Below are 56968 nucleotides of genomic sequence, written 5' to 3'. Positions count from 1 at the left end.
CAGCCGCCGTCCCCCGGCGTGCAGCTCCTCGGCGGAGAGCTCGGCCGCGGTCGCCGAGGCGCGCTCCACGACGTTCGTCAGCCCCAGTCCCAGGGCGAGCAGCTCCTCCTGCTCGGCGGGCGCGAGCTGCCGCGGGGTGAAGCCCGAGCGGTGCAGCGCCGGCCAGAACCGGTTCCCCGGCCGGGCGAAGTGGTGGCCGGTCCAGGCCGAGTACAGCCCCGGGTTGATCCCGCAGAACAGCACGCGCAGCCCTGGGGCGAGGAGCGTCGGCAGGGTGCGGTCCGCCGCGGCGGCGAGCTCATCGCGGGTGGGGCGACCGTGGGCGGGCACGGGACGACCCTATGTGACGTCCACCGGTGAAGATCGTCGATGGTCACGCGGAAATGTGACGTGTTCCATTGGTGTAGATTTCTTGCGATTCCTGTGGGATGATGGTAAATGCTGGCTCGCGGAGGTCGGGCGCGTTCACCGGATGTGGACTGCGAATTCCTCCGGGTCCTCGGCCCCGTTCGAGAATGGTCCGCAAGGTCCGGAATCGTGCGGAGCGGATGAATCGAGGCAGGCGTCGGCCCCCGCCGACGACGAGCGTGGTGTTACTTTCTTCGAAGGGTACGCATTGAATTTCTCCGCCGGTCAGGTCGTCGTTCATCCGCATCACGGTCCCGCCACGGTCAAGAAGATTTTCACTCGTTCCATCAGAGGTGAGCTCAGGAGCTATATCCGGCTCGCCGTCCCGCAGGCCGACCTCGAGGTCTCGATCCCCGTCGACCAGGCGGAGGAGATCGGTGTCCGCTCCGTCGTCGACGCGGCCGGCGTCCGGGAGGTCGTCTCGGTCCTGCTCGACGAGAGCGAGGACTACGAGAAGGTCTGGGCACGCCGGATCAAGGCCAACGCCGAGCGGCTGCGCACGGGCAACCTGCGCACGGTCGCCGGTCTCATCCGCGACCTCACCCGGCAGAACGAGGAGAAGCGCCTCGCCTTCGGTGAGACCAAGCTCCTGCGTGACGCGATGGCTCCGTTCGTCGCCGAGCTGTCCATCGTCCTGGACATGCCGGCCAAGGACGTCGAGGCCATCGTCGTGGCCGCCGTCGTCGAGGGCGTGCGCCCCGAGCTGCCGGAGCTTGAGCTCGCCACCGCGAGCTGAACGTCCGCCACGAGGCCGACGACGCACCCGTGCGTCGTCGGCCTCGTGCGTGCCCGCCCCAGCGCGACCTAGGCTTGGTGCCCATGAGACTCGGTGACCTCGCTTCCGCGCTGGACCTCGCTGCCCCTGCCGGGGCCGAGGAGATCGAGGTGCGCGGCGCCACGCACCAGGCCGACTGGGCGCGCCCCGGGGACGTGTTCGTCGCGGTCCGCGGCGCGCGCGCCGACGGGCACCGGTTCATCGCCGACGCCGTCGCGCGCGGCGCCGTCGCCGTCCTCGGCGAGGGCCTGCCCGACGACGTCACCTGCCCCGTCCCGTACCTGCGCGTCCCCTCCGCCCGGGCGGCCCTCGCCGACGCCGCGGCGACGCTCGCGGGGCACCCGAGCCGCGGGCTCACGGTGCTCGGCGTCACCGGCACCGACGGCAAGACGACGACGTCGTCTCTCGCGCGGCACCTCCTGCGCAGCGCCGGCCGCCCCACCGGCCTGCTGTCGACCGTCGGCTACGAGCTGCCCGACGGCGTGCTGCGCCAGCCGCCCGCCCACTTCACCACCCCCGAGGCGCCGCAGGTGCAGCAGATCCTGCGCGACATGGTCGACGCCGGTGCGACGCACGCCGTCGTCGAGGCCTCGAGCCACGCGCTGGCCCTGGACCGGGTGCGGGGCGTCGACTTCGACGTCGCCATCTGGACCAACCTCACCGGGGAGCACCTCGACTTCCACGGGACGATGGAGCAGTACTTCGCCGACAAGGCGCTGCTCGTGCAGCGCGCCCGCCACGCCGTCCTCAACGCCGACGACGCGTGGACCGAGCAGCTCATCCCGATGGCGGCGAGCCACGTCACCTACAGCGCCGAGGGCCGCCCGGCGGACTGGTGGGCCTCCGACGTCGTCGAGGGCGCGGACGACCTGCGCTTCACCGTGCACGGCCCGGACGGCACCGTCCAGGCCACGCTGCCGATGATCGGTCGCTTCAACGTCGCCAACGCGCTCGCCGCGATGGCGGGCGTCCACGCCACCGGGGTCGGGCTCGCGGAGCTGGTCGCCGGCCTCGCGACGTTCCCGGGCGTCGCCGGCCGGATGGAGATGGCCGACCGCGGCGCGGACGACCCGCGCGTCATCATCGACTTCGCGCACACGCCGCCGAGCCTGGAGAAGGCCCTGGAGACGGTGCGGGTGACCACCGACGGACGGCTGTGGGTGGTGCTCGGCTCCGCCGGCGGGCCGCGCGACCCCTCCAAGCGGGCACCCCTCGGTGAGGTCGCGACCCGCCTGGCCGACGTCGCCGTCTTCACCGAGGAGGACCACCGCGACACGCCGCTGGTGGAGATCCTGGACGAGATGGAGCGCGGCGCGCGGGAGGCCGGACGGAGCAACTTCCGCAGCATCGGCGACCGGCGCGAGGCGATCCGCCACGCCGTCACCGAGGCGGGTCCGCAGGACACCGTCGTGCTCGCGGGGAAGGGTCCGGAGGAGACGCTCGAGCGGGACACCGAGACCATCGCCTGGGACGAGATGGCCGAGGCCCACGCCGCCCTGGCCCTGCGCCACCGCGCGGACTGAGGACGCCCGGACAGAACTCCGCTCTCACGCGGAACCCCGCTCACGCCCGGACAGAACTCCGCTCTCGCGCGCAAGTCCGCTCTCGCGCGCAACTCCGCTCTCGCGCGCAAGTCCGCTCTCGCGCGGAAGTCGGCTCTCGCGCGGAAGTCGGCTCTCGCGCGGAAGTCGGCTGTCGCGCGGAAGTCGGCTGTCGGCGGGGAGGAGGGGAGGCCACCCCCTCCCCGCCGACAGCGGGATCCTGCGCGTCAGTCCAGGCGGCGGGTCCTGCCGAGGTCGGCGAACCACAGGGCGCTGTCCTTGGGGATCCGCTCGAGCGTCTCGTAGTCCACCCGGACGATCCCGAACCGCTTGGAGTACCCGTAGCCCCACTCGAAGTTGTCGAGCAGGGACCACACGAAGTACCCGCGCACGTCCGCGCCCGCGTCGACGGCGTCGAGCACCGCCCCGACGTGGTCGCGGACGTAGGCCACCCGCTTCTCGTCGTGCACCGCCAGCCCGCCCGGCTGCGAGGCGTCGGGCACCACCTCGTCGGCGAACGCCGCACCGTTCTCGGTGATCATGAGCGGCAGGTCCGGGTACCTCCGGTGCAGGTCCAGGAGCAGCTCGGTGAGGCCGGCAGGCTCGATGTTCCAGCCCATCTCCGTGTAGGGGCCGGGCTGCGGCGGGAACTCCACCCGTTCGGCGCCCGGCCACGGGGAGGCAGCCGCCCCCTTGTGCCCGTCGGCCGTGAGGCGCTCGGAGCGACCGTCCCACAGCCGCACGGCGGTGGTGGAGTAGTAGTTGACGCCGAGCACGTCGATCGGCTGGTGGATCGCCTCGGCGTCCCCGTCGCGCACGAAGGCCCAGTCGGTCACCGAGGCGGTGTCCTCGATGACGTCGGTCGGGTACCCGCCCTCGAGCATCGGCTGGAGGAACACCCGGTTGGCGAGGCCGTCGATCTGGCGCACGGCGTCGTCCTCGCCCCGCAGGACGTGGAAGTTCAGCGTCACCGAGTAGTCCGGGTCCCCGGACACCTCGCTGCGCAGCGCCTGCAGTGCCAGGCCGTGGCCGAGGTTGAGGTGGTGGACGGCGGCCAGGGCAGCCGCGTGCTCGGTGCGGCCGGGCGCGTGCGCCCCGGAGGCGTAGCCCAGGTAGGCGCTGCACCACGGCTCGTTGAGGGTGGTCCAGGTGGACACCCGGTCCCCGAGCCGCTTGCCCATGATCGCGGCGTAGTCCGCGAACGCGGAGGCGGTGTCGCGCGCCGGCCAGCCGCCGTTGTCCTCCAGGGCCTGCGGCAGGTCCCAGTGGTAGAGCGTGGCCACCGGGCGGATGCCGCGCTCGAGCAGGCCGTCGACCAGCCGGTCGTAGAAGTCGAGCCCGGCGGTGTTGGCCTCACCGCGCCCGGTCGGCTGGATCCGTGGCCACGCCACGGAGAACCGGTAGGCCTGCAGCCCGAGCTCGGCCATGAGGTCGAGGTCCTGGTCGAAGCGGTGGTAGTGGTCGCAGGCGACGTCCCCGGTGTCCCCGTTCCACACCCGGCCGGGGGTGTGGCTGAAGGTGTCCCAGATGCTCGGGCCGCGCCCGTCCTCCCGGGCCGCGCCCTCCACCTGGTAGGACGCCGTGGCCGAGCCGAGGACGAACCCCTCGGGCAGCGCGCGGGTCATCGGGCCACCTCCAGTCGGACGGTGCCGTCGGTGGCGGGCACGGCCTCGCCGCCGGCGAGCCGGGCCCGGAAGGCCGTGGCCGGGGTGGCGGTCACGCTCACGCCGTCCTCACCGTGCACGACGGCGAAGCGCACCTCGGTCCCGTCCAGCGGGTTGGTCACGCGCACCTCGCGGTCCTCCTCACCGGGGTAGACGGTGACGAGCGCGTCGGCGGTGTAGTTCCGCTCGGTGTCGGTCGCGCCCGGCGTGGTGACGAGCACGGCCCCCTCGCGCACCCACAGGGGCACGGAGGAGAAGTCGTGGACCTCGCGCCGCCAGGTGGCGCCGTCGGCCACCTCGCCGGTGAGGAGGTTGGTCCACCGGCCCGCGGGCAGGTAGTACTCGACGTCGCCCTCGGCGGAGAAGACCGGCGCGACGAGCAGGTCCGGGCCGAGGAGGTACTGCCGGTCGAGGTGGTCGCACGCAGGGTCGCCGGGGAAGGCGAGCTGCATCGGGCGCATGACCGGCAGACCGCGCTCGTGAGCCGCGCGGCCCGCCTCGTAGAGGTAGGGCATGAGCTCGGCCTTGAGCCGGGCGAAGCGACGGGTGACCTCGACGGCGCTCTGGCCCGGCTCCTCCTCACCGGTGTCGAAAAGCCACGGCACCCGGTAGCTCTGGGAACCGTGCAGCCGCGAGTGGGAGGAGAGCAGGCCGAAGGCCACCCACCGCTTGAACACGGCCGGGTCGGGGCTGCCCTCGAAGCCGCCGATGTCGTGGCTCCAGAACCCGAAGCCGGACATCGACATCGACAGCCCGCCGCGCAGCGACTCGGCCATCGACGGGAAGGAGGAGGAGTTGTCCCCGCCCCAGTGCACCGGCATCCGCTGCCCGCCGGTGGTGGCGGATCGGGCGAAGAGCACGGCCTGGCCGTGTCCGCGCTCCTCCTCGATGACGGAGAAGACGGCCTCGTTGTACAGCTGGGTGTACCAGTTGTGCATGAGGTAGGGGTCCGAGCCGTCGTGCCACACGACGTCCACGGGGATGCGCTCGCCGAAGTCGGTCTTGATCGCGTCGATGCCCTGGCGCAGGAGGGTGCGGATCTTCTCCTGGAACCAGGCGGTGGCCGCCGGGTTGGTGAAGTCGACCAGGCCCATGCCGGCCTGCCACATGTCCCACTGCCAGATGCTGCCGTCGGGCCGCTTGACGAGGTAGCCGGCCGCGGCCGCCTCGTCGAAGGTGCGGGTCCGCTGGGCGATGTAGGGGTTGACCCAGGCGCTGGTGCGCAGCCCGCGCTCGTGGAGGCGGGCGAGCATGCCCTCGGGGTCGGGGAAGGTGCGCGCGTCCCACTCGAAGCTCGTCCAGTCGAACTCGCGCATCCAGAAGCAGTCGAAGTGGAAGACGCTGAGCGGGATCTCGCGCTGCGCCATCCCGTCGATGAAGTGGTTGACGGTGGCCTCGTCGTAGTCGGTGGTGAACGACGTCGAGAGCCACAGCCCGTAGGACCACGCCGGCACCTGGGCCGGGCGCCCGGTGAGCCGGGTGTAGCGCTCGAGCACCTCAGCGGGCGTGGGCCCGTAGATGACGAGGTACTCCAGGTGCTCACCGGGCACGGAGAACTGGACCTGCTCGACGGCCTCGCTGCCCACCTCGAAGGACACGTGCTCGGGGTGGTTGACGAGCACGCCGTAGCCGCGGTTGGTGAGGTAGAACGGCACGTTCTTGTAGGCGAGCTCGGAGGACGTGCCGCCGTCGGCGTTCCACACGTCCACCGTCTGCCCGTTCTTGACGAACGGCCCGAACCGCTCGCCGAGCCCGTAGACGAGCTCGCCGACGTCGAGGGAGAGCTGGGTGTGCACGTACGTCGACGCCGGGGCCAGGCCGGTCGTCGTCACGCCGGCGACGCCGGTCGGCTCGGCGGGCACCGGCGCGCCCTCGGCGAGCCGGACGTACCCCACGGACTTGTGGCCGGAGCGGGTGAGCACCCGCTCCGCGTCCGCGAAGCTGAGGTCCCACGGCGCACCGCGGCGGATGCGCGCCTGGAGCGGGCCGGCGTCGAGCACGCCGCCGTCGTCGTCAACCTCCGCCCGGCCGTGGCCGGTCTGCGCCCCGACGAGGTCGAAGCCGTGCCGGTCGAGCGCTCCCTTGTGGTGCTCGACCCGGACGCGCACCACGCCCTCGAGGGGGCTGGAGAGCGTCACGGTGAGCAGCGCCCGGTTGAGCGTGTCGCCGCGGCCGGTGATGACCTTGGTGGGGGCGTGGACGACGAGCTCGTCGCCGTCGGGGGAGTGGTGGGCGGTGACGTCGTAGGCCTCGGCAGCGTACTGCGCATCGACGCCTGGCCGGTTGTGCCAGAACCCGTCGGTGAACTTCATTACTTGACTGCTCCTGCGGTGATGCCCCGGGTGAGGGTGCGTTGGAAGATGAGGAAGAAGATGAGGGTGGGGATGAGGCCGAGCAGCGCCGAGGCACTCGTCGTCGTCACGTCCATGAGCCGGTCACCCTGGAGCGCGGTGATCGCCACCGGGACCGTCTGGTTGGCGTTGGAGACGAGGAACGTCAGCGGGATGAGGAACTCGTTCCACGTCCAGATGAAGAAGAAGATGAGCAGGACCGAGAGCGTGGGCCGGGAGATCGGGTAGACCACCCGCCACAGGACCCGCCACCGGCCGGCGCCGTCGAGCGAGGCGGCCTCGAGCAGCTCCTTGGGGAAGGTGCTGTAGACGGAGGCGAGCAGGTAGGTGCCGAAGGCGCTCTGGATGACGGTGAAGATGATGATGACGGCCCACACGTTGTCGTAGAGGCCGGCCTCCCGGAACATGAAGTACAGCGGGTAGAGCAGCACCTCCTGCGGCAGCATGTTCGCGAGCAGGATGAGGATGACGATCCACATCCGCCCCTTGATCCGCCCGATGCCCAGGGCGAAGGCGTTGAACATCGACAGCAGCACCGCGAGCACGGCGACGGTGCCGGAGATGAAGAAGCTGTTCCACACCTTCTGCGGGAAGTTCACCCGCTCCCAGAACGCGGAGATCCCGTCGGTGTAGATCTCGGCGGGCAGGGCCAGCGGTCCGCTCGTCGCGTAGTCCGTCGGCGACTTGAAGGAGTTGATGACGATGAGGATGAACGGGAAGGCGATGAACAGGCCGATGAGGACGGCGACGGCGAGCACCGCCCAGTCCCCGGCCGTGCGCGTGGTACCCGGTCCGCGTCCGGCCGGCGTGCGGCGGCGGCGCTCGGGCTTCGTGGGAGCGTGGACGTCGGCGGCGGCCATCAGCGTCCCTCCTCTCGGCGCTCGAGGCGCGACTGCACGGTGACGAAGACGACGGACACGACGGCGACGACGGCGGTGAGCGCCGTGGCGATGGTCGCGCCGTAGCCCACCTGCTGCGCCTGGAAGAACTGGCTGTAGGCGTAGTACGACGGGACGATGGTCGAGGTGCCGGGGCCGCCGCCGGTGAGGGCGTAGACCGGGCCGAACACCTTGAGCGCGGCGATGGTGCAGGTGAGGACGACGACGAAGATCTCGGGGCGGATCATGCCGACGGTGATGGCGCGGAAACGCTGGAACCAGCCCGCGCCGTCGAGCTCGGCGGCCTCGTAGAGCTCGGGGTCCACCCGCTGGAGCGCCGCCATGAAGATGACGATGGGGTAGCCGATCTGCACCCACACGAGGACGACCATGAGACTCGGCATCGCGGTGTCCGGGCTGCCCAGCCAGTTGTGCGCGAGGGAGCCCAGCCCGATGCTCTCGAGGATGGTGTTGAGCGCGCCGTCCTGTGGGCGCAGGATCCAGCCGATGACGATGGCGGCGATGACCGTGGGCAGGATCTGGGGCAGGTAGTAGGTGGCGCGCAGGAAGCTCGCGATCCGGCCGCCGAACTTCTTGCCGATGAGGTCGAAGAGCATGGCGGCGAGCACGAGGCCGAGCAGCGTCGGCACGATGACCATCGCCGCGATCATCGCCAGGGAGTTCTGGAAGGAGGTCCAGAAGGTCGCGTCGGCGAACAGCCGCTCCCAGTTCTCCAGCCCGATCCACTCCGGGGGCCGGATGCCCCGGTAGGACGTGAAGGTGAGGTAGATGTTCCAGACCAGCGGGACGATGATGACGATCGTCAGCAGCGTGAGGCCCGGCACGAGGTAGAGCCAGTACGTACGCCTGTTGGTCTTGGGGATGAGCGGGCCGCCGGGACGCGCCTTGCGCGCGACGGGCGGGACTGCACTCGCCATGAGGGGCTCCTTTCCTGGACGACGAGGTCGGTGGCCGGGTGCCGCCGGAGGGCGGCACCCGGCCGCTCGGTCAGCCGACGATGTCCGCGATGCCGGCCTGGTACTGCTGGCCGAGCTGCTCCTGGACCTCGGCCGGCGACTTCGTGCCGTTGAGGAGCTCCTGGAGGCCCGCGTTGAGCTCGTCGTAGAAGGTGGGCGTCGGCCAGTCGGGGTAGAAGGCGATGCCGTCACGCTCGTTGAGCGTGTTGAAGTTGGCGATGAGCTCGGCGCTGCCCTCGTCCTCGATGTCGGCCGGGTCGGCCGCGACGGGCACGCCGCCGCTGTTGCCCATGAGCGCCTGGATCTCCGGGCGCATGGTGATGTCGATGAACTGCTCGGCGAGCTCGGCGTTCTGCGCGCGCTCGGGGATCACCCACATGTTGCCGGCGGAGCCGGGGGACATGCCCTCACCGGGGAAGAGGAAGCTGCCCCACTCGAAGTCGATCTCGGTGTTGAAGCGTCCGTGCCACCAGCTGCCGGAGAAGAAGATCGGGTTGGTGCCGTTGATGAAGGCGACGCCGGCGTCCTCGGCCGCGAGGCCGGTCGCGTCGGTGGAGATGTAGCCCTTGTCGGTCCAGTCGGCGATCGTCTCGGTGGCGAAGGTGACCTCCGGGCCCTGCCAGTCGACGTCGCTCGTGTAGAGCTGGTAGGAGTCGACCCACTCGCGGTCGGCCCCGGTGAGGGCGAGCTGGTACCAGAGCTGGCCGAGCGGGTACTCGGCGGCGGCCTCGGCCAGCGGCGTCACGCCCTGGTCGGCGAACGTCTGGAGGACCTGCTCGAACTCCTCCAGCGTGGTGGGCACCTCGACGCCGGCCTCGGCGAACATGTCCTTGTTGTAGTAGACCTGGACGAACTCGCCGTAGGTGGGCACGCCGTACCAGCTGCCCGAGCCCATGATGCCGCGCTCGTCGTAGCGGGCGGTGGTCTGCAGGGCCGGGGCGAGCATGTCGTCCCACCCGTACTCGGCGACGGCGTCGTCCAGCGGCCGCAGGAGGCCCTGGCTGGAGAGCAGGCCGGCCGTGGCGTTGCCCTTGTTGTACTCCAGGACGTCGGGCGCCTGGTCGGAGTTGAGCACCTGGCTGGCGGTCTGGCGGATCTGCTCGAAGCTGCGCTCCTCGAACTCCACGGTCGCGCCGGTCTCCTCCTCGAAGACGCGCATCGCCTCCTCCCAGGCGACGCCCATGGCGCTGTCCGGGTTCTCGAAGTGCCAGACGCGCAGGACATCGTCGCTGCCACCGTCCCCGGCGGCGCCGTCCTCGCCGTCGGAGCCGCCGCACGCGCTGAGGAGCAGTGCGGCCGACAGGGCTGTGGCGGCTGTGACTGTGAGCTTCTTGGACTTCATCGTTCCTGCCTCTCTCCTGGCCGCGGGGCGCGGCCGTCCGGTGCCGTCGAGAGCCTGGCGAAGCGCTTCGACGACGGGTGGGTGGTGCTATGGTTGCGGATTCGGTTGTGTACTAGCGCCGGGGCGCGGTGGACCCGCGCTCGACGTAGGTCGGGGGGATGAGCTCCACGCGCGGCCCGGCGTCGCCGGTGATCTGGGCGATGGTGAGCTCGACGGCGCGGGAGCAGCTCTGCTCGGCGATGAGGGGGACGGTGTCGAGCGGAGGGGTGAACGTCGAGGTGTCGAAGGTCGCGGCCGCCGAGATCACCGAGACGTCGCCGGGGACGGAGAGGCCCTGCTCGCGCAGGACGTCCAGGGCCCGCATCTGCACGGTGTCCTCGCCGTGCATGACGAGACCGGTGAGGTCGCGGTCGGGACCGAGGAGCCGGTCCATCGCGGAGCGGACGCTGGCGATGGTGCGCTCGGGCATGGCGAACCGTGCCTGCAGGCCGCGGCGGGCGGCGTGCGCGAGGAAGGCGTCGCGGAAGCGCAGGGTGAAGTTCGAGCCGCGCTCGTAGACCGACTCCGGGTGGCCGAGCAGGCCGACGACCTCGTGGCCGGCGTCGGCGAGTCGGTCGACGGCGAGCTCTGCGGCGGCGCCGAAGTCGAGGTCGACGCAGGCCAGGCCGTCGGTGTCGTCCGGGATCCCGACGAGCGCCGCGGGCACGCCCATCGACCGCACGAGCTCGGCGCGCTCGTCCTGCGCGAGGACGTCCAGGACGATGATCCCGTCGACGATCCGGCTCGTCGTCACCCGCTGGAGGCCGCCGAGCGACTCGTCCTGGGTGAGCAGGAGGACGTCGTAGTCGTAGGCGCGGGCGGCGGTCGCCGTCGCGAGCACGAACGCCATGTGGGCGGGGGTGTAGGTGTCCGGGCGGACCGGTTCGGTGACGGCCAGGATGTAGGTGCGCCGGCCGGCCAGGGCGCGGGCGCCGGCGTTGGGGGTGTAGCCGAGCTCGGCGATCGCGGCCTCGACCCGCTGGCGGGTCTTCTCGCCGATCGGTCGCTTGCCGCTGAGCGCGTAGGAGACGGTGCTGATCGACACCCCGGCGACGCGTGCGACGTCGTTGATGGTGGCAGCCATTGACACTCTCCGGTCTGTGTAGAAGCGCTTCGATGAGATGGCGAGACCATACGCCCGCGCTCGACCAGGCCGCAAGCCCCGTTCGCCGTGTTTCGGCCGGTTCCTTGACCCGGAGGTGACCTGGTTCATAGTCTGGAAGCGTTTCGACGAGCGAAACGCTTCGACGGTGTCGTCGAGCCCGGGCGCAGTGGCCCGGCGGGGGCGCCGCGGAAGGACACGACACACAGGGGGAACGTGCCATGACGTTGTCGGACCAGATGCCCGGGCGCCGCCGGAGACGGCTCGCCGCAGGAGTCGCGGGCTCGCTCGGCGCGCTGCTGCTCGCCGCGGCGGTGCCGCCGGCCGGCGCGGCGGTCGAGGACCCGCCCTTCCGCGACCCGGCCCTGCCGCTGGAGGAGCGGGTCGAGGACCTCGTCTCCCGTCTCACGCTGGAGGAGAAGGTCTCCCTCATGCACCAGTGGCAGCCGGAGATCGAGCGGCTCGGGCTGCCCGCCTTCCGCACCGGCACCGAGGCGCTCCACGGCGTCGCCTGGCTCGGGGAGGCCACGGTGTTCCCGCAGGCGATCGGCCTGGGCAGCACGTGGGACACCGAGCTGCTCGGCCGCGTCGGTGAGGTCGTCGGCACCGAGGCGCGCGGCTTCCACCACCTCGACCCGGACTACCACGGCCTCAACCTGTGGGCGCCCGTCGTCGACCTCCTCCGTGACCCGCGCGCCGGGCGCAACGAGGAGGGCTACTCCGAGGACGCGCTCCACACCGGGCGGATGTCCACCGCGTACGCCTCCGGCATCCAGGGCGACGACGTCACCTACCTGCGGGCGGCGCCGATGCTCAAGCACTTCATCGGCTACAACAACGAGGCCGAGCGCGACCGGACGAACTCCAGCCTCCCGCCGCGCACGCTCCACGAGTACTGGCTCCCGGCGTTCGAGGAGGCGCTGTCCGCCGGTGCCGCGAACGGGATGATGGCGTCCTACAACCTCGTCAACGGGCGGCCGGCGCACCTGTCCCCGCTCATCGAGCACGCCCGCACGTGGAGCGAGGAGGAGCTCCTCGTCGTGTCCGACGCCTACGCGCCGGGCAACGTCGTCGACGCCCAGGGCTACTACGACACGCACCCCGAGAGCCACGCCGCACTCGTCCGCGCCGGCGTCGACAGCTTCACCGACCGCGGGGAGGACCCCTCCTTCACCGTCGGCCACCTCACCGACGCGCTCGCCCAGGGGCTGCTCACCGAGGAGGACCTCGACGACGCGCTGCGGCACATGCTCCCGGTGCGCTTCCGGCTCGGTGACTTCGACCCGCCGGGCCTCAACCCCTACGAGGACATCACCGACGACGTCATCAACGCCCCGGAGCACCAGGAGCTCGCCCACGAGGCGGCGCTCGCCCAGATGGTGCTGCTCGAGAACGACGCCGACCTGCTCCCGCTCGACGACGCCGGGAGCGTCGCCGTCGTCGGCCCGCTGAGCGACACGCTCTACGAGGACTGGTACTCCGGGACCATGCCCTACCGGGTGACGGCACTCGACGGCCTCACCGAGCGCCTCGGCGCGGACAGCGTGACGACGAGCGAGGGCGTGGACTCCGTCGCGCTGCGGGTCGCCGCGACCGGTGCCTACCTCACCGCGCCCAGCGACGCCGACGGCGGGCAGCTCACCGCCGGGCCGGACACGGCCGGGCCGGCCGAGACGATGGCGCTGTTCGACTGGGGGCAGGGCGTGTACGCGCTGCGGACCGAGGCGAACGGCAAGTACCTCTCGCGCGGCTGGGACGACGTCGTGCGCAACGACCAGCACCAGCCCAACGGCTGGGAGGTGCGCGAGACGTTCAACCTCGAGGAGGCGGAGGACGGCAGCGTCATCGTCCGCAACGTGCAGAACCGGCGCTACCTCTCGGTGGGTGCGGACGGCGGCGTCACGGCCGCGGCCGACGCGGCCGGCGCCACGCGCTTCGTCCTCGAGACGCTCACGGAGGGCACCGAGGAGGCCGTCGCCGCCGCGGCGGCGGCCGACACCGCCGTCGTCGTCGTGGGGAACAACCCCTACATCAACGGGCGCGAGACGCAGGACAGGGCCGACCTCGCGCTCTCCCCGGCGCAGCAGGAGCTCGTCGCGGCGGTGACGGAGGCGAACGAGGACGTCGTCGTCGTGCTCATGACGAGCTACCCGGTGACCCTGCCGCAGGACCTGACGACGGTGCTGTGGACCTCGCACGCCGGGCAGGAGACGGGGACCGCGCTGGCCGACGTGCTGCTCGGGGACGTCTCACCCGCGGGACGCCTCACCCAGACGTGGTACCGGACGGTGGACGACCTGCCCGAGAGCATCCTCGAGTACGACATCAGCCAGGCGGGCACCACCTACCAGCACTTCACGGGCGAACCGCTCTACCCGTTCGGGCACGGCCTGACGTACACGCAGTTCGAGTACTCCGACGTGCGAATCCCCGCGCAGGCGGCGGCCGAGGTGGCGCCGGACGGGACGGTCGAGGTGTCCGTGGACGTGACGAACACCGGGGAGCGGGACAGCGACGAGGTGGTCCAGCTGTACACGCGCACGCTCGACGCGCCGGTGGACCAGCCGCTGCAGACGCTGCGGGACTTCGCGCGGGTGCACGTGCCGGCGGGGGAGACCCGCACCGTGACGTTCTCGCTGCCGGTCGCGGATCTCGCGTACTGGGACGTGGAGACGGACGCGGAGGTGGTCGCGCCCGGACGGTACGACGTGCTCGTCGGTCCGTCCTCGCAGGACGTGCGCTCCTCCACCCAGGTGGTCGTGGGCGGTGAGGCCGTGCCGCGGGAGCGTGACCTCACCGACGGGGAGGACGCCGTGGACTTCGACTCCTACGAGGGCGTCGAGGTCGTCGACCGGTCGAGGACCGCAGGGGACAGCGCCGGCGTGGGCGCCGGGGACTGGCTGGCGTTCCATGACGTGCGGTTCTCCCCGGCGCAGGAGCGCTCCTTCGAGGCGTCGGTCGCGCGCGAGGCCGCAGGACCGGGGGCCGTCGAGGTCCGGCTCGGTGCGCCGGACGGGGAGCTGCTGGCCACGCTCGACGTGCCGAGCACGGGCGACCGGTATGCCTACGAGACCGTCTCCGCGCCGCTCGCCGACCTCGAGGCGGGGGTCCACGACCTCTACCTCGTCGCCGCGGACGATGCGCGGCTGGCGACGGTCCGGCTCGTCGAGACGCCGCTCGCGGCCCCCGCGCCCGGTCCGACGACCCCCGGTGAGCCGGGCGACCCGACCGCCGGGCCCACTGACGACCCGACCGCTGCGCCGGCGCCCACCGGCCCGGCCGCCGACCGGCTCCCGACGACCGGCGTCGACGGCGGCCCGCTCCTGGCTGCCCTCGGCCTCCTGGTTGCCGGCGGGCTGACCCTGGCGCTGCGCCGCCGCCTGGGCGGCGGGGCTGCTTGACCGTGTGGGCGGGGGCTCCTGCCATCGCAGGGGCCCCCGCTCGCACCGGGGCCGGGGCGGCCCGCCGCTCTCACCCCGGAGCGGACTGCGCACGCCGTCTGCCGGCCACCTGAACCGGCCCGCGGGCGGACGCACCGCCCCTAGCCTGTGGGCCATGTACGAGGGGACGACGACGTCGGCGGGCGCCACGCCGCTCACGGACGTGCGACAGTCCGGCGTCGTCGGTCTCGTGGTGCGGGTGGCCGTGGGGATCGGCCTGGTGCTGGGCTGGGTGCAGCTGGCGAGCATGCCGGTGTTCGCCTCCGTCGAGGACCTCGTGGCAGACCTCGAACGCGGCGCCGTCACCCGCGTCACGCTGGAGAGACCCACGGTCGACGCCGACGCGAGCGGTCTGTTCGAGGTCGTGTGGGACAGGAGTGGTCGGCCGGGCCGGGCGAGCTACCTGTACGAGTCCACGTCGGTAGGGTCGGGTCCCGTCATCGTCGTCGACGAGGCGGACCGGATCAGGGCGGCGGCGGAGCTCTCGCCGTCGTCCGTCGAGATCGTCGAGGTCGATGCCCTGCGGTCGGAGTCGGGGACGACCTGGCGGCTCCACGGGATCGCGTGGCTCGGGGCGCTCCTCGTCCTCGTCGTCGGGCCGCGGCCTCGGCTGGCCACGACGTGGGCCTGGTTCTGGTTCATGTACCTCCTACCGCCCGCGGCAGTGGCGTTCCTCGTTCTCGAGCCGGTCCCGCTGTGGCGCCGGGACGCCGCCGCACGTACGCCGCTGCTCACCGGAGGATGGGCGCTGCTCCTCGCGCTGGCGTGCGCCGAGGGCTTCGCGGCGACGCCGTTCGGGAAGCTGTTCGCCTAGGGACGCCGGTGGCGCGGTCTGCTGTGGCGCGGAAGTCTGCTGTCGTGCGGAAGTCTGCTGTCGGCACGAAGTCCGCTGTCGCGCGGAAGTCGGCTGTCGCGCGGAAGTCGGCTGTCGCGGGGGGGGGGGGGGGGGGGGGGGGGGGGGAGGAGGAGGAGGAGGAGCTCGGGGAGGGGCGGGTCAGGTGGGGAGGAGCTCGGTGAGGAGGTGCTCGATGCGGCGGCGGATGTCGTCGCGGACCTCGCGGACCTTCTCGATCGGCTGCCCGGCCGGGTCGTCGAGCTCCCAGTCCTCGTAGCGCACGCCGGGGACGAACGGGCAGGCGTCCCCGCAGCCCATGGTGACGACGACGTCGGACGCCTCGACGGCGTCGGCGGTGAGGACCTTCGGCCGCTGTGCGGTGATGTCGATGCCCACCTCCGCCATGGCCTCGACCGCCACCGGGTTGAGCGTCTCGGCAGGTGCAGACCCCGCCGAGCGGACCTCGACTCTGCCGCCGGACAGGGCGGAGAGGAAGCCCGCGGCCATCTGCGAGCGTCCGGCGTTGTGGACGCAGACGAACATGACGCTGGGGCGGGTGGGCACGTGGCCTCCGGGCGCAGGCGCGGGGATCTCGTCCGACGGTCTCACGAGGCCGTCCGTCCGTGGCGCAGCCCGGTGGGGAAGCCGATGAGCTCGGGCTCGGGCGACGACCCGCAGCAACCGTCGGACGGGTCCGCGACCGCGCGCCCGTCGTCGTCGAGCAGGGGCGGAAGGCTGGAGCAGACGCCCGTCTCGGGGAGGTCGAGCAGGACGGCACGCGCCGCGTCGTCGTCTCCGGCGAGGTGCGCCGCGACGGAGCGGACCTGCTCGTAGCCGGTCGCGAGGAGGAAGGTGGGCGCCCGGCCGTAGGACTTCGCCCCGACGACGAAGAAGCCCGGTTCGGCGGGATGGGCGAGGACGTCGGCGCCGTGGGCCGGCACGGTGCCGCACGAGTGGTGCTCGGGGTCGATGAGCGGGGCGAGCCGGGCGGGCGCCTCGACGGCGGGGTCGAGGTCCAGGCGCAGCTCGCGCAGCGGCTCGAGGTGCGGCCGGAAGCCGGTCGCCCCGGCGACGGCGTCGACGACGAGGTCGCGCGGACCGCCCGGGCCGTCGAGCGTGACCGTGAGGGCGCCGTCGCCGGTGGGGGCGAGGCACGTGACCGAGGTCGAGGTGAGGAGGTCGACGTCGCCGGCCGAGACCGCCTGCCGGAGCCGGGTGCCGAGCACGCCGCGCTCAGGGAGCTCGTCAGCCTTCCCGCCGCCGTACGCCCGGGCGGGGGAGGCGCCTCGCACGACCCAGGTGATCCGGGTGCCCGGCGCGGTCCGCGCGAGGTCGACGAGGCTGAGGAGGGTGTTGGCGGCCGAGTGCCCAGCACCCACGACGAGTACCCGGCGGCCCGCCACGCGCTCACGGTCCGCGCCCAGGACGTCGGGCAGCGGGCCGAGCAGGAAGGGGCCGGCCTGGTCCTCGCCCGGGGCGGGCAGCCCGGCGGAGCCGAGCGGGTTGGCGTGGCCCCACGTCCCGGAGGCGTCGAGGACGGCGCGGGCCAGGTGGTCCACCAGTGCGTCGCCGACGACGGTCCGCACGAGGAAGGGCCGGTCCGCGCGCCCGGCGCCGTGCGTCTTGTCCGCGCCGACGCGGCTCACGCCGACCACGCGCGCGCCGGTGACGATCCGGTGGCGCAGTGCGGGCGTTGCCGCCAGCGGCGCGAGGTAGTCCTCGACGAGCTCGGCCCCGGTCGGCAGGCGCGTCGGGCGCGGGGCCTGCCAACCGGTGGGCTCGAGCAGGCGCGCGGCGGCCGCGTCGACGTCGTACTGCCAGGGGGAGAACAGCCGGATGTGGGACCAGTCGCGGACCGAGGCGCCCACCGCGTCCCCTGCCTCGAGCACCAGCGGCTCCAGGCCCTGTTCGAGGAGGTGGGCCGCAGCCGCGAGGCCGACGGGCCCGGCGCCGATGACGACGACGGGCAGGTCGGGGGTGTGCAGGGGGTGTGACACGGGAGCTCCAGGCCTCGGGATCTGTTCCATCGAGCGACGTCGATGCACTACGAGGATGGCGCGATGTATCGATAACTGTCAATACGTGTGCGACGATGGTGGCATGGACGCCCTGCCCCTCGTCGACGTCACCGCGAACGCCGCGTGCTGCAGCCCGCTGGCCCGCACCCCGCTGGCCGCGGAGGACGCCGAGCGGCTCGCCGGCATGTTCAAGGCGGTGGCCGACCCGGCGCGCCTGCGCCTCCTGTCGCTCATCGCGAGTCACGACGGCGGGGAGGCGTGCGTCTGCGACCTCACCGAGCCGCTCGCCCTCTCCCAACCCACGGTCTCGCACCATCTCAAGACCCTCACCGGGGCCGGGCTGATCACTCGCGAGCAGCGCGGCCGGTGGGCGTACTACGCGGTCGTCCCCGCGGCGCTCGACGCGCTCGGCGGCGTCCTCACCACGCGGCACCGGGCGGCGGACGCCAGCTGCTGCTGACCGTCAGCGGACCGGCGCGCGGACCGCGCCGCCGGCGGCGCGGATCGCGTTGTGCAGACCGTCGGGCGGGGCGAGGTCGGTGACGAGCCCGTTGACGTCGTACCAGTCACCGATCGCGTAGCGGCCGACGACCCCGTGCTTGGAGGAGTCGGCGAGAATGTAGGAACGCTCGCTGTTGCGCGCGACGGTCCGCTTGATCTCGACGTCGTCGAAGTCGAAGTCGGTGGCGCCCACGGAGGCGTCGACCCCTCCGCAGCTGAGCAGGGCGACGTCGAAGTGCATCGCCTGGATGAACCTGTGCGTGGCGGTGCCGGACAACGACCACTCACCGCGCCGCAGCCGACCGGGCGCGAGGAGGAGGTCGGCCTCGGGGCCCTTGGCCACCTCGGTCGCGACGAGGAGCGAGTGGCTGACGACGGTGCCCCGGAAGGTGAGGGCCAGGGCGCGGGCGGCGGCGTGCGCCGTCGTCCCGACGTCGATGAACACCGTCTGCCCGTCGGCGACGAGGTCGGCCGCGAGTTCGCCGACGGTGCGCTTCGCCTCGGCATGGATGACCGCGCGCTCCTCGAACGACGGCTCGGAGCCGCGCTGCCGCGTCAGGGTGACCGCCCCGCCGTAGACCCGCCGCAGCAGCCCGTCCTGCTCGAGCTGGATGAGGTCGCGCCGGATCGTCTCGGGCGAGACCCGCAGTGCCCGGGCGAGGTCCATCGTCGAGACGGAGGCGGCGGACTGGAGAGCCTTGGTGATGTGCCGGTGGCGCTGCTGGGCGAGCACGTGTCATGTCCTCCTGGTAAGACGCGAACCCCACAAGAATCCACGCTACTTGATCGGAAGTCCACATGCGCACAGACTCCTCCACATCCGGCTTGTCCGGAATGGCAGCCGGCCAGGACGGCCGCGCTGGAGACAGAAAGGTTGCGCAGTGGCAATTCTTGCTTTGGATCAGGGGACGTCAGGATCGAAGGCGATCGTGGTCGACGAGGACGGGATCCACGCCGTCGTCGAGAACCCGATCCACCCGCAGTACCTCCCCGGCGGGGCTGTGGAGCAGGACCCGATAGAGCTGTACCGCTCGGTCGTCGAGGCGGGCACGGAGGCCGTGGCGAAGGCCGGCAAGCCGATCGAGGGCGTGTCGCTCGCCAACCAGGGCGAGACGATCCTCGCGTGGGATCCCGAGACCGGGGAGCCGCTCACCCAGTGCATCGTGTGGCAGGACCGCCGGTCGGAGGTCGTCGTCGAGCGACTGCGTGAGCACGCCGAGGAGATCCATCAGCGCACCGGGCTGGTCCTCGACTCCTACTTCACCGCACCGAAGATGGTGTGGCTGCGCGAGAACTGCACGCGCGAGGGCGTCGTGACGACGACGGACACGTGGATGCTCCACCGGCTCACCGGCGAGTTCGTCACCGACGTGTCCACCGCCTCGCGCTCCCTCCTGTTCAACGTCGACGACGTCGCGTGGGACCCGCGGCTCATCGAGATCTTCGGCCTGCAGGACGAGCGTCTCCCGCGGGCGGTGGCGTGCGACGAGATCGTCGGGATGACGACGGTGTTCGGCGGGGAGATCCCCGTCGGCGGGCTCATCGTCGACCAGCAGGCCGCCCTGTTCGCCGAGAGGTGCCTCGAGCGTGGACAGGCCAAGTGCACCTACGGCACCGGTGCCTTCATCCTCGTGAACATGGGGGACTCGGCGCCCCGCTTCGACAACGGGCTGACGACGTCGGTCGCGTGGCAGCTGCGCGGCCGCACGACGTACTGCTCGGACGGGCAGGTCTACACCGCCGCGTCCGCCGTCCGCTGGATGCAGGAGATGGGCATCGTCGAGGGCGCGGCGGAGATGGACCAGATCGCCGCACCGGACCCGGGCGGCGTCATCTGCGCCCCGAGCTTCGCGGGCCTCGCCGCGCCGTGGTGGAAGCCCGACGCAGGGGCGTTCATCGCCGGGATGAAGCTCGCCACCGGCAAGCCGGAGATCGTCCGCGCCGTCCTGGACGGGATCGCCTGCCAGATTGCCGAGCTCTCCGACCTCACGCGCGAGGAGCTGGGCGCCCCGCTGACCAGGCTGCGGGTCGACGGCGGCCTGACCAAGAGCGTCACGCTCATGCAGTCGCAGGCGGACATGCTCCAGGCGCCGATCGAGACCTACCCGTCGGCCCACGCCACCGCCCTCGGAACCGCGGCGTGCATGCGCCTCGCGCTGGACCCGGAGCTCGCCGTCGAGGACGGACCCTACGAGTGGGAGGCGGAGGCCAGCTACGAGCCGAGGCGCACCGCAGCCGACGTCACCGTCTACCGCACGGCGTGGCGCAACGCCGTCGACGCCACCCTGGAGATCTGACCCATGAGCATCAACGAAGTCATCGTCGTCGTCATGGCGGTATTCCTCGTCATCGGCGGCATCGACCGCGCGATCGGAAACCGCTTCGGCCTCGGGCAGCAGTTCGAGGAGGGCCTCAACACCTTCGGCCCGCTGGCCCTGTCGATGGTCGGGATGATCTCCCTCGCCCCGATCCTCTCCAAGGTCCTCAACCCGATCGTCGTCCCCCTCTACGAGCTCCTCGGCGCGGACCCGGCGATGTTCGCCGGCACCCTGCTCGCCAACGACATGGGCGGGTACCACCTCGCCGTCGAGATGGCGCAGAGCGAGGAGGCCGGCCTGCTCGCCGGCGCCATCCTCGCCGCCATGCTCGGCTGCACCGTCGTGTTCACCATCCCGGTGGGTCTGGGCATCATCTCCGAGGAGAACCGCCCCTACTTCGCCAACGGCGTGCTCGTCGGTGTCGTCACCATCCCGTTCGGCGTGCTCGTCGGCGGGCTGGTGGCCGGGTACCCCCTCCCGATGATCCTCGCGAACCTCGTCCCGATCGTCCTGGCGGCGGTCCTCATCGCCATCGGGCTGTGGAAGTTCCCGGGGGCCATGACCACCGGGTTCCTCGCGTTCGGCAAGTTCCTCGTCGCGATCATCTCCCTCGCACTGGCCGTCGGCGCCTTCGAGTTCCTCACCGGCTGGCAGGTCATGCCGGTGGGCTGGGAGCTGGCCCCGGTGATGGAGGGCCTGGAGATCGTCGCCCAGATCTGCCTCTTCCTCATGGGCGCGTTCCCGCTCATGTACCTCATCACCAAGGTGGCGGCGAAGCCGCTCGGCGCGTTCGGGCGCATGCTCGGGATGAACGAGGTCGCCTCCGGCGGTCTCATCGTCTCCATGGCCAACGCCATCCCGACGTTCGGGCTCATGTCGAAGATGGACAAGCGCGGGATCTTCATCAACACCGCGTGGGCGGTCTCCGCGATGGCGATCCTCGGGGACCACCTCGGCTTCACCGCCGGCGTGGCGCCGGAGATGATCACCCCGATGATCGTCGGGAAGCTCGCCGCCGCCGTCTCCGCCACCGTCCTCGCCTACGTGATCGCGACCAAGCGGTACCCGGCCCACGAGGCCGCCGCCGAGACGCGAGTCGCGCGGGAGACCGTGGACGCCAACATCGAGTCCGGTGGCAGCGTCACCGCGCCGGACGCCCGAGGGAAGGACGCCTGATGGGCCTCGCGTCGTACGACATCGTCGTGGTCGGAGCCGGCGTCGTCGGGGCCGCGATCGCCCGGGACCTCGCCGGGACCAACCACTCGGTGGCCGTCGTCGACAGCCGCGACGACGTCGGGGAGGGGACGAGCAAGGCCAACACCGCCATCCTCCACACCGGGTACGACGCGACGCCCGGCACCCTCGAGGCGCGGCTCGTGGCGCGCGGCTACCACCTCCTCAAGGAGTACTGCGCCCAGGCCGCGATCGGGGTGCGTTACACGGGGGCCGTGCTCGTCGCGTGGGACGAGGAGCAGGCCGGATCCCTGCCGGGCCTGCAGGCCAAGGCCGCGGCGAACGGCTACCACCAGACCTCCCTCATCTCCGCCGAGGAGGTCTACGCCCAGCTGCCCAGCCTCGGCCCCGGCGTCACCGGTGGGCTCCTCGTCCCCGACGAGGCGGTCATCGACGCCTGGACGGTGCCGCTCGCGTTCGCCACGGAGGCGGTCCAGCGCGGTGCGACGTTCCTGCGGGAGCACCGGGTGACGGGGGTGGAGGTCGGCCCGGAGAGGACGACCGTCCGGACCGACCGGGGCGACCTCAGCGCCCGCTGGGTGGTCAACGCCGCCGGGCTCGGTGGCGACGTCATCGACGCGATGTTCGGCTACGACCGGCTGCGGGTCCACCCGCGCAAGGGCGAGCTGCTCGTCTACGACAAGCTCGCCGCAGGGCTCGTGGACAGGATCGTCCTCGCCGCGCCGTCGAAGGTGGGCAAGGGCGTCCTCATCAGCCCGACCATCTTCGGCAACGTCATGCTCGGCCCGACCGCCGACGACATGGAGGACAAGACCGACACGTCGACGACGGAGCCGGGCTTCGAGTTCCTCCTCGAGAAGGGCCGGCGGATCATGCCGGCGCTGCTCGACGAGGAGGTCACCGCCTCCTACGCGGGCCTGCGGGCGGCGAACAACCAGAGCGACTACCTCATCGACGTCGACGCCGAGCAGCGCTACGTCATCGCCGGGGCGATCCGCTCCACGGGTCTGACCTCGGCACCTGCGGTGGCGGAGTACGTCCGCGAGCTGCTCGCGGACACCGACCTGGACGTGACGCTGCGGGGGGACCTGCCGCTGCCGCCCGTCATGCCGCCGCTCGGTGAGCACCAGCAGCGCCCCCACGCCGACGACGCGCTCATCCGTCACGACGGCGCGTACGGCGAGGTCGTGTGCTTCTGCGAGCGCGTCACCCGCGGGGAGATCCGGGACGCGATGACCTCGACCGTCCCGCCCGGGTCCCTGCAAGGACTGAGGCGGCGGACCCGGGTGATGAACGGACGGTGCCAGGCGTTCTTCTGCGGCGCCGCGGTGAAGAAGCTGTACGAGAGCTACGAGGAGCAGGGCCATGAGTGAGTCGCCGACCGTCCTCACCCCCACGGTCGCCGTCATCGGCGGAGGCCCGGCCGGACTGAGCGCGGCAAAGAGGCTCGCCCGCGCCGTCGACGGCGAGGTGCTCGTGCTCGAGCGGGAGCGCGAGGCCGGGGGGATCCCGCGGCACGCCGACCACCGGGGCTACGGCATCCGCGACCGTCGGCGGTTCATGTCCGGGCCCGCGTATGCGAAGGCGCTCGTGGCGGAGGCCGAGCGAGCGGGCGCGCGCATCGTGACCCGGGCGATGGTCACCGGCTGGGCGGACGAGCGGACGCTCGCAGTGACGACGCCGCACGGGCTGGTCCACGTCCGGCCGGACGTGTTCTGCTTCGCGACCGGCGCACGGGAGCGGCCGCGCGCCGCGCGGCTCATCCCCGGCACCCGGCCGGCGGGGGTGCTCACGACGGGGCAGCTGCAGAACCTCGTGCACGTCAACCACGAGAAGGTGGGGACGCGGGCCGTCGTCGTCGGCGCCGAGCTGGTGAGTTGGTCCGCGGTGATGACGCTCGCCGAGGCCGGTTGCCGCACCGAGGCGCTGGTCACCGAGCAGCCGAAGGGGGAGTCGTACTGGCTGTTTCGCGAGCCGGGCAGGCTGTGGTTCCGTACGCGCGTCGTCACGGGCTCGCGGGTGGTCGCGATCCACGGTCGGCCGCGTGTCACCGGGGTGGAGGTGGAGGACGTCGGCACCGGTAAGCGCCGGGTCATCGCCTGCGACACCGTCGTCTTCACCGGCGACTGGATCGCCGACCACGAGCTGCTCCGGATGGCGGGCGTGGAGATGGACGGGGCGAGCACCGGCCCGGTGGTCGACACCGCAATGCGCACGTCCCGGGACGGGGTGTTCGCCGTCGGGAACGTCAACCACCCCGTCGAGACGGCCGACGTCGTCGCGCTCGAGGGGGAGGCCGTCGCCGAGCGCATCCTCGAGCACCTGCGCGGTGAGCGGCAGCCTGCTGGGACCGTGCGGCTGACCGTCGCGAGCCCCCTGCGCTGGGTCACGCCGGCACGGTACGCACCGGACGGGCCCCCGCCCGCGCGCGGACGCCTCGTGGCGTGGGTCGACCGGTTCGTCGCATGGCCGGTGGTCACGGTCGAGCAGGACGGCCGCGAGGTGGCGCGTCGCCGGCTGTGGTGGCCGGCCGCGCCCGGGCGGGCGTTCCGGATCCCGTCGACCCTCCTGAGGGACGTCGACGCGACCGGCGGGGACGTGCGGATCTCCGTCGGCTGACAGAGACAGGCCGCCGCGCCCGCGGCCACGTCGCCCCGCGTGGACGTGGCGCGGCGGCCTGTCCGCGGGCACCGGTATCGTGACGGGACACCGACACGAAGGAGTAGCCGGCATGGCCGAAGCGACGACGACCGTGCCTCTCGCCGACGGCGGGATGCCGGCCCACCTGTGGCTGCCGCCGTCGGGCCGCGGCCCGGGGCTGCTGCTCCTGCAGGAGATCTTCGGCGTCTCGACCTACATCCGCGACCGCGCTCGCGACCTCGCGGCCCTCGGCTACGTCGTCCTCGCGCCGGAGCTGTACTGGCGCCTGGCGGCGACGGTCGACGAGTCGCGCGACGACGTCCTCGAGCAGGCGATGGCGCTGGTGGCGCAGCTCGACTGGGAGCAGACGGTGGGTGACGCCGTCGCGGCGCTCGACACGCTGCGGGCACGCCCGGAGGTGGAGGGCGGCGTCGGGGTCGTCGGGTTCTGCTTCGGCGGGGGAGTGGCGTTCAACGTCGCCGCGGTGGCCGAGGTCGACGCGCTCGTCGCGTACTACGGCTCCGCGCTGCCGCAGCTGCTGGGGCTGGCCGGGCGGGTGCGGGCGCCGAGCCTGCACCACTTCGGCACGGCGGACGACTACCTCCCGCCGGAGACGGTCGAGGCGATCCGGGCCGCCGTCAGCGGGCCGGAGGTGGAGCTCCACCTGCACGAGGGCGCGGGCCACGCCTTCGACAACCCCTCGCCCGAGTTCGTCCACGAGCGGGCGCGGGCCGAGGCGTGGGAGCAGACGGTGGACTTCCTCGCGCGCCGCCTGCCGGTGCGTTAGGCGAGCGCGAGCACGCAGAGTGGGGTGAGCGCGCCGAGGAGCAGCGGGACGAGCAGGAGGAGTGCGCCGCGGAACTCGGTGGTGACGATGCCGTGCTCCGGGCGCGGCGTGCCGGGGAGCTCGCGGACGGGCCGCGAGGGGCGGGTGGGCGGGGGCTCGGTGGGGGTGTCCTCGACGACGACGACCACACCCTCGTGCTCGCGGTGCACCCGCACCGCGACGACGGTGCCGACGCCGTGGGTGGGGACGGCGTCGTGCGGGCAGGTCGCCATCGTCGTCGTCCGGTAGGGACGTCCGTTGTGCCCTGCGACGAGGAGGCGCCACGTGACGAGGGTGGCGCCGCCCCGCACCTTCCGCGTCTGGCGGTGCTCGACGACGGCGGTGGTCGGGGTGCCGTGCGCGCGCGCCTCCTCGGGTGCCTCCGGGGCGTAGTGGTACAGCGGCGGGACGCCGCGCCGTGGGCGTATGGCCAGGTCGGCGACCGCGACGAGCGCGACGGCGACTCCTGCGGCCACCAGGCCGTTGACCAGACCGGAGAAGGCGGAGAGCACCGTGACCGCCGCGGCGGCGAGCGCCGCCAGACCGAGTGCGAGACCTGGGGTCACGGTGATCGTCGATCGCTCGGTGGTCAGCTGGGGCACGCCGGCCACGATGCCACTCATCGTCCGCGGGATCATCCGGCGGACGGACGATCCTGGGCTGCCCGGGGGGAGGAGGTTCGCGGCGCGGACCGGCTGTCGGCGTGGTCCGCCCGGGGGAGTCGCGTGCGGGTCGTCGGGGCCGTTCGGGTGGGGAACGGCTCATCCCGCGGTCCAGGGTGCCGATAGAAGGGCCGGAGAAGGGTGGCACGAATGGACGGGATCGTCTCGATCTCCCAGCGCATCGCGGGGATCCAGGCACAGCTGACGACGCTCGCGCCGCCGCGGCCCGCAGCCGCGGGTACGGCGGCTGCCTTCGAGGCGCTGTTCACCCGGGCGCTCTCGGAGCTCGCGCCGGCCGGTGTGCTCGACCCGACGGCCCCGGCGTCCGTGCCCGCCGTGCTCGACGCGGACGGGGTACCGGCGGATCTCGCCGTGTACGGCAACGGGAAGGTCCCGATGTCCGCGTTGGCACCGGTCGGCGACACGGGGCACCACCTGTGGGCACCCGCGGCGCAGAAGTTCGAGGACCTGCTCGCCGCGGCTGCTGCCGACGGCGTGACGATCGGGATCAACGACTCCTACCGCACCCACGAGCGTCAGGTGGAGCTCGCCGGTGAGCTGGGCCTGTACCCGCAGGGTGGCCTCGCAGCCGTCCCCGGGACCAGCCGGCACGGGTGGGGGATGGCCGTGGACCTCCGGCTGAACGGTGAGGCGCTGCAGTGGATGCGCGTGAACGGGGAGCGGTTCGGGTTCGTGGAGGACACACCGCGCGAGACCTGGCACTGGGCCTTCTACCCCGACCGCGTGAGGCCCTGACCGCCCGCCCCCAGCACACCCCGCCCGCCCGCACGTGCGGACACCCTCGCGAGAGCGGAGTTCTGCACGAGAGCCGACGTGTGCGCGAGAGCCGACTTCCGCACGACGACGGCGGAAGTCGGCTCTCGCGCGAAAGTCGGCTCTCGCGGGAGGGGGTGGCGTCAGCGGTGGTCGGCTGCGGGCTCGTCAGCCGGGGTGACGGGCTTGCGGACGAGGAAGGAGACCGCGACGGCGACGACGGCCAGGCCCGCGCCCCAGAGGAACGCGTCGTGGATGCCCGCGGCCTGGGCAGCCACCGGGTCCAGGCCCTCGGCCACGCCGTCGGCGGTCCGGGTGGACATCACGGTGATGAACAGGGCCGTGCCGGCACCGCCGGCGAGCTGCTGGAGCGTGTTCATGATCGCGCTGCCGTGGGAGTACAGCGCGGGCTCCACCGACCCGAGGGCCGACGTCATGAGCGGGGTCATGAGGAACCCGAGCCCGATGCTCAGCAGGACGTGCACGAGCACGACGTGCCACGTCTCGCTCCCGGAGCCGAGCAGCGTCATGAGCGCGAGCGCGGTCGCGACGGCGACGGATCCGGGCACGACGAGCGGGCGCGGTCCCACCCGGTCGAACAGGCGCCCGACGAGCGGGGCGATGAGACCCATCGTCAGACCGCCGGGGAGCAGCACGAGACCGGTCTCCAGCGTGCTCAGCCCCATGACGTTCTGCAGGAAGATCGGCAGCAGGATGAGGGTGCCGAACAGCGCGCCCATCGAGATGAGCATCATCCCGACGCCCACGCTGAAGGTCCGCGACCGGAACGGGCGCAGGTCCAGGAGGGCGGCGTCACGCCGCTGCAGCCCGAGCTGGCGCCACACGAAGACGGTGAGCGCTGCCGCGCCGACGACGAGCGGGACGACCGGCGGCACGGCGGCGTGCCCCTCGGTCGACTCCCCGATGCTGCTCAGCCCGTAGATGAGGCCGCCGAACGCGGTGGCGGACAGGAGGATCGACAGCGCGTCGAAAGGTACGGCGCGCGGCGTGGTGATGTTCTTGACGAGCGAGCCGCCGATGACGAGCGCGAGCGCTGCGATCGGGAGCACGGCGAGGAAGATCCACCGCCAGCCGAAGTTGCTGAGGATGAAGCCGGAGAACGTCGGCCCGGTGGCCGGGGCGACGGCGATGACGATGGAGATCAGGCCCATCGTGCGGCCGCGGCGCGAGACCGGCACGAACGTGAGCACGGTCGTGATGAGCAGCGGCAGCATGACCGCGGTCCCGCTCGCCTGCACCACCCGGGCGAGGACGAGCACCGGGAACACCGGCGCGAGCGCCGCGAGCGCGGTCCCGGCCGTGAACGTCCCCATCGCCGCGAGGAACACCGAGCGGGTGGAGAAGCGGGTGAGGATGAGGCCGGTGGTCGGGATGACGACGGCCATGGTGAGCATGAACGCCGTGGTGAGCCACTGGGCGGTGGCCGCGGTGACGGCGAACTCGTCCATGAGGCGTGGGATCGCCACGCTCATCACGGTCTCGTTGAGGATCATGACGAACGAGGCGACGAGCAGCACCCCGATGACGAGCTTGACCTGGGAGGGCACGGGCGCGTCCGCGGCGGGTGCCTCGACCCGGCCGGCGGGTTGCTGCTGGTCGACGGTCATGGGGCCTCCTGCTGGTGGGTCGGACGTGGCCGCGCTGCCCCGCGGTGCGCGGGGGCACCGTCGGGTGCTGCCGCGCGAACCGGCGAGCAGTCTAGGTCTGCGGTCCCGCGTGGGGGCCACACTTTTCTTCCGCCGTGTCGCCACGACCCTGTCCCCAACCCCGGAAGGGCCTCAGATCTTCCGTCATCGGACAGTGCCCCCCGTCACCGACACCGCCGCCCGTCCGGGCGCCCTCCCGGTGCCCACGACGTGACCATTCCTTGACGGGCGCTAGCCCTGCCGTTAACGTCCGAATTCACGGACCCGCCACGGCCAACGACGGCCTGGGTGCGTGAACGGCACGTACGACGCATCGGGGGGTGTGCAGGGTCTGTGGTCGTTCTCGTCCTCGTCGCGCCACGCCTCCCCGTGCCCGGGGAGGGGGTGGTACTCGCACGTCCGCTTGCGACCAGCACGCCGAGCAGATGAGGAACGAAAGACATGCAAAGACGTTCGACAGCGTTGACGGGCCGCCGGGTCCGCCTGTTCACGGGGGGTGCGGCCGGCGCCGCGCTCATCGCCTCCTTGTTCGCCGCCCCACCCTCGCTGGCACAGGTGCCCGCGCAGGTGGAGGGCCTGGAGGTGGAGCAGCAGTACGGGTTCGCCACGCTGAGGTGGGAACCGGTCGACGGGGTGAGCGAGTACCAGATCGAGCGCACCGAGGTCGACGAGAACGACGAGCCGGTCGGGGAGCCGGTGATCACCGGCCTGTGGCGGCCCAACCGGCAGGTCGACCACGAGGTCCCGACCTTCGCCGACGCGAACTTCGACCCGGGCGACAGGTTCCGCTGGCGGGTCGGCATCCCCGGCGAGGGGTTCTCCGAGCCGGTCCACGACACGACCCTGCCGCACTGGGGCGACCCGGACACGCCGGGGGAGGGCCTGCGCACCGGCTGGGAGCTCGAGGCCGCCGCGCGGTTCACCACCGACGTCGAGGAGCAGGCCTACACGGCGCAGATCGACGAGCTGAGCGACCGGGTGCGCGTCGTCGAGATCGGGCAGACGCTCCAGGGGCGCCCGATCAACATGTTCGTCATCGGCTACCCGAGCCCGCCCGAGACGGCGGAGGAGGTCGCCGCTGGGGCGACGGCGCTGGTCAACTGCAACGTCCACGGCAACGAGCCGTCCTCCCGCGAGGCGTGCCTGATCCTCGCGCGCAAGCTCGCGTTCGACGACGACGAGCGCACCATGGACCTGCTGTCCGACGCGACCGTGCTCCTCGTCCCGTCGATCAACGGTGACGGGCGGGCGCTCAACCAGCGCGGCAACGCCACCGGCCAGGACCTCAACCGCGACTTCTCCCTCATCCGGCAGCCCGAGACGTTCGCGTTCACCGCGATGCTGCGCGACTACCAGCCCGACGCCGCGTTCGACGGGCACGAGTACGGCAACAACCAGGCGGGCGACCTGCCGATCCTCTTCCCGCGCCACCTCAACGTCCCTGAGCCGGTCTTCGGGCAGAGCAAGGACCTCGTGGAGAACTGGCTGTACGAGCGGGGCTCGGAGGACGGCTGGTGGTTCTGTCCCTACGGCTGTGAGGGGGGCAGCACGGTGGGCCAGAGCCAGGAGACGATCCTGCGCAACACCCTGGGTCTGAAGAACATCGTCGGCGTGCTGCTCGAGGCGCGCAGCGCCGGCGGGCCTACCCGCCCGGCCGACGGTGGCTCGCAGACCCCCGAGGCCCGCAAGCGCAAGACCTACTCGGCGATCTACACCTTCGAGCAGTTCTTCGACTACTTCGACGCCAACCAGGACGCGATCGAGGAGGCGGGCGAGGAGGGGCGCCGGCTGCAGCGGCTCAACCGCGGGCCGATCGTCTTCCGCGGCGCCTACACGGTGGACCCGTTCCCGGCGCCGCACCCCGGTGAGGCCCCGCCGAACCCGGAGGTCCCCGGCCCGGAGCAGATCCTCGACGCCCCGGTCTGTGGCTACCTCCTCACCGAGGAGCAGTACCACGGCGTGCGGGAGGACAGCCCGCCCGGGTTCCCGACGACGGTCGCCGAGCGGATCGAGGCGCACGGCTGGCGGGTCCAGGAGCGGGCTCGCGGCTACATGGTCCCGCTGACCCAGGACCAGCGCGGCCTCATCCCGCTCCTGCTCGACGGCGACGCCGCTGAGCCGTGGGTCTCGGCCCAGCGGCTCTACGGGCCGGCGAACAACCGTGTGGCGCTGCCCGACAGCGCGTGCGGCAAGACCCGGCTCAACCCGTCGGTCGGCGGCCCGGCCCAGCAGGCCGAGCTCGTCTACACGACGGACTGACCCGCGGGACGGCAGCGCCCCGGACCTCCTCGTGAGGTCCGGGGCACTGCCGCGCTGGCTCAGCCGTGCGCGGTGAGCGCCTCCTCGATCGGGGTGTCGCCGTCGGAGAACTCGATCATCCGGCCGACGGTCGCGGGCTCGGTGAGCGCCGCGGCGACCACCCGGGCGACGTTCGCGCGCGACGTCTCGTGCGCTCCGCCGTCGCCCTTGGTCACGAGGTCGATGCGGCCGGTGGGCTCCTCGAGGGTGAGGGCGCCGGGGGCGACGATCGTCCAGTCGAGGCCGGAGGCGCGCAGGTGGTCGTCGGCGTCCGCCTTGGCCTGGGCGTAGGCGTAGAACGGGTTGTCCTGCGGCACGCCGTGGTCCTGGCCGGCGCCCACGTAGGACACCATGACGAAGCGGCGCACGCCCGCCTGCTTCGCGGCGTCGATGGTGCGGACGGCGGCGTCGCGGTCGACGGCGAAGGTCCGTGCCGCGTTCCCGCCCCCGGCGCCGGCGCTCCACACGACGGCGTCCGCGCCCTGGAGCAGCTCGGCGAGCTCGTCGCGGGAGAGGCGCTCGACGTCGGCGACGACGGCGTCCGCGCCGGTGGCCGCGACGTCGGAGGTGTGGTCGGGGTTGCGGAAGACGCTGGTCACGGTGTCGCCGCGCTCGGTGAGCAGCGGGGCGAGCAGGAGGGCGACCTTGCCGTGGCCGCCGATGATGGTCACGTTCGACATGGGGTTCCTCCGGGTCGGGTGCGGGGGTTCGTTCGACGCTAGGTGGGCCGGGGCGGGAGCGCACCCCGGCGCGACGCCCGGGGGCCGGATGCGGGGACGGGGCCCGGGCGAGGGGTGAATGATGGACGGAGAGGGGGTGCCGCCGGGGTGCCCACGGCGGTGAGGAGTGCCCGTGGCAGCTGAGGTCGTGAGCCGGACAGAGGTCCGGAAGGCGGAGGGCACGCGCACGCTGCTCGTGCTCGGGGGCAGCGGGGACCTCGCCGGGAGGCTGCTCCTGCCGGGGCTCGGCAGGCTGCTCGCGACGGGGATCCACCCCGACCTGCGGCTCGTGGGGGCGGGCGTGGACGACTGGGACGACGAGCAGTGGCGCGCCCGGCTGCGCGAGGTCTTCGTCGCCCAGCCGAGCATCGAGATGGCGCCGTGGGAGCAGTTCGCGCCGCTGGAGGAGGAGCCCGGGAGGGACACGCTCAGGCGGCTGGAGGAGGAGTCCGTCTACCTTCAGGCCGACGTCACCGACCCCCTCGAGCTGCGGCGTCTGCTCAGCCTGTGCGACGGGCCGATCGTCATCTACTTCGCGCTGCCGCCCGCGATCACCGAGCAGGCGTGCCTCGCCCTCCAGGAGATCGGGCTGCCGGAGGGCACGCGGCTCATCATCGAGAAGCCGTTCGGCACCGACCTGGAGTCCGCGCGGCGGCTCAACGAGGTCGTCGCCGGGCTGGTGCCCGAGGACCAGGTCCACCGGGTGGACCACTTCCTCGGCAAGAGCACCGTGCTCAACATCCTCGGGTTCCGCTTCGCCAACCGCATCTTCGAGCCGGTGTGGAACGCGACCCACGTGGAGCGGGTCGACATCGTCTACGACGAGGACCTCGCGCTCGAGGGCCGCGCCCGCTACTACGACCGCTCCGGTGCGCTGCGGGACATGATCCAGAGCCACCTGCTCCAGGTCCTCGCGCTCATCACCATGGACCCGCCGACGACGCTGGGGGAGCGCGACGTGCGCGACCGGATCGCCGAGGTGCTGCGCGCGACGCGGGCTGGGGACCCGGAGATCTACAGCCGCCGCGCCCGCTACGGCGCCGGGCAGGTGGGGGCGCGGGACCTGCCCGCGTACGCGGAGGAGCCGGGCGTGGACCCGGAGCGCGGCACGGAGACGCTCGCCGAGGTGACGTTCTTCATCGACAGCTGGCGGTGGAAGGGCGTGCCGTTCACGCTGCGGTCGGCGAAGGGGGTGTCGCCCACGCGCAAGGAGGCGCTGGTGACGTTCAAGCCCGTGCCGCACCTGCCGCTCGGGCTCACCGGGACCTCCCAGCCGACCCGGCTGCGCATCGGGCTCGGGCCGGAGTGTCTCGACCTCGAGCTCGACGTCAACGGCACCGGCGACCCGTGGAGCCTGGACCGCGTCATCCTCTCGACGAGCTTCGGCGAGGGCGACCTGCCCGCATACGGCGAGGTCCTCGCCGGGGTGCTCGAGGCCGACCCGCTGCTGTCGGTGCGCGGGGACGTCGCCGAGGAGTGCTGGCGGATCGTCGAGCCGGTGCTCGCGGCCTGGAGTGAGGGGCGGGTCGCGCTCGGTGAGTACCCGGCGGGCTCCGACGGGAGCAGCGGGTGAGGCAGCGGGTCCCGAGGACGGCGGCGGTCGTGGCGACGGACCAGTCGCCCGACCTCGACGGGATCCGGGCTCCCGCCGGGGAGGTCCACGCGTGGGTGCCGGCGACCAACCAGACGGTGTGCGGCCTCGCGCTGAGCCGGGAGCCGCTCCTGCGTTTCCCGCACGTGGCCTGGGCGGAGGTCCAGCCGGCCACCGGCAGCCGGGCCGACGCCGTCACCGCCGTGTGTCCGCGATGTGCCGCCGGCATGGGCGCGCGCCGCGGGGAGAAGCGGTGGAAGCGGGTCGACCCGCGGCCGTGAGATGACCGGTCCGGGGCGGTCCGGGGCGGTCCGGGGCTGTGGGCGGGGTACGACGTCGGGAGACGTCAGACTGCCCCACCTCGCGGGGCAGTCTGACGTCCGCGCGCGGGTGCACCAACCCGTCTCCCGGCCGCCTCCGTCATTCCCATCGCCGGCGGGATCTGCATACGAGAGGGCGCCGGGCAACGTCGCTGCCCACGGCTTGCCTGAGGGTCACCAGGTGGTGTGCTGGGGGTAGGCGGTGCACTCGGTGACGCCGTCGCCGGCGATGACGTATCCGTCGGCCATCGACTCCGCGTTGGCAGGGACGAGGCTGGGGTAGGAGTCCCCTCCGCCGACGATGGCGCCCTCGGCGTTCCGGCAGACGATCCCGATGCGCAGGTTCTCCCACGGCTCCGACGTCGGGTTCGTGAGCCGGATGGTTGCCAGGCCGTAGTCCCCGAGGGTGACCGGGGCCGGCTCGATCGTGGGGAGCGCCTTGCCGCCCATGCCGTAGTCGCTGATGGCGTGGGTCGCCTCCACCCGAGCGGCCCGCGCGGCGCCGACGTCGACCATCGTCCCGACGGCGAACGTGCCCGCCTCGCTGGCGATCACCTCGACCTGCTCGCCGGAGGCGATCAGCTCGTCGTCGGCGTCGAAGACGTTGAAGTGGACGGTGAGGAACTCACCGACGTACCCGCGGGTCTCGACCAGGGCGACCGCCCGGGCGTACTCGCCCTCCTGTCCGACCCCTGCCTCCCTGATGACGATCCCGTCGGCGAGCTCCTCGGACGCGTCCTCGGTTGCCGCCGGGCTCTCCTTCACCGGGGCGGGGGAGGGGGAGGGCTTCTCCTCCTTCGTGGGAGCGGCCGTGGCGGTGACCGTCTCGGCCGGCTGCTGGGTGGTGTCCTCGGTGCCGCACGCGGACAGTGAGAGCAGCGCGACGAGGGACAGGGCAAGGGGGATTCTGCGCACGGATCCGTGCCTCTCTGAACGATGGAGGGTGGCCGTCGATGGCCACCCTCACGTTATCGGCACGTGTATACAGACGTGTCGTGATGTGACAGCGGGACTCCGGACGCCGGCGTCCAGACCGTCAGTGCCGCCGAGGGCAGGTACGCCGCGCCGTTCGCTCAGGCCGGTCCGGTGGCGACGGGGCGGCTGGGGTCGGTGATCCAGTGCGACCAGGAGCCGGGGTACAGGGCGGCGGTGATCCCCGCCTCGTGCGCGGCGAGGACGAGCTGGGCCGCGGTGACGCCCGACCCGCAGTAGGCCGCGACCGGCTCGTCGCCGTCGGCTCCCACCGAGGCGAAGAGCTCGCGCAGGGCGGGCGCGGGGAGGTAGCGGCCGGCGCCGTCGAGGAGCCGGGAGGTCGGCAGGGAGCGCGCGCCGGGGATGTGGCCGGCGACAGGGTCCACCGGCTCGCTCTCGCCGCGGAACCGCTCCGGGGCGCGGGCGTCGAGGAGGACGCCGACGCGGCCGGCAGCGACGTCGTCGGCGTCGACGGTGGGCAGGTCGCCGGTGGAGGACGCGGGCGACGACGGCGCGGGCGTGGGGGTTACGTCGCCCGTCTCGAGCGGGCCGCCGGCGGCGACCCACGCGGGGAGCCCGCCGTCGAGCACGCCCACGTCCTCGTGGCCCAGCCAGCGCAGGCACCACCACGCGCGCGCAGCGGCGGCCGCCACGCCGCCGTCGTACACGACGACGCGGGTGTCCGGGCCGACCCCGAGCCGCCGGAACGCCTCGGCGAGCGCGGCGCGGTCGGGCAGGGGGTGACGGCCGCCGGGGCCGGGCGGGGCGGCGAGGTCGGCGTCGAGGTCGCAGAACACCGCGCCGGGCAGGTGCCCGGCGCGGTAGCCCTCGCGATCCGGCCCGGCGAGCGTCCAGCGGACGTCGAGGAGGAGCATGGCCTCCTGCTCGGACCGCAGCTGCTCGGGGCTGACAAGCGCGCTCATGCGCTCACTGTGGCACGGTGCGGCGGCCGGGCGTCAGTCGAGCTCGACGGTGCCCGACTCCCCGCCCTCGAAGCGCTGCCCGGTGACCTTCGCCTTCACCAGGCTGAAGAGCTGGACGACCTTGGCGCCGGGCACGTCCCAGTACTGGGCGGCGTGGGCGTGCACCTTGAGCAGGACGACGCCGGGGGTGGTGGGGCCGTCGGGGAACCACGCCTCGACCGAACTGCTCCACAGCTGCTCGGCGCGGTCGCGGTCGCGCACGACCTCGCAGTCACCGGTGACCGAGACCCACGAGCCGCGCGTGCTGAAGGAGACATTGACCGACGGGTTGGCCGAGACCTCGGCGACCGTGTCGGAGCGGTCGTCGGCGAAGAACCACAGGTCGCCGTCGAACTCGACCTCCTGCAGGCCCATCGGCCGGCTCACCAGGCGGTGGTCCGCGTCCACGGTCGTGAACATCGCGATTCCGGCGTCCTTGACGAGCTCGGCGATCTTCTTGGTTCCGTCGTCGGTCATCGGGGTCCTCCTCGGACTGGTGGGTGGGGGTCCACCGAAACATGGGGTCATGACCGCCGCGACCGGAGCGTCCCCGCGGAGAAGGGGGGAGGAAGTCGGTCCCTGCCGGCGGTAAGACCTCGACCCCTCCTCGCTGGAGGTCTAACGTGGCAGGTGTTGGCCTGACGTCGCCGACCTCTTTCGCGGGCATTCCTCGGCACTGGTCCAGGAGCCGATACCCAACCGTCTCACCGGCGGTGACGAGTCGCGGGCGTACCCCTGTGGAGGGGAACCATCATGGAGGATCTGGCACGGCTGTTCGGACGAGATGACGTCCTCGCGCTCGAGCGTGAGGTTCCTGGACGCGACACCCGGGACAACGACGTTGGTGTGTTCAACGAGCACATCAGGGGTGAGCTGGCACGGCTGACTCGGGAGGTCGATGCTCCGCAGGCCGCGGACGAGCGCCTCGGCATCCACGGCAGCATGCTGCGCACGACGGTGCTCCACCGCCTCGAGGAGCGGATCGGTGTCGGCGTCGCCGTACGAGACGTCCAGTTCACCATCGGCACGGGGTGCCGACTGATCGGTACCCCGTACGATGTCGAGTACAGCGAGGGCACGGCCTTCGGGTTCGGCGCCAAGCACGACGGAAAGGTCGTCAGCATCGGCACGGAGGGCCAGGCCGCGGGCGGCGTCGGGTTCTACCTGAGCTCACCGGCCGAGGTCGACATGAGCATCACGCCCCAGGGCACCTACGAGTTCTCCTGGTTCGCCGCGGCGGAAGCCCCGGACTGGCGGAGCTTCGGCGGGCTGGGCGTCACCATCTACGCAGACGGGGACTCGACCCCCGTCTTCACTCGACAGGTCCGCCTGTGGGACGTCCACGGCGCCGGTCTGCTGCAGGGCGGCACGGGCAAGGGCGCGTTCGCCAGCGCGTCGAGCCCGGCGCTGCCCGGCGGCTTTGGGCCCATCCCGCTGGCACCGGTCATCGTCCGGATGCAGCCGGGACGTCGTCTCCTCGTGTGGATGTGGTCGTGGCAGATCTCCAACCGGGTGGACGCCACGCTCGCGCTGCTGTCCACGCACGTGCCGGCGGTGCAGCTGTGCGGGTCTCCTCCCTTGGTCATCCACTAGAGCGTCTGTCCCGCGCGCCGTCGGGGAGCAGCCTCGCGCTCCCCGACGACGCGCCGGCCGGCCTCAACCGATCCGCAACCAGGTCCCGGCCAGGCCCTGCTGTGCCTGTCCCGGCACGGAGTAGTCACACACCCCATCCGCGAAGACCTCGGTCAGCCGCGCCCACTCGGCGTCGGTGAACTCCACCCCGTAGTCCTCACGCCGAGGCTCACGGGTCTGGCACTTGATGACGTCGGCCTGCACGCTCTCCCCGGCCACCTCACGCGGGAAGCTGGCCGAGGGGTAGAGCTGCTCGCACTCGGTCGCCGGGTCGCGGTCGAGCGGCTCGGCGATGAACGTCGGGCTCGCGTCGCGCGTCATGCAGCCCTCGACGAGCGCTGCGGGCCGGGTCTCGCCGATCTCCTCCAGCGTCGGCCGCTCGTCGCCCGCCACGTCGAGCTGGGAGAGCCAGGCGTCCATCTGGGTGACGGCGTGGCGCAGCAGCGGGCTGGCGGTGCTGAACCCGCCGTAGCGGTTGTCCTCGAGCAGGCTCACGTGGTTGACCACGCTGCCGTTGACCTCACGCAGCCGCTCGCGCATGGAGTTGGAGTGGTAGCGGACGTGGATGTCCCCGTTCGGCAGGTCGTCGCTGTAGGCGCGGTAGTCGATGATCGGCGTGCTCGCCAGCCCGCCGCCGCCGCTGGTGAGCCGCCCGGTGCGGTAGGCCGCCTCGACGGCCGGCATGTCGGCCTCGGAGCGCTCGGCGCGGAACTTGCCGTCGTGGTCGTACCCGCCGACCTGCTCGTTGAGGTCGAGGAACTGCTCGGGCGTGATGACACCGTCCTCCAGGGCCTGCAGCCCGTACTGGATGCCCTCGTTGTCCAGCGGCCGCAGCGCGAACCCGGTCTCGGGGTCGCGTCCGTAGGCGTTGACGGTGTGGTCGTAGACGTCGCAGCGCGCCCCGCCGGGGTTGTCGGTCGGGTGGTAGCGCAGCTCAACGGGCAGCACGCTGGGGCAGAACGCCGTCGGGTCGATCCGCTGGGCGCCGCCCGCGACGTTCGGCATGGTCGCGAGGTTGGCGAAGCCGGTGACGGCGCGCTTCTGCTCGTCGGTCCACGCGAGCGCGGGGTCGGTGAAGTAGTTGTTGAGCAGCCGGGCGTCGGTGATGAAGTTGACGGTGCCGAACCCGACCTCGGGGAAGGAGCAGCCCACGACGATCCCGTCGAAGATGCCCGGGTAGTTGTCGGCCGTCTGGTGGGCCTGGTAGCTGCCGCCCGAGCAGCCGAACCCGATGGTGAAGTCTTCGCGCCCGTAGACCTCGATGAACTTCTCCTTGGTCATCGCGGCCGTCTCCGAGGCGAGCAGGTCGCTGCAGTTCTGCCCGAAGACGTTGAGGCTCGAGGAGACGACGGCGTACCCCTGGCCGAGCATCCACGCGTCGGTCACCCCGCCGGTCGTCTCGCCCTGGCGGAACCAGCCGCCGGTGCAGCCGCCGCCGAGGGTGTAGATCGCCCGTCCGTTCCAGCCCTTGGGTCGGTGCGCGGGGGAGGGGTCCTTCTCGCGGAGCGGGTCGTGCAGCACCGTGTGCTGGTAGATCCCGCGGTTGGCGGTGCCGGTCTCCATCCGGACGATGAACGGGACGCGCTCGCCGTCCGACGTCGTCGTGCGGGCGAGGTCGGCGGGGTAGCGGCGCGCGTCCACCGGCCACGGCACGTACTCACCGCCCGTGGTCCGGTAGAAGTGGTCGACGCGGGTGGTCGTCGAGCAGTTCTCGTCGAGCGCCGCGCCGAGGTTGCCCCCGATCACCGGGAGCGTGAAGTCCTGCGTCTGGCAGATGAACGGCTGCTCGTGCGGGCCGGAGAACAGCGGGCCCTCGGCGGGGTGGTTGACCACCTCGACGCTCGCCTCCCGCCCGCGCGGTGCGGAGGCCGTGATCGTCTGCGCGCCGAGCTCGAGCCCGTCGACGACGCCGACGAGCGTGCGCCGGTCGCCGGACCACTCGAGGTCGACGTCGCGGCGCTCTCCGTCCACCGAGATCCGCACGTGCGGTGGCGCAACTCCCGGCGGCGCCGAGATCTCGATCAGCGCGTCACCGCCGCTGACGAACTCCGGCAGGCTGGAGACCACCTCGATCTCCAGCGCACGCAGCGGCGGACCGTCGCGGCCTTCCGGCGGGTCGGCGTGGGCTGCGGCCGGCAGACCGGCCAGGACGAGTGCGGCAAGGACCGCATGGGCTGACTTCATCGTTGAACCCCCCGGTTTCATGTGCTTCCCTCATCGGAACCCAGCCTTCGCCCGCGGCGGCCGTCCTGGCCGCCGGGGCGGGCTGAGACCCGGATGCTATCGGCCGGGGCCGACACGGCGAGCCGGGGGAGCCGCGTCAGGTCGCGATGACCCCGTGGCCGGTGCCGAGGTGCGTGACGATGACGCCGGGCGCGGAGCGTGCCGGGACGGACGGGACCGGGCCCGCGCCGTCGTGCACGAGCATGTTGACGACGACGCGCCCGACGGCGAGGGCGTGCCACCGCTCGTTGACCATGACGGTGGTGCCGGGCGGGCACATGACCGACAGGTCGTGGTGGTGCCACACGGCGCACGACCCCTCGCCGCCGGGGTGGTCGACGACGGCGACGTTGCCCTCGTCGACCGAACGGACGACGCCGTCGCGCCACCCCTCCGGCGCGCTCTGGACCTTCCCGGTGTGGATGTGGTGCATGAGGTGCCCGGGGCTGTAGCTGCGGCAGCAGGCGCCGACGGTGCACGGGGCAGGGGTGGTCAAGGTGTCTCCTCGTCTCGCTCTTCCCACGCCGGTCGGCGCGGGCGGGTCTTCCTCCGGGGGCACCGTGCGCGGGGCGCGGTTGCCGGACCAGCACGCCGGAGGGCGTGGCGCTGGTCCTCGTGACCTGGGCAGGACGGTAGCGGCAGGCACCGACATCGCCCGGCGCCGGCTCCGAGTGGCGGACCTCCGAGTGATGCGCCAAGGTCTGCACTACTCCCGTAGACGACTGCGGGCCCACCTGCTCTGACACCGAAGGAATATCCCCCCATGCGCCGCAAGCACGTCGTGTTCCTCTCCACCCTCGCCCTTGCCACGATCGGCCTCACCGGCTGCGGCGACGACTCGGCCGACGGTGAGGCCACCGAGCCCACGACGGCGGCCGAGGAGACGACGACGCCGGAGCAGCCGACGACCCCGGAGCCGGAGGAGACGACCCCGGCCGAGGAGGACACCGCCGAGAGCGAGACCGACAGTGCCGCGGGCGCCGACCTCGGCGCGAGCGACCCCGGCCCGGCCGCCGAGGGCGCGGTCATCCCCGCCGAGGCCCTGGCCACGCCCCCGCAGGCCATCGGTCCCTACACGCTCGACGAGTCCACCGGCCCCGCCCGCATGTACAACGACGAGAGCTTCACCGTGATGATCGCCGTCGACAGCAACGTGCTCAGCTCGCCGTACGAGTCGCTGGTGGAGTACATCGAGACCGACAACACGGCCGCCGGCACCGGGAGCTGTGGCACCAACGAGTCGGGTAGCTCGATCACCTGCTACCAGCGCACGGCCGACGGCGTCATCACCGTCACCGCGACCCCCGAGCAGATCAGCCTCGAGGACATGGTGGTGTTCGTGAACCACTACGCCGACCAGGCCGGCGCGGCCTGACACGGGAGCGCTCCTACCCGGCGCGGCTGCGTCTCCCGGGTAGGAGCGCCCCGGAGACCACCGCGCCGAGGACCAGCAGCCCCGCGCACCACCACATCGCCCGCGCGTAGCCCGCGCCGAAGGGGTCGGCCGCGAGCTCGCCGTCGAGCCCGACGAGCGCCGGGAGTGCGGCCACCGCGAGCAGCCCCGCGGCGCGGGCGACGGCGTTGTTGACGCCGCTGGCCAGTCCCACGTGCTCGGCGGGCGCGGCGGCGAGGACGGTGGCCGTCAGCGGCGTGACGAGCAGGGTGATGCCCGCGCCGAAGACGAGGACGCCGGGCAGGACGTCGGTGAGGTACGCGGCGTCGTCGGGGATTCCGGCGAGCAGCGCGACACCGACGGCGGCCAGGGCAGGGCCGAGCGTCATGAGCGGCCTGGCGCCGGTGCGCGTGAGGAGGGTGCCGACGCGCGGGGAGAAGACGAGCAGGAGCAGTGTGAACGGGATCGTCGCGGCCCCGGCGGCGAGCGGGCCGTACCCGGCGACCACCTGGAGCTGGAGGACGAGGAAGAACGTCACGGCGGTGAGCGCCGCGTAGATGAGGAAGGTCGCGACGTTGACCACCGAGAACGTCCGGTCGGCGAACATCCCCAGCGGCACCATCGGGTGTGCGGAGCGGGCCTCGACGACGACGAAGACGACGGCGGCCACCGCGCCCACCACGGCCGCGGGCCACGCGCCCTGGGTGAGCGCCACGGTGATCCCACCGAGCGCGAGGACGCCCAGTGCCGCGCCGGGCACGTCGAAGCGTCCCTGCCCGGCCGCCGGCACCGACTCCGGCACCCGCAGCACCGCGATCGCGATGACGACGGCCGCCACCGGCACGTTGACGAAGAAGACCCAGCGCCACGAGAGCGTCTCCACCAGCCAGCCGCCGAGCAGCGGCCCGACGGCGCCGGCCACGCCCGACCACGCCGACCAGTAGCCGATGGCGCGGGCCCGGTCCTCCTCGGCGATGAGGGACTGGATGAGGGCGAGGCTGCCCGGCGTCAGCAGCGCCGCCCCGACGCCCTGCAGCCCGCGCGCCGCGACGAGCTGCTCGACCCCCTGCGCCAGCCCGCACACGACCGACGCGAGCCCGAACCACGCGATCCCGACGACGAACACCCGACGCCGCCCCAGCCGGTCCCCGAGGGAGCCGCCGACGAGGATGAGCGAGGCGAGGGCGAACATGTAGGCGTTGACCACCCACTGCAGGTCGGTGAGCGTGGCGTCGAGGTCGAGCGCGATGGGACGCAGCGCGACGTTGACGACGCTGCCGTCGAGGAAGGCGATCGCCGACGCGAGCGTCGCGGCGAGCACCACCCAGCGGCCCCGCGCCGAGCGGAGCGGCAGGCTCTCCATCGCCCCATGGTCCCCCCGCGCTGGAGCAGGAGCGCGGACAAATGAGTTTCGCCGAAGAATGAGAGGCGGAAGAACTTGACGCACCTGGGTGGTCGCGGGACAGTGGCACCTGGTCCCGGCCAGGCCGGGAGGCGTGCGAGCGGCGTCGGAGCCGCCTGACGGGGAGGTCAGCATGAAGGTCCACAGGTCACCGGTCCGGGCTGCGGCGGTGCTCGCAGCGGTGGGTCTCGCGCTCGCCGCCTGCTCCGGTGGAAGCGACGACGGCGGGTCGACCGGCGACGGCGGGGGCGAGACCCTCGTCGTCGGCGTCACCTCCGACCCGGACACCCTCTTCCCGTGGAAGGCCACCCAGTTCCAGGCCATCGACGTCCTCACCAACCTCTACGGCACGCTCACCGAGCTCGACGCCGACCTCGAGGTGGTCCCCGGCCTCGCCGAGGAGTGGGAGGTCTCCGAGGACGGCCTCACCATGACGTTCACGCTCCGTGAGGGCGTGACCTTCCACGACGGCTCGGAGCTCGACTCCGCCGACGTCGTCCACTCCCTTGAGTCGGTCATGGCCGAGGAGACCGCCGCCGTCGCCGCCGCGACCCTCGGCTCCGTCGAGTCCGTCGAGGCGCCCGACGCCCGCACGGTCGTCCTCACCCTGTCCGCGCCGGACTCCTCGGTCCTCGCCGGCCTGGCGAGCGTCAACCTCGCGATCCTCTCCTCGGAGGACACCGAGGAGACGCTCACCACCGCCGCCAACGGCACCGGGCCCTTCGAGCTCGGCGAGCGCGTCCCGAACCAGTCACTCACCGTGACGTCGTTCGCCGACTACTGGGGCGGCGCGCCCGAGATCGACGCCGTCGAGTTCCGCGTCATCCCCGACGAGACGTCGATCGTCTCGGCGCTGCAGTCCGGCAACGTCCACCTCGCCGTCTTCGACGACCCGCTCGTCGCCCAGAGCGCCGAGAGCGGCAGCGTCGAGATCACCGAGACGCCGCAGCTCGCCTACCACGCGCTCCAGCTCAACGCCCGGCAGGCGCCGCTCGACGACGTCAACGTGCGCCTGGCGATCCAGTGCGCGATCGACCGGCAGGAGGTCCTCGACACCGCCGCGCAGGGCGCCGGCGAGGTCGTCGGACCGATCACGTCCCCGGCCTACCTCTCCGACCCGGACGCCCGCCCCTGCCCCGAGCGGGACTACGACCAGGCTCGCGCGTACCTCGCCGAGGCCGGCTACCCCGACGGCCTCGAGCTCGACGTCATCGTCTCCCAGGGCGAGTACGCCACCTCGGTCAACGAGGCGCAGAACATCCAGGCCCAGCTCGCCGAGGCCGGCATCACCGTCAACCTCGAGGTCCTCGAGATCGGCGCCTACGTCGACCGGTGGGTGGCCGCGGACTTCACCGCCGCCGTCGCCCTCAACGGCGGGCGGCCCGACCCCGAGGGCATGTACGGGCGCTACTTCCCCTCGACGGGCAACCTCAACCAGGTGGCCGGGTACAGCTCCGACACCCTCGACGAGCTCTTCGCCCGGGGCCGGCAGACCGCCGACCCGGAGGAGCGCCGCGCGATCTACGACGAGGTGTCCCGCGAGCTCGAGGACAACGCCGCGTGGGTCTGGCTCTTCAGCTCCTACGGCTTCACCGCCACCCAGTCCGGCGTCGAGGGCTTCGTCCCGATGGCGAACGGGTCGCTGCAGAGCCTGCGCGAGACCACCCTCGGCTGACCGCCGGCATGCGCGTCGTCGTCCGTCACCCCGTCCTGCGCCGGGTCCTCGAGGCCCTGGGCACGCTGCTCGGCGTCGCCGTCCTCGTCTTCATCATGATGCGGGCGCTGCCGGGGGACCAGATCACCGCCTCCCTCGGCACCGAGGCCGCGGCGCTCACCCCCGCGCAGCGGGAGGCGCTGGAGGCGTACTACGGGCTCGACCAGCCGCTCGTCGTCCAGTTCTTCACCTGGCTCGGCAACGTCCTCACCGGGAACCTCGGCGTGTCGACCCGGACGGGCCAGTCGGTGCTGGAGATGACGGCGGCGGCGCTGCCGGTGACGATCGAGCTCGCGGTCATCTCCACGATCCTCGGGATCGCGATCGGGGTCCCGCTGGCGATCTGGTCCGCCTCCAAGCCGAACTCGGTGCGTGACGCGAGCGGCCAGCTCGTCGGCCTCGCCGGCCTGTCGATCCCCGCCTTCCTCCTCGCCTCCGTGCTGCTCGCGACGTCGGCCCGGTTCCTCGGCTACAACCCCAACGCCGAGCGCTTCGCCACCCTCGCGAGCGACCCGTGGCTCAACCTGCAGCAGATGCTCATGCCCGCGCTCGTGCTCGGCTTCGGGCTCGCCGCGCCGATCATGCGCACCGCCCGCTCGGCGATCCTCGAGGTCCAGACCCAGGACTTCGTCCGCACTGCCCGCGGCAAGGGCGTGCGACCGCGCGTAGTCCAGCTGCGCCATGTGCTGCGCAACGCGACCGTCCCCATCCTCACGATGACCGGCATCCAGTTCGGCTACCTGCTCGGCGGGGCGGTCGTCGTCGAGCAGGTCTTCTCCGTGCCGGGCATCGGGCGCCAGGTCCTCACCGGCATGCACCAGCAGGAGTTCGCCCTGGTGCAGAGCACGGTGCTGGTCATCGCGCTGTCCTTCGTGCTCGTCAACCTCCTCACCGACATGCTCTACCGCGTCGTCGACCCCCGGGTGAGGCAGACATGACCGCCGAGATCACCGCCGACGTCCCCGTCCGCAGCCGCCGCCTCGGCGCCGCGGTGCGGCGCGTTCTCGCCAGCCGCAACGGGCTGGTCGGCGCGTTCCTCACCGTGCTCGTCGTCGGCGTCGCGCTCGCCGCCACCCTCGGCATGCTCGGCGACCCCGTCGCGCAGGACCCGGCCGTGCGGATGCAGGGGCCGTCCGCCGCGCACTGGTTCGGCACCGACCAGTTCGGCCGTGACGTCTTCGCCCGCGCCGCCGCCGGGGCCGCGAACTCGCTGCGCATCGCCGTCGTCGCCGTCGCGCTCGCCACCCTCGTGGGGACGACGGCGGGACTGGTAGCCGGCTACTTCGGCGGGTGGTCGGGCCGGGCGATCCTCGGGATGACGAACGTGCTCTTCGCCTTCCCGCCGCTGCTCCTCGCGCTCGCGCTCGCCGCCGCGGTCTCCCGCAGCTGGCTCACCATCGCCGTCGCGATCGCCATCGTCTACACCCCGATCTTCGTGCGCGTCACCCGCGGGCCGGTGCTCTCGCTGCGCGAGGCGGAGTTCGTCAAGGCGGGCACCGTGCTCGGCTTCCCGACGTGGCGGATCCTGCTGCGGCACGTGCTGCCGAGCATCACCGCGATCGTCATCGTCCAGGTGACGCTCTCGCTGTCCTGGGCCGTGCTCACCGAGGCCTCGCTCAGCTTCCTCGGGCTCGGCACCCCGCCGCCGACGCCGTCGCTCGGGTCGATGGTCCTCGAGGCCCGCTCCCTGGTGACGACGGCGTGGTGGACGATGGCCGCGCCGGGCGCCGTCATCGTGCTCCTCGTCGTCGGCCTCAACCTCCTCGGCGACGGCCTGCGCGACGCCCTCGACCCCAAGGAAGGGAACCGATGAGAGTCCTCGGCATGATCTCCGGCACCTCCCACGACGGCATCGACACCGCCGTCGTCGAGCTCGACGTCGACGACGACGGGACGGCGCTCGTCGGCACCGTCCGCCACACGGGGAGCGTGCCGTACGAGCCCGGGCTGCGGGCCCGGCTGCTCGCCGCGCTGCCCCCCGCCGGGACGACGCTCGCGGAGGTGTGCGAGCTCGACACGCTCATCGGGCAGGCCTTCGCCGCCGCAGCTTCGCAGGCGATCGCGGCGGCCGGGCCGGTGGACCTCATCTGCTCCCACGGGCAGACCGTCTACCACTGGGTGGAGGGCGGGCGGGCGCTCGGGACGCTGCAGCTCGGGCAGCCGGCGTGGATCGCCGAGGCCACCGGCGTGCCCGTCGTGGCGGACGTGCGGGCGCGGGACGTCGCGGCCGGCGGCCACGGCGCGCCGCTCGTGTCGTACCTCGACGCGCTCGTCGTCGCCGGTGGTCCCGGGACCACGGCGCTGCTCAACCTCGGCGGGATCGCGAACATAACCGTCGTCGGACACGATGTGCTGGCCTACGACACCGGGCCGGCCAACGCGCTGCTCGACGTCGCCGTGCTCGACCGCGACGCCCACCCGGCCGGGTACGACGTCGACGGCGCGATCGCCGCGACTGGCACGGTGGACACCGACCTGCTCGCGCTGCTGCTGCGCGAGGACTACTACGCCCAGCCGGCGCCGAAGAGCACCGGCAAGGAGCTCTTCCACGCCGGCTACCTGCGGGCAGCGCTGGAGGAGCACGGCCGCGAGGTCAGCACCCCGGACCTGCTCGCCACACTCACCGCGCTCACGGCGCGGACGGTGGCGGACCGGCTGCGCGGCCACGGCGTCACCCGCGTGCTCGCGTCCGGGGGCGGGGCCGCCAACCCGACGATGCTGCGGATGCTCGCGGAGGAGCTGCCCGGCGTCGAGGTCGCCACGACCGACACGATCGGCGTGCCGCCCGACGCGAAGGAGGCCATCGCCTTCGCCCTGTTCGGCTGGTGCACCGCCCACGGCCTGCCCGCCACCGTGCCGTCCGCGACCGGCGCGCGCGGAGCCCGGATCCTCGGCAGCATCACCCCGGGCGCCGGCCCCTTGCGCCTGCCCGAGCCCGCCGCGGTGGCCCTCCGAACCCTCCGCCTCATCACCCACACCCCTTCCGCCGAGAGCTGGATCGCGCACGGTGACGAGGGTGTGCAGGATCCAGCGCTCGGCGGCAGAGGGGTGGAGGGCACCGCCCGCCCGGGCGAGAGCGGGGCGGTGGACTCGCCACCCTCGGGCGAGAACTGGAGCGCGCACGTGCGGCGAGGCGGCCATGACCGCTGACGTGCCGCTCGACGTGCAGGGCCTGCGGGTGAGCGCCCGCGGGCGGGACGACGTCGAGATCGTCCACGGCGTCGACCTGCAGCTGCGGCGGGGGGAGATCGTCGGCGTCGTGGGGGAGAGCGGCTCCGGCAAGTCGCTCACCATGCTCGCGCTCATGCGGCTGCTGTCCCGGCCGCTGGAGATCAGCGGCGGCAGCGTGACCTTCCAGGGCCGCGACCTCGCCGGCCTGCGCGAGGAGGAGATCCGCGACCTGCGCGGCCGCGAGATCGCCATGGTCTACCAGGACCCGATGACCTCCCTCAACCCGCTCATGCGGGTGGGGGACCAGGTGGTCGAGGCGTTGCGCGCGCACGGGGTGCCCAAGGCGCAGGCGCGCGAACGCTGCGTCGAGCTCTTCGCCCGGGTCGGCATCCCGGACCCGGCGCGCACCGTGCGTGCCTACCCGCACGAGTTCTCCGGCGGGATGCGCCAGCGCGTCGTCATCGCGATGGCGCTCGCGCTGCGGCCCACCCTGCTCATCGCCGACGAGCCGACGACGGCGCTCGACGTCACCATCCAGCAGCAGATCCTCGCGCTCGTCGCCGAGCTGCAGGCCGAGCTGGGGATGATGACGATCTGGGTGACCCACGACCTCGGCGTGGTCGCGCGGCTCGTGCAGCGCGTCGTCGTCATGTACGCGGGGCGGGTGGTGGAGGACGCGCCGGTGGAGCGGCTGTTCGCCGCCCCGCAGCACCCCTACACCGAGCGGCTCCTCGCCTCCCTGCCCAACCCCGCCGACGACGAGCGCCCCGCCCTCGCGCAGATCCCCGGCCGGCCGGCGCTGCCCACGGACCGCATCGAGGGCTGCCCGTTCCGCCCGCGCTGCCCGCAGGCGCGCGACGTGTGCCTGGAGGAACCGCCGCTCATCCGGCGCGGGGACAGCCTCACTCGCTGCTGGGTGCCCCCGGAGGAGTGGACCTGATGCTCGAAGCGGTCGACCTCGTCAAGCACTACCCGGTCCGTGGCTCACGTGACCCGGGCGCCGTCGTCCACGCGCTCGACGGCGTGTCCCTCACCCTGCGGCCGGGGCGGACGCTGGGGATCGTCGGAGAGTCCGGGTGCGGGAAGTCGACGCTGGCCAAGCTGCTCGTGCGGCTCGAGGACCCGACGTCGGGGCAGGTGCTGCTCGACGGCACCGACCTCACCGTGCTGCGCGGCGCCGCCCTGCGGGAGCAGCGGCGGCGGATCCAGATGGTCTTCCAGGACCCGAACGGCTCGCTCAACCCGCGCCGCACCGTGGGGCAGACGCTCACCGAGGTGCTCGAGGTGCACCGCATCGGCACGTCCCGCAACCGGCAGCGGCGGGTACGGGAGCTGCTCGACATGGTGGGGCTGAGCGACGTGTTCGCCGAGCGCTACCCGCACCAGATGTCCGGCGGGCAGCGGCAGCGGGTGGGAATCGCGCGGGCGCTCGCGGTGGAGCCGCAGATTGTGCTGCTCGACGAGCCGGTCTCCGCGCTCGACGTGTCGGTGCGGGCGGAGGTGATGAACCTGCTCGTGCGGCTGCGCGACGAGCTCGACCTGTCCTACGTGTTCATCAGCCACGACGTCGCGATGGTGCGGCAGATCAGCGACGACGTCGGCGTCATGTACCTGGGCAAGGTGGTGGAGATCGGGCCGTGGAAGCCGGTGCTGGACGAGCCGCTCCACCCCTACACCCACGGCCTGCGCGGCGCGGTGCCGGTGCCGGACCCGAGCGTCGCGCAGCCGATCTCCGCGACCGTGGTGGGGGAGGTGCCCAACCCGGCCGACCCGCCGAGCGGCTGCACGTTCCACCCGCGTTGCCCGCTGCGCGAGGAGGTGTGCGTGGCGCAGGTGCCGCCGCTGACCGACGCGGGGACGCCGCACCCGGTGGCGTGCCACGTGGCGCAGCGCGAGGGCGGGCGGATGCCGCTGGTGCTGAGAGCCGGCGCGTTGAGATGACGGCGCCGCCGACCGGCGGCTGCCTTGAGCGAGGGGGACGCGATGGAGCTGAGGACGACGACGGTCCGGGCCGCGGTGGCGCTGCTCGCCGTGCAGGTACTCGTAGCGGCAGGGGTGCCTGCGGTGGCTGAGGCCGACGCGCCGCCCGAGGGGCAGGTGGTGCTCGACCTGTCCGCGGAGCCGCAGGAGAAGGACGAGCAGAGCGCGATGTTCTACTCCCCGCACGGCCACGCGACGCTGCGGGTGACGGCCGAGGGCCGGGCGGCTGGCCAGGTGCGCGTCAACGGCGAGGTGGTGCCGGGGGCGGCGGCCGCGCTCGCCCGCGGGAGGGACGTCGTCGTCGATGTCTCGGAGCTGGTCGAGGCGGGGGAGAACACGGTGGAGGTGCGGCTGGTGCGCGGGGAGGCGTACGTGAGCGTCGACTTCCCCGAGCTCGTCGACGTCGATCCTGCGGACGTGGGGGTGGACCCGGCGGTGCTCGCCCGGATCGACGCGGCGGTGGAGAGCCGGCTCGGGGTGGAGGACACCGACCGGTACACCGGAGCGGTCGCGCTCGTGGCGCACCGGGGGCAGGTGGTCTACGAGAAGGCGTTCGGGGACGCGCAGACGCACGACGGCGCTGACCTGCTGGCCGAGCCGCGGCCCGCGACCGTGGACACGATCTTCGACATGGCCTCGATCACCAAGGTGGAGGCGACGACGGCGGCCGTCATGCGGCTCGTCGACGAGGGCCGACTCGACCTGGACTCACGGCTGGACGAGCACCTGCCCGAGTTCGGCGACGAGAAGGGTGCGATCACCGTCCGCCAGCTCATCACCCACCGGTCCGGCCTGTGGGAGTGGCAGCCGACGTACCTGCACGGGCGCAACCAGGAGGAGGTGCTCGAGTTCCTCACCGACCTTGACCTGCGCTACGAGACCGGCAGCCAGCGGCGGTACTCCGACATCGGGTTCATGCTGCTCGGCGTCATCGTCGAGCGGGTCAGCGGGCAGCCGCTGCACGAGTACGTGCGCGAGCACGTCCACGAGCCGCTCGGGATGACCGACACATCGTTCCTGCCCGAGGCGGGACTGCGTGACCGGATCGCCGCGACGTCGCTGGGCAACTCCTACGAGTACACGATGATCGAGACGGGCAGCCCGTACCCGATCGTCGGGGACCTCTCACCGGCGGAGTTCACGGACTGGCGGGACTACACGCTGGTGGGGGAGGTCAACGACGGGAACGCCTGGTACGGCTGGGAGGGCGTGGCCGGGCACGCGGGTCTGTTCTCGACGGCGCGGGACCTGGCGATCTACGGGCAGACGCTGGTGAACGGCGGCGGCTATGGCGATGCCCGGCTGGTCTCCGAGACCACGCTGGCCCAGTTCCTCGCGCCGCAATACGACGGCGGGCAGGTGCTGGGGTTCTGGTCCGACCGGCTGTCCTTCGCCGGCCTGACCGGCGGGTACGGGCACAACGGGTTCACCGGGACGGAGTTCCTCTTCGACCCGGAGCGGGAGCTGGTGGTCGTATTGCTGACCAACCGGCTGCACCCGGACCGAGGGCCGGGGAGCATCACGGCGGTGTGGCAGGAAGTTGTGCGGGCGGCGGTGGAGGCGACCGAGCAGTAGGTGAGAGGGCCAGCCCTGATGGTCCTGCTGCTGCGCATGGCGCTGCTGGTAGCGCGAACGCGACGGCGACCGCGCCACCGCCGGGGAGCTCGTCGTGCACTCCGATGCGGGCTCGCAAGATACGAGCGTGCGCTTCACCGAGCACCTGGCCCTGGAGGGCATCAAGCCCTCGGTCGCCAGCGTCGGTTACGCGTACGACAACGCCCTGATGGAGTGCGTCATCGGGCTTTTCAAGACCGAGTGCGTGCGCACCGTGGTCTTCCACTCCGGGCCGTTCGAGACGATCGCCGAGGTCGAGTTCGCCACCGCCGGATGGGTCGAGTGGTACAACGACGCCCGCTTGCACAGTGGCTTCGGCGACCTCACGCCCACCGAGTACGAGCAAGCCCAATCCGCGGCTCCCGGCCGAGAGCCGCAACCCGTACGAGAGCGGCAGAGAACCTGGGACGGTTTAGGCTTCCCGTCACGGTGACGTGCCGGGTGCTCAAGATCGCGCGCCAGCCCCACTACCGCTGGCTCGCCAACCCGGTCACCGACTCCGACCTCGAGCGGGCCTACCGCGCAGGCGCCCTGTTCGACGCCCATCGGGACGACCCTGAGTTCGGCTACCGGTTCTTGGTCGACGAGGCCCGTGAGGCCGGCGAGCCCATGGCTGAGCGGGCGGCGTGGCGGATCTGCTCGCAGCAGGGCTGGTGGAGCATGTTCGGAAAGCCCAGGCGTGGTAAGGCCACGAAGCCCGGCCCGCTGGTCCACGACGACCTGTGCGCGCCGTAGTCGATGTTACGGGCCGGGTCCGGCACGAGTTCACCGCCGCTGCCCCGAACGAGCTGCGGCTCACCGACATCACCGAACACCGCACGGCTGAGGGCAGGCACTGCGTCTGCGTCGAGAAGGACGTCTACCCAACCGCATCGTGGGCTACTCGACCGACTCCCGGATGAAGTCCCGGCTGGCCGTCGCAGCGCTCTACAGTGCCCTCGACCGCCGCAGCGACGTCGGCGGTTGCGTGGTCGACATCGACCGCGGCAGTCAGTTCCGCAGCCGAAGATTCGTCCACGCCCTCAAGCGCCACTGCTTGGGCGGAGTCGGTGCAGCGGGCGCCACCGCTGCGATGGAGAGCGTGTTCAGCCTGCTCGAGAAGAACGTCCTTGACCGCCGCTCGTGGACCACTCACGAAGAACTTCGGATCGCGATCGTGACCGGATCGAGCGGACCTATCACCGCCGTCACCGACAGGCCGCTCTCGGCTGCCCACATCGAGTTCGAGACCATCACGACCGCGCCGGCCACTCAGGCGGCGTGACTCAACATGTCACCTGTCCGTGCACCAGTCCCGATCGAAGTGCGGAACCGATCTCGTGCCCGCCGATGTTTACGCAGGGTGAGCGAACGCAGGAGTGCGCCATGGCGACGGCACGGGTCACGCCGGGATTGTCACGGCAGCTGGCCATTCGACCGCAGTGGCTGCGAGATCGCCGACCTGGGCGAGAAGCGCAGTCGGGCTGGTTGTAACGTCGAGCGGCCAGGTGACGACGTCGATCTGTGTCCGAGCGATCCTGTGAGTGCTAGGGCGGACACCCTCCGCTTTGGACCCCGCGTACACCAGGTACCCCCGAGGCAGGCCGAGGATCGTGCAGTAAGCGTGCATCTGGTACAGGTCCGGAGTCGGGTACACGTCTGCTCGGGAAGCCAGCTTATATTTGGCGTCAAAGACGGAGCGGGGAGCGTTCGAAGCAATGTGGACGACGTCCGGCTTGACCGCCACCCGTTTCTCGGTATCGAGGAACACGGAGTACTGGCATTCTGTGCGGCCTGTACTGACCCTGGACAGGGCCTCCCTGAGGGCGGCGGCGACGAAGTCTTCGAAGGTCGTCGCCATGTCTACTGCGAAGGACGCCACCGGCTCACCGCCCTCGGCAGTGCCGAGCCCGATCGTGCGCAGCACGAGTTCGGAGAGCCGGAGCGCGGAGTGATACCGGGCGTTCAGTCGAGAGGGGCGCCAGCCGGGGATGGGTGCACCGGCGGGCAGCACGCTCGCGCCCTCGAGACGGCCGGTCAGGTGGATCAGCCGTCGCCGCAGACCTTCTTGTAGACCGGGCACCAGCGCCATCCTGTGCAGCGCGGTACGCAGGATGCGGTTCTCCGGGATGTCGACGGCGTACTCGTCGTAGCGGACCTCTAGAGGGAGGGGCAGTCCGGGGCGACGAGCGATCTGGTCTGCGACACGTACCCTCCCGCGGAGCACCGTCAGGCTCGCATCCTCGGTGACGTAGCCCTGCAGCACGCCGCGCAGAACGGCCTGGGAGGCGAGCCGCGCCAGCGTCTCGCCAACTAGGGGCCACACGTCATCCTCGGTCGCGCCGCTGAACTCCTCCGGGGACAGCCCGGGGTCGCGTGCGTAGCCGAGCATGAACATGATCGAGGCGAACCGTGCCTTCGGTTGCACAACGACGTCGTGCTGACCAACGCGTACGGCCCCAATCTTGTTGGGGAGCGGAGTCAACCGCCACCGGTCCTCGGGGACGGGCGCGACGTCGAGGAGACCTCGTCCGGCCAGCTCCGTCGCGACTTCAGAGGAGAGCGCGACCACCCGACCGGTCGGGTCGTTCTCGGCGAGCTCGATGCGTCTCACGGCGCAGCTCTGCCGCCTTCTTCGTCCGAGCCGACCGCGGGCAGGTTCGGGGTCGCCGACTCCACAGGCGGAGAGATGACTGTGTCGTTCAGATGTGCGAGGCGTCGCAATCGTGCCAGACCGAAACGGTCGGCGACTTCCCGCGGCGAGTGCTGACCGTAGAAGTGCTCCTCCAGGAGGGGCAGGATGTCGTGTCGCCAGACCCGGGCCAGTCCTTCGTCGGTGTCCGCCTCCTCGCGCATGAGGTACGAGGGGCCGATCTGGAAGTCGCGGTTGGCCTCGCCTAGCTCGCGGTTGAGCGCACTGAGCAGGTCCGCTCGGTCCACGGAGCGGTGATTCGACTCCAGCCAACGACGAAGCAGGCCGGCCACGGGCTCGCTGTCCGGGTGCATCTCGATGAAGGAGAAGCGGCGGCGGATGGCGGCGTCCACCAAGGCGATGGACCGGTCTGCGGTGTTCATCGTCCCGATGATGAAGAGGTTGTTCGGCAGGCTGAACCGCTCTTCTGGGGAGTACTGCAGGCCGATCCGCTCCCCGCGGTACTCCAAGAGGAAGTACAGCTCTCCGAAGACCTTCGCGATGTTGCCGCGGTTGATCTCGTCGATGATCAGGACGTACGGCGTGCCTGGGTCACGCTCGGCAAGGGAAGCGATCCGTCGCAAGGGCCCTGCCTGCAGCTCGAAGCCGACGCCACCGTCTGCTAGGCGGGTGGGCCGGTACCCCTCGAAGAAGTCCTCGTAGGCGTACGACGGGTGGAACTGGACGATCTGCACCGCGTCGTCCCCGGCGACGTGACGGGCGATCTTCCGGGCGAGGTAGGTCTTGCCCGTTCCCGGGGGGCCGTGGACGATCACCTGGCGCCTGGCCTGGAGCACACCGACGAACTCGTCGAGCCAGGCGAGGTCGAGGTGGAGGGCCGCCGCGAACTCGGCCGTCACTGGACGCAGGCTCGGAGTGACGTCGGGGTCCGCAGGCGTCACCGGTTCGGTGACTGCCGGTGCGGGCTCGGCCTGGTCGGCGACGAGCGCCTCAAGGACCTCGCGCGCCTCGGTGAGGTCGATGACCGTGCGGGAGCTCCCGAGGAGTGACGGCACGGGCGCGGGCAGCTCGGGCAGCGTCAGGGTCTCCGGTCGCCATTGAACTGCGCGCCGCAGGCGGGGCGCCTCATCGGCGTAGGTGGCTGGCCCTGCGAGGCGGCCGAGCCACACGTGGTCGTCATGCCGTGCGAGCACCACGTCGCCTTCGCGCATCCGGGAGAGGAAGGCGTAGTAGTCGTCGGTGAGGTACATCCGCTGGGCGTAGTCCAGGTGGTCGTACCCCGTGTTGATGCGTTCACGGACGTCGGCCCGATCGGCGCCCGGGGGCACCTCGCCGAGGTGTGTGGCGGCGAGGGAGACGAAGCCGTCGGCTCGCCACTGATCGATGAGCTCGATCCCTGCCGGCTTGGTGCGGACTGCCCAGGCGCGATCCCCGGCGTCCTTCACCTTGCGCCACTGGCTCACCCACGGCTCGGCGTACCAGTCGAGGCGCTCCGTGGCGTCCTCCTCGAGCCGACGCCGGATCGCCAAGAGGTCCCGGTCCATTGCTTCGCCGTCGGTCCCGCTGGGTCCACCGATCACGAGGGCGAACGCGTCGCGGATGTGCACCTTGTGGTCGTCGTTGACGATGCTCTCGAAGACGTCGGGGAAGGCCATGAACAGGAACGCGTTCCGCATCGCTGGGAGGTCGTTCGGGTCGTCGGCGACGATGGATCGGAACAGCCACGGGTCGCGCAACGCCGCGGCACGACCCGCGTCAGATGTGGTGCCCCAGCGGATGGTGAAGCGGGCCAGCCAGAGGACCTGCAGCCACAGCTGCTGGTTGAACCCTTGCCCGCCGTTGAAGCTGCCGCCGGACTCCGCCCCGATGACCATCGCCTCAGGTACCGGTGGGCCGTCCGGCAACCACCCCAGCACCGTCTGGACGTGCTCGCGCTTCTTCACCGCCGTGATGTTCGAGAGCGGCACGCCACGCAGGTAGATCACCTCGGCCGCTAGCAGCACGACCTCACGGGGTGCACCGCGGAGCTGATGCTCAAGCTTCTCGAAGAACGTCCCCGGACCGGTGTCGAGATGGTCGTCGATCGCGGACCGCAGGCGCTCGGCGTGCTCAGGCGTCCAGATCACGCACGACGGATCCACCACCGACCGCCTGTCACCCAGGAGATGCTCGAGGACCACGGCGGCTGCCTTCGCCACCGCCACGATGCGGTCATGCCGTTGGTATGGGCGGGTGGCCGGCGTCAGGTCCACAGGGAGCGCCAGGCACGTCCGGCACCACCGAGGGTTCCTCACGTCCACCACCGGCACGTCCCCGGCGTCACGCCACGCGGCGAGCACTCGCTCCCGGTCCCATGGCTCAATGTTCTGTGCCGGTTCGTGCCCGCAGTCGGCGGCGTGGAGAAGGTCGGAGTCACGCTTGTAGACGTAGCCCCTCGGAGCGTGGGCGAGCTGGTAATCCACGCCGTCGAACCGGCGGCGGCTGCCCGGTACGGCGCGCGGCGTCATCTGGACGGTGCTCTCGCTCATGGCGTGCCTCTCGACGTGCCGGACGGTTGAGTCGACGCGGGATGGCGAGGTCCCTTCCCTGGCGGGGGATCGAGGATCGTCTGGTACTCGGTGGCCGTGTCGATCGCCTTCTGCATACCGTCGTAGACCTCGAGGATCACGCGCTTGGTGCGGTACTCCCCGTGTGCTGAGACGTCTGCCCGAGCGAGTCCAGGAAAGGAGTCGAGAATCTCGACGACCGCTACAGGCTCCACACTATAGAGGCAAAAAAAGGCGGCGTCGAGCTCAACTTCGAGGGCCCGTCGTCGTTCCGGGGCCACCAGGAATGGCTGCCCGTAGTCGCCAAGGGCATGCGCGAACGGCGCGAGGTCTGTCGTGAAGTAGGTGAGTTCGAGGATGCGGGGCGCCAGCCAATCGCGCAGCGAGTCGGATGACCACGGAGCTTGCTCATCGAGGCGCCCGTCCACAACAACTGGTGCTTGATACACGAGGTAATCGGAAAGGTGGGTTCCATTGTTGCGGGCCCGTATGATGAAGTCAAAGACCAGGGAGTTGTAGTTCGCTAGCACGAATGGCTGGATCGACCAATTGCCGACCAGATGGCGGACCGTGTAGTCGGCTGCAGCCGCGGGGAGTGCGGCCGCAATCATCGTCCGCGCATCGGTGTTTCGCGCGATGTCGCGGTAGGCGACGACCCAGCCCGGCCAATCGGCGCCGTAGTGCTCCTCTACAAGAGTGCGCTTCAACCATGCTCTCGGCGTGACGCGTGTATTGGCGTCGCGCTCTTCCACTGAGTGCGGGGTGACGGTAGTGGTCGAGTAGGTTGCGAAGGTGTGGTTGTAGCGCGCAAATAGTTTTGCTTCATACACGGGGAGCCAGTCGCGGGAATGCGGATCGAGGCGAACCATGGCACCGGTCGACTCTGCGCGGTCTAGGTCGCTGAGGACGCTGAATCTCGTCGTCCGCTGTGAGATCGACGCGACACGCTCCGACCACACGACCGGATTGCCTCGGGCCAACGACACGTTCAATACGGCGTCCCGGCGCGTCCGGAAGATGGGCAGGGTGCCGGTGTTGGGGTTGAGGAGGGTGATTTCCTCCGGGGTGAGGGCGAAGCGGGTGCCGTCGATGTCCAGGGGGTCGTGCAGGAAGAACGCGAAGGTGGCCGCGTCGACGGGGCGTTCGCGGCCAGCCATGGTCAACAGGCAGAACTTGGTCCGTGAGTCGACGCCCTCGAAGAGCGGTGCCCGGTTCTCAAAATCGAAGAGCGCGGCCAGGGATCGGGTCTCAACCAGGTCTTTGAAGAAATACTGGGTGGTGGCGTCGGTGGCGATGCCGGTGGGGACGATGATCCCGGCCTGGCCCCGTGGTCCCGTCAGGGAGCGGAAGAGCTCGGCGAAGACCGCGTAGGTGTTGACGTCGCCCCGGCCAGCCAGGGGGTACCGGCCGGAGGTCCTCAGGAGGGCACTCTCGCCCTCTGCACGGCGCCGCGCGGCCAGGAAGTCAGCGTGGAGCGCACGGTCGGCCGCAGACTCGCTCGTCGCAAGTGCAGCGATGAGGCGGCGTCGCGCAGCAGCGTTCGGTGCGGTGGCGATCTGTGGGTCGCGCGCGGCGAAGAATTCCTGCTCCTGGAGCTTCACGCGCTCCCAGGGGGGGTTGCCGACGACGGCATCGAAACCGCCTCCCCATCCCTCGGTGCCGATGCCGTCGGCCAGTCGATCGAAGATCTCCGGAAACTCCAGGTGCCAGTGGAAGAACCGGTACTCGTCTGCGAGGCGTTCGACCTCTGCGCGTACGGGGGCGAGGGTCGGCGCGTGCGGCTCGCTGCCCAGGCGCCGCACGATGGCGCTTGTCGGTGGCTGCGCGTGGTGAGCGGCTTCGGTCTC

General features: G+C 71.9%; 47 protein-coding genes and 1 riboswitch (2 of these 48 only partly in view). Of the genes, 25 read left to right on the top strand and 22 right to left on the bottom strand.

What is annotated here, in order from left to right:
* Positions 1 to 330 carry the 5' portion of a G/U mismatch-specific DNA glycosylase gene (gene mug / locus FE251_RS09855; protein WP_139948660.1) on the bottom strand. 225 nt of this gene lie to the left of the window's left edge, so only the first 330 of its 555 coding nucleotides appear in the window; the start codon lies at positions 328 to 330; its stop codon lies beyond the left edge, outside the window.
* 286 nt (positions 331 to 616) lie between these two features.
* Here mug and FE251_RS09850 point away from each other — a divergent pair, with 286 nt between their 5' ends.
* Both FE251_RS09850 and FE251_RS09845 read left to right on the top strand, forming a co-directional pair.
* Entirely contained in the window at positions 617 to 1144 is a 528-nt protein-coding gene (locus FE251_RS09850; protein WP_168202704.1) for a CarD family transcriptional regulator, read from the top strand.
* An 83-nt stretch (positions 1145 to 1227) separates the two neighbouring features.
* Positions 1228 to 2706, top strand: a complete 1479-nt coding sequence (locus FE251_RS09845) for a UDP-N-acetylmuramoyl-L-alanyl-D-glutamate--2,6-diaminopimelate ligase (RefSeq protein ID WP_139948658.1) — start codon at positions 1228 to 1230, stop codon at positions 2704 to 2706.
* A 245-nt stretch (positions 2707 to 2951) separates the two neighbouring features.
* Here FE251_RS09845 and FE251_RS09840 read toward each other — a convergent pair whose 3' ends face one another.
* The 6 genes from FE251_RS09840 to FE251_RS09815 all read right to left on the bottom strand — a co-directional run bounded on the left by FE251_RS09840 (position 2952) and on the right by FE251_RS09815 (position 11059).
* Positions 2952 to 4349 carry a GH1 family beta-glucosidase gene (locus tag FE251_RS09840; protein WP_139948657.1) on the bottom strand — a complete coding sequence of 466 codons (1398 nt, stop codon included), beginning with the start codon at positions 4347 to 4349 and terminating at the stop codon, positions 2952 to 2954.
* A complete protein-coding gene (gene yicI / locus FE251_RS09835) occupies positions 4346 to 6700 on the bottom strand; it encodes an alpha-xylosidase (RefSeq protein WP_139948656.1) in 2355 nt (784 codons plus the stop codon). Before yicI ends, FE251_RS09840 begins: the two co-directional genes overlap by 4 nt.
* Positions 6700 to 7599, bottom strand: a complete 900-nt coding sequence (locus tag FE251_RS09830) for a carbohydrate ABC transporter permease (RefSeq protein WP_139948655.1) — start codon at positions 7597 to 7599, stop codon at positions 6700 to 6702. The genes yicI and FE251_RS09830 overlap by 1 nt, the downstream gene beginning before the upstream one ends.
* The gene (locus tag FE251_RS09825) at positions 7599 to 8555 is read right to left on the bottom strand and encodes a carbohydrate ABC transporter permease (RefSeq protein WP_139073230.1); all 957 of its coding nucleotides are present in this window, start codon (positions 8553 to 8555) and stop codon (positions 7599 to 7601) included. The genes FE251_RS09830 and FE251_RS09825 overlap by 1 nt, the downstream gene beginning before the upstream one ends.
* A 70-nt stretch (positions 8556 to 8625) precedes the next feature.
* On the bottom strand, positions 8626 to 9936 hold the full coding sequence (locus tag FE251_RS09820; protein ID WP_139948654.1) for an ABC transporter substrate-binding protein: 1311 nt from the start codon (positions 9934 to 9936) through the stop codon (positions 8626 to 8628).
* 112 nt (positions 9937 to 10048) lie between these two features.
* The gene (locus FE251_RS09815) at positions 10049 to 11059 is read right to left on the bottom strand and encodes a LacI family DNA-binding transcriptional regulator (protein ID WP_139073231.1); all 1011 of its coding nucleotides are present in this window, start codon (positions 11057 to 11059) and stop codon (positions 10049 to 10051) included.
* A 239-nt stretch (positions 11060 to 11298) separates the two neighbouring features.
* On the opposite strand from FE251_RS09815, the gene FE251_RS09810 reads away from it, so the two are divergent.
* Both FE251_RS09810 and FE251_RS09805 read left to right on the top strand, forming a co-directional pair.
* Complete coding sequence (locus tag FE251_RS09810) at positions 11299 to 14478, top strand: glycoside hydrolase family 3 protein (protein WP_139948653.1); 3180 nt, start codon at positions 11299 to 11301, stop codon at positions 14476 to 14478.
* Positions 14479 to 14632: 154 nt separating this feature from the next.
* Positions 14633 to 15331, top strand: coding sequence for a hypothetical protein (locus FE251_RS09805; protein WP_139948652.1), 699 nt, complete (start codon positions 14633 to 14635; stop codon positions 15329 to 15331).
* A gap of 180 nt (positions 15332 to 15511) precedes the next feature.
* Here the strand turns inward: FE251_RS09805 and FE251_RS09800 are convergent, their stop codons facing one another.
* Entirely contained in the window at positions 15512 to 15916 is a 405-nt protein-coding gene (locus FE251_RS09800) for an arsenate reductase ArsC (RefSeq protein WP_139948651.1), read from the bottom strand.
* Positions 15917 to 15957: 41 nt separating this feature from the next.
* Positions 15958 to 17349 carry an FAD-dependent oxidoreductase gene (locus FE251_RS09795; RefSeq protein ID WP_230976388.1) on the bottom strand — a complete coding sequence of 464 codons (1392 nt, stop codon included), beginning with the start codon at positions 17347 to 17349 and terminating at the stop codon, positions 15958 to 15960.
* A gap of 103 nt (positions 17350 to 17452) precedes the next feature.
* Here FE251_RS09795 and FE251_RS09790 point away from each other — a divergent pair, with 103 nt between their 5' ends.
* Entirely contained in the window at positions 17453 to 17830 is a 378-nt protein-coding gene (locus tag FE251_RS09790; protein ID WP_139948649.1) for an ArsR/SmtB family transcription factor, read from the top strand.
* A 3-nt stretch (positions 17831 to 17833) separates the two neighbouring features.
* On the opposite strand, the gene FE251_RS09785 is transcribed toward FE251_RS09790, so the two are convergent.
* Positions 17834 to 18604, bottom strand: a complete 771-nt coding sequence (locus FE251_RS09785) for a DeoR/GlpR family DNA-binding transcription regulator (RefSeq protein ID WP_139071091.1) — start codon at positions 18602 to 18604, stop codon at positions 17834 to 17836.
* Between the two features lie 148 nt (positions 18605 to 18752).
* Between FE251_RS09785 and FE251_RS09780 the strand changes: the two genes are divergently transcribed.
* The 5 genes from FE251_RS09780 to FE251_RS09760 all read left to right on the top strand — a co-directional run bounded on the left by FE251_RS09780 (position 18753) and on the right by FE251_RS09760 (position 24810).
* Positions 18753 to 20168 carry an FGGY family carbohydrate kinase gene (locus FE251_RS09780; protein WP_456237467.1) on the top strand — a complete coding sequence of 472 codons (1416 nt, stop codon included), beginning with the start codon at positions 18753 to 18755 and terminating at the stop codon, positions 20166 to 20168.
* Between the two features lie 3 nt (positions 20169 to 20171).
* Entirely contained in the window at positions 20172 to 21365 is a 1194-nt protein-coding gene (locus FE251_RS09775) for an ethanolamine utilization protein EutH (RefSeq protein ID WP_139948647.1), read from the top strand.
* Positions 21365 to 22756 (top strand): NAD(P)/FAD-dependent oxidoreductase, encoded by a 1392-nt coding sequence (locus FE251_RS09770; RefSeq protein WP_139948646.1) that lies wholly within the window; start codon positions 21365 to 21367, stop codon positions 22754 to 22756. Before FE251_RS09775 ends, FE251_RS09770 begins: the two co-directional genes overlap by 1 nt.
* Complete coding sequence (locus tag FE251_RS09765; RefSeq protein WP_139948645.1) at positions 22749 to 24002, top strand: NAD(P)/FAD-dependent oxidoreductase; 1254 nt, start codon at positions 22749 to 22751, stop codon at positions 24000 to 24002. The genes FE251_RS09770 and FE251_RS09765 overlap by 8 nt, the downstream gene beginning before the upstream one ends.
* 112 nt (positions 24003 to 24114) lie before the next feature.
* A complete protein-coding gene (locus FE251_RS09760; protein ID WP_139948644.1) occupies positions 24115 to 24810 on the top strand; it encodes a dienelactone hydrolase family protein in 696 nt (231 codons plus the stop codon).
* Here the strand turns inward: FE251_RS09760 and FE251_RS09755 are convergent.
* Complete coding sequence (locus FE251_RS09755; protein WP_139948643.1) at positions 24807 to 25472, bottom strand: hypothetical protein; 666 nt, start codon at positions 25470 to 25472, stop codon at positions 24807 to 24809. The genes FE251_RS09760 and FE251_RS09755 overlap by 4 nt on opposite strands.
* 189 nt (positions 25473 to 25661) lie before the next feature.
* On the opposite strand from FE251_RS09755, the gene FE251_RS09750 reads away from it, so the two are divergent.
* Complete coding sequence (locus FE251_RS09750; protein WP_139948642.1) at positions 25662 to 26267, top strand: M15 family metallopeptidase; 606 nt, start codon at positions 25662 to 25664, stop codon at positions 26265 to 26267.
* A 161-nt stretch (positions 26268 to 26428) separates the two neighbouring features.
* On the opposite strand, the gene FE251_RS09745 is transcribed toward FE251_RS09750, so the two are convergent.
* On the bottom strand, positions 26429 to 27913 hold the full coding sequence (locus FE251_RS09745) for an MDR family MFS transporter (protein ID WP_139948641.1): 1485 nt from the start codon (positions 27911 to 27913) through the stop codon (positions 26429 to 26431).
* Between the two features lie 501 nt (positions 27914 to 28414).
* Between FE251_RS09745 and FE251_RS09740 the strand changes: the two genes are divergently transcribed.
* A complete protein-coding gene (locus tag FE251_RS09740) occupies positions 28415 to 30211 on the top strand; it encodes a M14 family zinc carboxypeptidase (RefSeq protein WP_223147525.1) in 1797 nt (598 codons plus the stop codon).
* Between the two features lie 59 nt (positions 30212 to 30270).
* Here FE251_RS09740 and FE251_RS09735 read toward each other — a convergent pair whose 3' ends face one another.
* Entirely contained in the window at positions 30271 to 30930 is a 660-nt protein-coding gene (locus tag FE251_RS09735) for an SDR family oxidoreductase (RefSeq protein WP_139073689.1), read from the bottom strand.
* Between the two features lie 172 nt (positions 30931 to 31102).
* Between FE251_RS09735 and FE251_RS09730 the strand changes: the two genes are divergently transcribed.
* Positions 31103 to 32542, top strand: a complete 1440-nt coding sequence (locus FE251_RS09730) for a glucose-6-phosphate dehydrogenase (RefSeq protein ID WP_230976386.1) — start codon at positions 31103 to 31105, stop codon at positions 32540 to 32542.
* Between the two features lie 512 nt (positions 32543 to 33054).
* On the opposite strand, the gene FE251_RS09720 is transcribed toward FE251_RS09730, so the two are convergent.
* From FE251_RS09720 to FE251_RS09710, 3 genes are all read right to left on the bottom strand, one after another.
* Complete coding sequence (locus FE251_RS09720; protein ID WP_139948639.1) at positions 33055 to 33795, bottom strand: hypothetical protein; 741 nt, start codon at positions 33793 to 33795, stop codon at positions 33055 to 33057.
* A gap of 158 nt (positions 33796 to 33953) precedes the next feature.
* Complete coding sequence (locus tag FE251_RS09715; RefSeq protein WP_139948638.1) at positions 33954 to 34775, bottom strand: sulfurtransferase; 822 nt, start codon at positions 34773 to 34775, stop codon at positions 33954 to 33956.
* Positions 34776 to 34808: 33 nt separating this feature from the next.
* Complete coding sequence (locus tag FE251_RS09710; protein ID WP_139948637.1) at positions 34809 to 35291, bottom strand: pyridoxamine 5'-phosphate oxidase family protein; 483 nt, start codon at positions 35289 to 35291, stop codon at positions 34809 to 34811.
* A gap of 276 nt (positions 35292 to 35567) precedes the next feature.
* Between FE251_RS09710 and FE251_RS09705 the strand changes: the two genes are divergently transcribed.
* The gene (locus FE251_RS09705) at positions 35568 to 36407 is read left to right on the top strand and encodes a hypothetical protein (protein ID WP_139948636.1); all 840 of its coding nucleotides are present in this window, start codon (positions 35568 to 35570) and stop codon (positions 36405 to 36407) included.
* A 63-nt stretch (positions 36408 to 36470) separates the two neighbouring features.
* On the opposite strand, the gene FE251_RS09700 is transcribed toward FE251_RS09705, so the two are convergent.
* Positions 36471 to 38630 (bottom strand): DUF6351 family protein, encoded by a 2160-nt coding sequence (locus FE251_RS09700; RefSeq protein ID WP_223147524.1) that lies wholly within the window; start codon positions 38628 to 38630, stop codon positions 36471 to 36473.
* Between the two features lie 136 nt (positions 38631 to 38766).
* Positions 38767 to 39165 (bottom strand): hypothetical protein, encoded by a 399-nt coding sequence (locus FE251_RS09695; RefSeq protein WP_139948634.1) that lies wholly within the window; start codon positions 39163 to 39165, stop codon positions 38767 to 38769.
* 11 nt (positions 39166 to 39176) lie between these two features.
* Positions 39177 to 39290, bottom strand: a riboswitch (SAM riboswitch).
* Between the two features lie 142 nt (positions 39291 to 39432).
* On the opposite strand from FE251_RS09695, the gene FE251_RS09690 reads away from it, so the two are divergent.
* Positions 39433 to 40044 (top strand): hypothetical protein, encoded by a 612-nt coding sequence (locus FE251_RS09690; protein WP_139948633.1) that lies wholly within the window; start codon positions 39433 to 39435, stop codon positions 40042 to 40044.
* Positions 40045 to 40057: 13 nt separating this feature from the next.
* Here FE251_RS09690 and FE251_RS09685 read toward each other — a convergent pair whose 3' ends face one another.
* On the bottom strand, positions 40058 to 41425 hold the full coding sequence (locus tag FE251_RS09685) for an MFS transporter (protein ID WP_139948632.1): 1368 nt from the start codon (positions 41423 to 41425) through the stop codon (positions 40058 to 40060).
* A 172-nt stretch (positions 41426 to 41597) separates the two neighbouring features.
* On the opposite strand from FE251_RS09685, the gene FE251_RS09680 reads away from it, so the two are divergent.
* From FE251_RS09680 to FE251_RS09640, 10 genes are all read left to right on the top strand, one after another.
* Positions 41598 to 43139, top strand: coding sequence for an ABC transporter substrate-binding protein (locus tag FE251_RS09680; RefSeq protein ID WP_139948631.1), 1542 nt, complete (start codon positions 41598 to 41600; stop codon positions 43137 to 43139).
* An 8-nt stretch (positions 43140 to 43147) separates the two neighbouring features.
* Entirely contained in the window at positions 43148 to 44116 is a 969-nt protein-coding gene (locus tag FE251_RS09675) for an ABC transporter permease (RefSeq protein ID WP_139948630.1), read from the top strand.
* Positions 44113 to 44991, top strand: a complete 879-nt coding sequence (locus tag FE251_RS09670; protein ID WP_139948629.1) for an ABC transporter permease — start codon at positions 44113 to 44115, stop codon at positions 44989 to 44991. Before FE251_RS09675 ends, FE251_RS09670 begins: the two co-directional genes overlap by 4 nt.
* On the top strand, positions 44988 to 46328 hold the full coding sequence (locus tag FE251_RS09665) for an anhydro-N-acetylmuramic acid kinase (protein ID WP_139948628.1): 1341 nt from the start codon (positions 44988 to 44990) through the stop codon (positions 46326 to 46328). Before FE251_RS09670 ends, FE251_RS09665 begins: the two co-directional genes overlap by 4 nt.
* The gene (locus FE251_RS09660) at positions 46318 to 47289 is read left to right on the top strand and encodes an ABC transporter ATP-binding protein (protein ID WP_139948627.1); all 972 of its coding nucleotides are present in this window, start codon (positions 46318 to 46320) and stop codon (positions 47287 to 47289) included. The genes FE251_RS09665 and FE251_RS09660 overlap by 11 nt, the downstream gene beginning before the upstream one ends.
* Complete coding sequence (locus FE251_RS09655; protein ID WP_139948626.1) at positions 47289 to 48290, top strand: ABC transporter ATP-binding protein; 1002 nt, start codon at positions 47289 to 47291, stop codon at positions 48288 to 48290. The genes FE251_RS09660 and FE251_RS09655 overlap by 1 nt, the downstream gene beginning before the upstream one ends.
* Positions 48291 to 48332: 42 nt before the next feature.
* A complete protein-coding gene (locus tag FE251_RS09650) occupies positions 48333 to 49904 on the top strand; it encodes a serine hydrolase domain-containing protein (protein WP_223147523.1) in 1572 nt (523 codons plus the stop codon).
* Between the two features lie 127 nt (positions 49905 to 50031).
* On the top strand, positions 50032 to 50376 hold the full coding sequence (locus FE251_RS09645; protein WP_168202703.1) for an integrase core domain-containing protein: 345 nt from the start codon (positions 50032 to 50034) through the stop codon (positions 50374 to 50376).
* An 8-nt stretch (positions 50377 to 50384) separates the two neighbouring features.
* Positions 50385 to 50678: an integrase gene (locus tag FE251_RS15520; protein WP_168202594.1), complete on the top strand. Its 294-nt coding sequence runs from the start codon at positions 50385 to 50387 to the stop codon at positions 50676 to 50678.
* Between the two features lie 139 nt (positions 50679 to 50817).
* Entirely contained in the window at positions 50818 to 51207 is a 390-nt protein-coding gene (locus FE251_RS09640) for a hypothetical protein (RefSeq protein ID WP_139948624.1), read from the top strand.
* 117 nt (positions 51208 to 51324) lie between these two features.
* On the opposite strand, the gene FE251_RS09635 is transcribed toward FE251_RS09640, so the two are convergent.
* The 3 genes in view from FE251_RS09635 to FE251_RS09625 are tightly spaced (each overlapping or abutting the next) and all read right to left on the bottom strand, a layout consistent with a single transcriptional unit that may run on beyond the window.
* Positions 51325 to 52536, bottom strand: a complete 1212-nt coding sequence (locus FE251_RS09635) for an McrC family protein (RefSeq protein ID WP_139948623.1) — start codon at positions 52534 to 52536, stop codon at positions 51325 to 51327.
* Entirely contained in the window at positions 52533 to 55103 is a 2571-nt protein-coding gene (locus FE251_RS09630) for an AAA family ATPase (protein ID WP_139948622.1), read from the bottom strand. The genes FE251_RS09635 and FE251_RS09630 overlap by 4 nt, the downstream gene beginning before the upstream one ends.
* A protein-coding gene (locus FE251_RS09625) for an Eco57I restriction-modification methylase domain-containing protein (RefSeq protein WP_139948621.1) crosses the window boundary here: on the bottom strand, positions 55100 to 56968 show its end. Its footprint extends 2151 nt past the window's final position; only the last 1869 of its 4020 coding nucleotides appear in the window; its start codon lies beyond the right edge, outside the window — the gene reads right to left on this strand; its stop codon occupies positions 55100 to 55102. Before FE251_RS09625 ends, FE251_RS09630 begins: the two co-directional genes overlap by 4 nt.

Source organism: Georgenia wutianyii (genome assembly GCF_006349365.1).
GTDB lineage: Bacteria > Actinomycetota > Actinomycetes > Actinomycetales > Actinomycetaceae > Oceanitalea > Oceanitalea wutianyii.
This window is presented reverse-complemented; position numbering and strand designations above follow the sequence as displayed.

What these genes read in the sequence shown, in the direction of transcription:
- FE251_RS09805 (WP_139948652.1), top strand. Translation starts at nt 14,633, where the DNA reads ATGTACGAGGGGACGACGACGTCGGCGGGCGCCACGCCGCTCACGGAC.
- yicI (WP_139948656.1), bottom strand. Translation starts at nt 6,700, where the DNA reads ATGAAGTTCACCGACGGGTTCTGGCACAACCGGCCAGGCGTCGATGCG.
- FE251_RS09830 (WP_139948655.1), bottom strand. Translation starts at nt 7,599, where the DNA reads ATGGCCGCCGCCGACGTCCACGCTCCCACGAAGCCCGAGCGCCGCCGC.
- FE251_RS09685 (WP_139948632.1), bottom strand. Translation starts at nt 41,425, where the DNA reads ATGGAGAGCCTGCCGCTCCGCTCGGCGCGGGGCCGCTGGGTGGTGCTC.
- FE251_RS09810 (WP_139948653.1), top strand. Translation starts at nt 11,299, where the DNA reads ATGACGTTGTCGGACCAGATGCCCGGGCGCCGCCGGAGACGGCTCGCC.
- FE251_RS09745 (WP_139948641.1), bottom strand. Translation starts at nt 27,913, where the DNA reads ATGACCGTCGACCAGCAGCAACCCGCCGGCCGGGTCGAGGCACCCGCC.
- FE251_RS09680 (WP_139948631.1), top strand. Translation starts at nt 41,598, where the DNA reads ATGAAGGTCCACAGGTCACCGGTCCGGGCTGCGGCGGTGCTCGCAGCG.
- FE251_RS09650 (WP_223147523.1), top strand. Translation starts at nt 48,333, where the DNA reads ATGGAGCTGAGGACGACGACGGTCCGGGCCGCGGTGGCGCTGCTCGCC.
- FE251_RS09710 (WP_139948637.1), bottom strand. Translation starts at nt 35,291, where the DNA reads ATGACCGACGACGGAACCAAGAAGATCGCCGAGCTCGTCAAGGACGCC.
- FE251_RS09735 (WP_139073689.1), bottom strand. Translation starts at nt 30,930, where the DNA reads ATGTCGAACGTGACCATCATCGGCGGCCACGGCAAGGTCGCCCTCCTG.
- FE251_RS09820 (WP_139948654.1), bottom strand. Translation starts at nt 9,936, where the DNA reads ATGAAGTCCAAGAAGCTCACAGTCACAGCCGCCACAGCCCTGTCGGCC.
- FE251_RS09690 (WP_139948633.1), top strand. Translation starts at nt 39,433, where the DNA reads ATGCGCCGCAAGCACGTCGTGTTCCTCTCCACCCTCGCCCTTGCCACG.
- FE251_RS09840 (WP_139948657.1), bottom strand. Translation starts at nt 4,349, where the DNA reads ATGACCCGCGCGCTGCCCGAGGGGTTCGTCCTCGGCTCGGCCACGGCG.
- FE251_RS09775 (WP_139948647.1), top strand. Translation starts at nt 20,172, where the DNA reads ATGAGCATCAACGAAGTCATCGTCGTCGTCATGGCGGTATTCCTCGTC.
- FE251_RS09825 (WP_139073230.1), bottom strand. Translation starts at nt 8,555, where the DNA reads ATGGCGAGTGCAGTCCCGCCCGTCGCGCGCAAGGCGCGTCCCGGCGGC.
- FE251_RS09750 (WP_139948642.1), top strand. Translation starts at nt 25,662, where the DNA reads ATGGACGGGATCGTCTCGATCTCCCAGCGCATCGCGGGGATCCAGGCA.
- FE251_RS09845 (WP_139948658.1), top strand. Translation starts at nt 1,228, where the DNA reads ATGAGACTCGGTGACCTCGCTTCCGCGCTGGACCTCGCTGCCCCTGCC.
- FE251_RS09700 (WP_223147524.1), bottom strand. Translation starts at nt 38,630, where the DNA reads ATGAAGTCAGCCCATGCGGTCCTTGCCGCACTCGTCCTGGCCGGTCTG.
- FE251_RS09765 (WP_139948645.1), top strand. Translation starts at nt 22,749, where the DNA reads ATGAGTGAGTCGCCGACCGTCCTCACCCCCACGGTCGCCGTCATCGGC.
- FE251_RS09630 (WP_139948622.1), bottom strand. Translation starts at nt 55,103, where the DNA reads ATGAGCGAGAGCACCGTCCAGATGACGCCGCGCGCCGTACCGGGCAGC.
- FE251_RS09660 (WP_139948627.1), top strand. Translation starts at nt 46,318, where the DNA reads ATGACCGCTGACGTGCCGCTCGACGTGCAGGGCCTGCGGGTGAGCGCC.
- FE251_RS09790 (WP_139948649.1), top strand. Translation starts at nt 17,453, where the DNA reads ATGGACGCCCTGCCCCTCGTCGACGTCACCGCGAACGCCGCGTGCTGC.
- FE251_RS09755 (WP_139948643.1), bottom strand. Translation starts at nt 25,472, where the DNA reads ATGAGTGGCATCGTGGCCGGCGTGCCCCAGCTGACCACCGAGCGATCG.
- FE251_RS09715 (WP_139948638.1), bottom strand. Translation starts at nt 34,775, where the DNA reads ATGAGCGCGCTTGTCAGCCCCGAGCAGCTGCGGTCCGAGCAGGAGGCC.
- FE251_RS09670 (WP_139948629.1), top strand. Translation starts at nt 44,113, where the DNA reads ATGACCGCCGAGATCACCGCCGACGTCCCCGTCCGCAGCCGCCGCCTC.
- FE251_RS09815 (WP_139073231.1), bottom strand. Translation starts at nt 11,059, where the DNA reads ATGGCTGCCACCATCAACGACGTCGCACGCGTCGCCGGGGTGTCGATC.
- FE251_RS09705 (WP_139948636.1), top strand. Translation starts at nt 35,568, where the DNA reads ATGGAGGATCTGGCACGGCTGTTCGGACGAGATGACGTCCTCGCGCTC.
- FE251_RS09655 (WP_139948626.1), top strand. Translation starts at nt 47,289, where the DNA reads ATGCTCGAAGCGGTCGACCTCGTCAAGCACTACCCGGTCCGTGGCTCA.
- FE251_RS09760 (WP_139948644.1), top strand. Translation starts at nt 24,115, where the DNA reads ATGGCCGAAGCGACGACGACCGTGCCTCTCGCCGACGGCGGGATGCCG.
- FE251_RS09675 (WP_139948630.1), top strand. Translation starts at nt 43,148, where the DNA reads ATGCGCGTCGTCGTCCGTCACCCCGTCCTGCGCCGGGTCCTCGAGGCC.
- FE251_RS09770 (WP_139948646.1), top strand. Translation starts at nt 21,365, where the DNA reads ATGGGCCTCGCGTCGTACGACATCGTCGTGGTCGGAGCCGGCGTCGTC.
- FE251_RS09665 (WP_139948628.1), top strand. Translation starts at nt 44,988, where the DNA reads ATGAGAGTCCTCGGCATGATCTCCGGCACCTCCCACGACGGCATCGAC.